The 57,671-nt window shown below is 70.9% G+C and carries 48 protein-coding genes (2 of these 48 only partly in view); 23 read left to right on the top strand and 25 right to left on the bottom strand.

Features of this window, described 5'->3' with window-relative positions; all coding sequences use genetic code 11:
- Positions 1-593 precede the first annotated feature (593 nt).
- The 7 genes from OV090_RS45285 to OV090_RS45315 all read right to left on the bottom strand — a co-directional run bounded on the left by OV090_RS45285 (position 594) and on the right by OV090_RS45315 (position 11,198).
- A complete protein-coding gene (locus OV090_RS45285; RefSeq protein WP_267711206.1) occupies positions 594-2,585 on the bottom strand; it encodes a prolyl oligopeptidase family serine peptidase in 1,992 nt (663 codons plus the stop codon).
- A 194-nt stretch (positions 2,586-2,779) separates the two neighbouring features.
- The gene (locus tag OV090_RS45290; protein WP_267711207.1) at positions 2,780-4,402 is read right to left on the bottom strand and encodes an FG-GAP-like repeat-containing protein; all 1,623 of its coding nucleotides are present in this window, start codon (positions 4,400-4,402) and stop codon (positions 2,780-2,782) included.
- Between the two features lie 83 nt (positions 4,403-4,485).
- Entirely contained in the window at positions 4,486-6,285 is a 1,800-nt protein-coding gene (locus tag OV090_RS45295) for an FG-GAP-like repeat-containing protein (RefSeq protein WP_267711208.1), read from the bottom strand.
- Positions 6,286-6,513: 228 nt separating this feature from the next.
- Positions 6,514-7,053 carry a class I SAM-dependent methyltransferase gene (locus tag OV090_RS45300; RefSeq protein WP_267711209.1) on the bottom strand — a complete coding sequence of 180 codons (540 nt, stop codon included), beginning with the start codon at positions 7,051-7,053 and terminating at the stop codon, positions 6,514-6,516.
- Between the two features lie 297 nt (positions 7,054-7,350).
- Entirely contained in the window at positions 7,351-8,934 is a 1,584-nt protein-coding gene (locus OV090_RS45305; protein WP_267711210.1) for a hypothetical protein, read from the bottom strand.
- Between the two features lie 87 nt (positions 8,935-9,021).
- Entirely contained in the window at positions 9,022-10,329 is a 1,308-nt protein-coding gene (locus tag OV090_RS45310) for a sigma-70 family RNA polymerase sigma factor (protein WP_267711211.1), read from the bottom strand.
- A 26-nt stretch (positions 10,330-10,355) separates the two neighbouring features.
- A complete protein-coding gene (locus tag OV090_RS45315; protein WP_267711213.1) occupies positions 10,356-11,198 on the bottom strand; it encodes a hypothetical protein in 843 nt (280 codons plus the stop codon).
- Between the two features lie 668 nt (positions 11,199-11,866).
- Here OV090_RS45315 and OV090_RS45320 point away from each other — a divergent pair.
- Together OV090_RS45320 and OV090_RS45325 are read left to right on the top strand one after the other, a co-directional pair.
- A complete protein-coding gene (locus OV090_RS45320) occupies positions 11,867-12,250 on the top strand; it encodes a hypothetical protein (RefSeq protein WP_267711215.1) in 384 nt (127 codons plus the stop codon).
- A 165-nt stretch (positions 12,251-12,415) separates the two neighbouring features.
- Positions 12,416-13,372 (top strand): GNAT family N-acetyltransferase, encoded by a 957-nt coding sequence (locus OV090_RS45325; protein ID WP_267711216.1) that lies wholly within the window; start codon positions 12,416-12,418, stop codon positions 13,370-13,372.
- Between the two features lie 22 nt (positions 13,373-13,394).
- Here OV090_RS45325 and OV090_RS45330 read toward each other — a convergent pair whose 3' ends face one another.
- Positions 13,395-13,706, bottom strand: coding sequence for a hypothetical protein (locus OV090_RS45330; protein ID WP_267711217.1), 312 nt, complete (start codon positions 13,704-13,706; stop codon positions 13,395-13,397).
- A gap of 380 nt (positions 13,707-14,086) precedes the next feature.
- Here OV090_RS45330 and OV090_RS45335 point away from each other — a divergent pair, with 380 nt between their 5' ends.
- Complete coding sequence (locus OV090_RS45335) at positions 14,087-14,767, top strand: hypothetical protein (RefSeq protein ID WP_267711218.1); 681 nt, start codon at positions 14,087-14,089, stop codon at positions 14,765-14,767.
- 73 nt (positions 14,768-14,840) lie between these two features.
- Positions 14,841-15,203 carry a hypothetical protein gene (locus tag OV090_RS45340; RefSeq protein ID WP_267711219.1) on the top strand — a complete coding sequence of 121 codons (363 nt, stop codon included), beginning with the start codon at positions 14,841-14,843 and terminating at the stop codon, positions 15,201-15,203.
- Between the two features lie 12 nt (positions 15,204-15,215).
- Here the strand turns inward: OV090_RS45340 and OV090_RS45345 are convergent, their stop codons facing one another.
- On the bottom strand, positions 15,216-15,959 hold the full coding sequence (locus OV090_RS45345) for a hypothetical protein (RefSeq protein ID WP_267711220.1): 744 nt from the start codon (positions 15,957-15,959) through the stop codon (positions 15,216-15,218).
- A gap of 276 nt (positions 15,960-16,235) precedes the next feature.
- Here OV090_RS45345 and OV090_RS51330 point away from each other — a divergent pair, with 276 nt between their 5' ends.
- Positions 16,236-17,189 (top strand): hypothetical protein, encoded by a 954-nt coding sequence (locus OV090_RS51330; protein ID WP_267711221.1) that lies wholly within the window; start codon positions 16,236-16,238, stop codon positions 17,187-17,189.
- A complete protein-coding gene (locus OV090_RS45355; RefSeq protein WP_346660418.1) occupies positions 17,186-18,565 on the top strand; it encodes an EF-hand domain-containing protein in 1,380 nt (459 codons plus the stop codon). The genes OV090_RS51330 and OV090_RS45355 overlap by 4 nt, the downstream gene beginning before the upstream one ends.
- A 229-nt stretch (positions 18,566-18,794) precedes the next feature.
- Here the strand turns inward: OV090_RS45355 and OV090_RS45360 are convergent, their stop codons facing one another.
- Positions 18,795-20,360, bottom strand: a complete 1,566-nt coding sequence (locus OV090_RS45360; RefSeq protein WP_267711224.1) for an FG-GAP and VCBS repeat-containing protein — start codon at positions 20,358-20,360, stop codon at positions 18,795-18,797.
- Between the two features lie 727 nt (positions 20,361-21,087).
- Here OV090_RS45360 and OV090_RS45365 point away from each other — a divergent pair.
- A complete protein-coding gene (locus OV090_RS45365; RefSeq protein ID WP_267711225.1) occupies positions 21,088-21,993 on the top strand; it encodes a hypothetical protein in 906 nt (301 codons plus the stop codon).
- Between the two features lie 683 nt (positions 21,994-22,676).
- Here OV090_RS45365 and OV090_RS45370 read toward each other — a convergent pair.
- Entirely contained in the window at positions 22,677-23,048 is a 372-nt protein-coding gene (locus OV090_RS45370; protein ID WP_267711226.1) for a hypothetical protein, read from the bottom strand.
- A gap of 310 nt (positions 23,049-23,358) precedes the next feature.
- Here OV090_RS45370 and OV090_RS45375 point away from each other — a divergent pair, with 310 nt between their 5' ends.
- Positions 23,359-24,120, top strand: coding sequence for a hypothetical protein (locus tag OV090_RS45375; RefSeq protein ID WP_267711228.1), 762 nt, complete (start codon positions 23,359-23,361; stop codon positions 24,118-24,120).
- Between the two features lie 100 nt (positions 24,121-24,220).
- Here OV090_RS45375 and OV090_RS45380 read toward each other — a convergent pair whose 3' ends face one another.
- Entirely contained in the window at positions 24,221-25,156 is a 936-nt protein-coding gene (locus OV090_RS45380; protein ID WP_267711229.1) for an STAS domain-containing protein, read from the bottom strand.
- Positions 25,157-25,644: 488 nt separating this feature from the next.
- Here OV090_RS45380 and OV090_RS45385 point away from each other — a divergent pair, with 488 nt between their 5' ends.
- Positions 25,645-26,568 carry a PAS domain-containing protein gene (locus tag OV090_RS45385; protein ID WP_267711231.1) on the top strand — a complete coding sequence of 308 codons (924 nt, stop codon included), beginning with the start codon at positions 25,645-25,647 and terminating at the stop codon, positions 26,566-26,568.
- An 81-nt stretch (positions 26,569-26,649) separates the two neighbouring features.
- On the opposite strand, the gene OV090_RS45390 is transcribed toward OV090_RS45385, so the two are convergent.
- The 7 genes from OV090_RS45390 to OV090_RS45420 form a co-directional block, all read right to left on the bottom strand.
- Positions 26,650-27,933, bottom strand: a complete 1,284-nt coding sequence (locus OV090_RS45390) for a TolC family protein (protein ID WP_267711232.1) — start codon at positions 27,931-27,933, stop codon at positions 26,650-26,652.
- Positions 27,930-30,977 (bottom strand): CusA/CzcA family heavy metal efflux RND transporter, encoded by a 3,048-nt coding sequence (locus OV090_RS45395; protein WP_267711234.1) that lies wholly within the window; start codon positions 30,975-30,977, stop codon positions 27,930-27,932. Before OV090_RS45395 ends, OV090_RS45390 begins: the two co-directional genes overlap by 4 nt.
- A gap of 7 nt (positions 30,978-30,984) precedes the next feature.
- The gene (locus tag OV090_RS45400; protein WP_267711235.1) at positions 30,985-32,103 is read right to left on the bottom strand and encodes an efflux RND transporter periplasmic adaptor subunit; all 1,119 of its coding nucleotides are present in this window, start codon (positions 32,101-32,103) and stop codon (positions 30,985-30,987) included.
- 169 nt (positions 32,104-32,272) lie between these two features.
- On the bottom strand, positions 32,273-33,553 hold the full coding sequence (locus tag OV090_RS45405; protein ID WP_267711236.1) for a hypothetical protein: 1,281 nt from the start codon (positions 33,551-33,553) through the stop codon (positions 32,273-32,275).
- A 163-nt stretch (positions 33,554-33,716) separates the two neighbouring features.
- Positions 33,717-34,343 (bottom strand): CAP domain-containing protein, encoded by a 627-nt coding sequence (locus tag OV090_RS45410; RefSeq protein WP_267711237.1) that lies wholly within the window; start codon positions 34,341-34,343, stop codon positions 33,717-33,719.
- 588 nt (positions 34,344-34,931) lie between these two features.
- On the bottom strand, positions 34,932-36,101 hold the full coding sequence (locus tag OV090_RS45415) for a serine hydrolase domain-containing protein (protein WP_267711238.1): 1,170 nt from the start codon (positions 36,099-36,101) through the stop codon (positions 34,932-34,934).
- A 156-nt stretch (positions 36,102-36,257) separates the two neighbouring features.
- Positions 36,258-36,944: a hypothetical protein gene (locus OV090_RS45420; RefSeq protein ID WP_267711239.1), complete on the bottom strand. Its 687-nt coding sequence runs from the start codon at positions 36,942-36,944 to the stop codon at positions 36,258-36,260.
- A gap of 673 nt (positions 36,945-37,617) precedes the next feature.
- On the opposite strand from OV090_RS45420, the gene OV090_RS45425 reads away from it, so the two are divergent.
- Both OV090_RS45425 and OV090_RS45430 read left to right on the top strand, forming a co-directional pair.
- Complete coding sequence (locus tag OV090_RS45425; protein WP_267711241.1) at positions 37,618-38,460, top strand: DUF1554 domain-containing protein; 843 nt, start codon at positions 37,618-37,620, stop codon at positions 38,458-38,460.
- 219 nt (positions 38,461-38,679) lie between these two features.
- Positions 38,680-39,510 carry a PfkB family carbohydrate kinase gene (locus OV090_RS45430; RefSeq protein WP_267711242.1) on the top strand — a complete coding sequence of 277 codons (831 nt, stop codon included), beginning with the start codon at positions 38,680-38,682 and terminating at the stop codon, positions 39,508-39,510.
- 57 nt (positions 39,511-39,567) lie between these two features.
- On the opposite strand, the gene OV090_RS45435 is transcribed toward OV090_RS45430, so the two are convergent.
- On the bottom strand, positions 39,568-39,798 hold the full coding sequence (locus OV090_RS45435) for a hypothetical protein (RefSeq protein WP_267711243.1): 231 nt from the start codon (positions 39,796-39,798) through the stop codon (positions 39,568-39,570).
- Positions 39,799-40,407: 609 nt separating this feature from the next.
- Here OV090_RS45435 and OV090_RS45440 point away from each other — a divergent pair.
- From OV090_RS45440 to OV090_RS45455, 4 genes are read left to right on the top strand one after another with little or no spacing between them, the layout of a single operon-like run.
- Positions 40,408-41,097 (top strand): hypothetical protein, encoded by a 690-nt coding sequence (locus tag OV090_RS45440; RefSeq protein ID WP_267711244.1) that lies wholly within the window; start codon positions 40,408-40,410, stop codon positions 41,095-41,097.
- Between the two features lie 2 nt (positions 41,098-41,099).
- On the top strand, positions 41,100-41,582 hold the full coding sequence (locus OV090_RS45445; RefSeq protein WP_267711245.1) for a sigma-70 family RNA polymerase sigma factor: 483 nt from the start codon (positions 41,100-41,102) through the stop codon (positions 41,580-41,582).
- A gap of 1 nt (position 41,583) precedes the next feature.
- Complete coding sequence (locus OV090_RS45450) at positions 41,584-42,318, top strand: DUF4384 domain-containing protein (RefSeq protein WP_267711246.1); 735 nt, start codon at positions 41,584-41,586, stop codon at positions 42,316-42,318.
- On the top strand, positions 42,315-43,940 hold the full coding sequence (locus OV090_RS45455) for a caspase family protein (RefSeq protein ID WP_267711248.1): 1,626 nt from the start codon (positions 42,315-42,317) through the stop codon (positions 43,938-43,940). The genes OV090_RS45450 and OV090_RS45455 overlap by 4 nt, the downstream gene beginning before the upstream one ends.
- 108 nt (positions 43,941-44,048) lie before the next feature.
- Here OV090_RS45455 and OV090_RS45460 read toward each other — a convergent pair whose 3' ends face one another.
- Positions 44,049-44,993 carry a LysR family transcriptional regulator gene (locus tag OV090_RS45460; protein ID WP_267711249.1) on the bottom strand — a complete coding sequence of 315 codons (945 nt, stop codon included), beginning with the start codon at positions 44,991-44,993 and terminating at the stop codon, positions 44,049-44,051.
- Positions 44,994-45,094: 101 nt separating this feature from the next.
- Between OV090_RS45460 and OV090_RS45465 the strand changes: the two genes are divergently transcribed.
- The 5 genes from OV090_RS45465 to OV090_RS45485 all read left to right on the top strand — a co-directional run bounded on the left by OV090_RS45465 (position 45,095) and on the right by OV090_RS45485 (position 50,423).
- A complete protein-coding gene (locus tag OV090_RS45465) occupies positions 45,095-46,549 on the top strand; it encodes a DUF1585 domain-containing protein (protein WP_267711250.1) in 1,455 nt (484 codons plus the stop codon).
- Between the two features lie 13 nt (positions 46,550-46,562).
- On the top strand, positions 46,563-47,198 hold the full coding sequence (locus tag OV090_RS45470; RefSeq protein WP_267711251.1) for a hypothetical protein: 636 nt from the start codon (positions 46,563-46,565) through the stop codon (positions 47,196-47,198).
- Between the two features lie 19 nt (positions 47,199-47,217).
- Positions 47,218-48,702 (top strand): hypothetical protein, encoded by a 1,485-nt coding sequence (locus OV090_RS45475; protein WP_267711252.1) that lies wholly within the window; start codon positions 47,218-47,220, stop codon positions 48,700-48,702.
- Positions 48,703-48,816: 114 nt separating this feature from the next.
- Complete coding sequence (locus OV090_RS45480) at positions 48,817-49,827, top strand: DUF4003 family protein (protein WP_267711253.1); 1,011 nt, start codon at positions 48,817-48,819, stop codon at positions 49,825-49,827.
- A 179-nt stretch (positions 49,828-50,006) separates the two neighbouring features.
- The gene (locus OV090_RS45485) at positions 50,007-50,423 is read left to right on the top strand and encodes an STAS/SEC14 domain-containing protein (protein WP_267711254.1); all 417 of its coding nucleotides are present in this window, start codon (positions 50,007-50,009) and stop codon (positions 50,421-50,423) included.
- Positions 50,424-50,460: 37 nt separating this feature from the next.
- On the opposite strand, the gene OV090_RS45490 is transcribed toward OV090_RS45485, so the two are convergent.
- Entirely contained in the window at positions 50,461-51,336 is an 876-nt protein-coding gene (locus OV090_RS45490; protein WP_267711256.1) for an NAD(P)H-binding protein, read from the bottom strand.
- 86 nt (positions 51,337-51,422) lie between these two features.
- On the opposite strand from OV090_RS45490, the gene OV090_RS45495 reads away from it, so the two are divergent.
- Positions 51,423-52,364, top strand: a complete 942-nt coding sequence (locus OV090_RS45495) for a LysR family transcriptional regulator (RefSeq protein ID WP_267711257.1) — start codon at positions 51,423-51,425, stop codon at positions 52,362-52,364.
- A gap of 53 nt (positions 52,365-52,417) precedes the next feature.
- Complete coding sequence (locus OV090_RS45500) at positions 52,418-53,005, top strand: hypothetical protein (RefSeq protein WP_267711259.1); 588 nt, start codon at positions 52,418-52,420, stop codon at positions 53,003-53,005.
- Positions 53,006-53,158: 153 nt separating this feature from the next.
- Here OV090_RS45500 and OV090_RS45505 read toward each other — a convergent pair whose 3' ends face one another.
- Positions 53,159-55,522 carry a DUF4215 domain-containing protein gene (locus tag OV090_RS45505; RefSeq protein WP_267711260.1) on the bottom strand — a complete coding sequence of 788 codons (2,364 nt, stop codon included), beginning with the start codon at positions 55,520-55,522 and terminating at the stop codon, positions 53,159-53,161.
- Positions 55,523-55,859: 337 nt separating this feature from the next.
- Between OV090_RS45505 and OV090_RS45510 the strand changes: the two genes are divergently transcribed.
- The gene (locus tag OV090_RS45510; RefSeq protein ID WP_267711261.1) at positions 55,860-57,119 is read left to right on the top strand and encodes a hypothetical protein; all 1,260 of its coding nucleotides are present in this window, start codon (positions 55,860-55,862) and stop codon (positions 57,117-57,119) included.
- A 48-nt stretch (positions 57,120-57,167) separates the two neighbouring features.
- Here OV090_RS45510 and OV090_RS45515 read toward each other — a convergent pair whose 3' ends face one another.
- Positions 57,168-57,671: the 3' portion of a hypothetical protein gene (locus OV090_RS45515; protein WP_267711262.1), read on the bottom strand. Its footprint extends 3 nt past the window's final position; 504 of the gene's 507 nt are visible here — the last part of the coding sequence; the start codon falls outside the window, past its right edge; its stop codon occupies positions 57,168-57,170.
- Positions 57,658-57,671, bottom strand: the final stretch of a protein-coding gene (locus OV090_RS45520; RefSeq protein ID WP_267711263.1) for a hypothetical protein. The gene runs 199 nt beyond the window's last position; only the last 14 of its 213 coding nucleotides appear in the window; its start codon lies off the right edge, out of view; it ends in the stop codon at positions 57,658-57,660. The genes OV090_RS45515 and OV090_RS45520 overlap by 17 nt, the downstream gene beginning before the upstream one ends.

A 57,671-nucleotide genomic window follows, 5' to 3' on the forward strand; every position in this document is an offset into this window, starting at 1 on the left:
TCCATGGCCCGCACCCTGCCGGGCGCAAGCAGACGGCCGTAGCAGACCGGGACTTTGCGCCTGGCACGCGTGGTCCCGACCGCCGGTGCCGGCGAGCGACCGCCTGGGCCACCCCGCTCACCGTCACCGCGCCGGGCGGCCGGGGCGGGAGTCCCGATGGTCGCGCCTGCGAAACGCGAATCCCCAAGCGCCGTCAGTGCCGCGCGACCCGCTTCGGAGGGTCCAGAGCGACAGGCGACCCCTTTCTTCACGCACACGTCGTTGACACAGTAAGGACCGTACGGGCAACACGGGTCGCCGACCTTGCACTGGGGTACGGAACAAGGCGGTGTGCAGTCTTGGGAGCCCCACAGCGGGTCGCCCCTCACGACCATGATGTGATAGTCGAAGTCGGCGAACTTGGTCTGAATTGTCTCGAGGAACTTCGGGACCGCGTCGGCGAGCTGCGCTGAACCGCGTCCATAAAGTCGAAGCGCGAGATCACGAACAGAAAATCGATCTTCCCCTTGCAGCCCTCAGGCTGGAGCGGGCCGAGGTCGTCGCCGCTACCGACGTCGAGGACGAGCGTCGTCCCGCCGGTGCTCGCGCTGCCGTCAGGGCGGCATCGCGTCGGCGAGGAACCGCGCCGTGCGCGTGAGCAGCTCGATCTTGTTCTCGCGGCGGTCGAACGAGTGCCCCTCGTCCAAGGCGACCATGTACTCGACCGGGATTCCGCGCTGGCGCAGCGCCTGGACGATCATGTCGGACTCGCTGCGGGGCACCCGCGGGTCGTTCTGGCCCGCGTAGACGAACAACGGCGCGACGATCTTGTCGACGTCGCGCATCGGGGAGAATTCTTCGAGCAGCGCGGCGTCCCGCTCGAGGTTACCGAACTCGACTTCGAGGCCGTTGCGGACCGCCGGGGCGGTCGTGCGCAGGAAGGTCTTCAGGTCGGCGACGCCGAACACGTCCACGCCCGCGCGCCACGACGTCGGGTGGCGGGTCAGCGCCATCAGCGTCGTATAGCCGCCGTAGCTCGCGCCCCACACGGCCACACGCGCCGGATCGCACCACGGCTGTGCCCGGGTCCACGCATTCACGGTCTCGAGGTCCTTCAGCCAGTCGGCCCGCTTCTCGCGGTTGTCGGCCATCTCGTACGCGCGGCCGAAGCCGGTCGAGCCGCGCACGTTGGGCTCGAGCACCGCGTACCCCAGCGCCGAAAAGAACCGGACGAACTCGTCCCAGCGGATCTCGCTGCTCCACGCGGGGCCGCCGTGGAACATCACCAGCGTCGGCCGCCGCGCCACCGGCTGGTCGGGGCCCGTCGCGGGCAGGTAGACATTGATCGGGATCGTCAGCCCGTCGTGCGCGGGCACCTCGGCGATCGTCGCGGTCACCGCGGGTAAGCCCGCCAGCCCCGGGCGCGGATCGTCGCGCAGCGGGCGGAGGTCGTCCCGCGACGGGTCGACCGCGAAGAGGTCAGGCGGGTGATCGGGCCGCGAGATCAGGACCGAGAACTCCTTCCCGTCTGGGCGGAACGCGCCGCTCCACACCTGGGCGAGCGGCGCCTCGATCGGCCGTACCAGCGCGAGCGTGCGCGCGTCGAGTACGCGCAGCGCGGAGTGATTGCCGGCGTCGATGTTGATGATCACGTGGTCGCCGGTCGGCGACACCAGCACCCCCAGCCGCGCGCTGGGCGGCGACGAATGGGTGTAGCGGGCGAGCTCTTCGCCGCTCCTGGCGTCGAGCGCGAGCAGCGACGACGACTCGGCGCCCTCGTCCGTAGTGACGAGGATCCGCGCCCCGTCGGCCGAGTACGCGGCGGTGTGGACGGCGGCGAGCTTGCCCGCGGGCGGGTAGATCCGCCGCGAGGTCCCGGCCGCGAGCTCGAGCTCGAGCAACACGGTGTCGTGCGGTGCCGGGGCCTCGAAGTACAACGCGCGCGCGCCGTCGGGCGTGACCCCGCCGAGCGACCCGCTGGTCGGGGCGGAGAACACCAGCCGGGGCGGGCCGCCGGTGATGTTCTGCACGAGGACGCGGCTCCCGGTCCCGGACCCGGGCAGCGCCAGCGTCGAGTAGACCAGCATGTCGGGCCGCTCCCGCGGCAGCATCGGCTCGAGGATCATCTGCGACTCATCCGGGGTCAGGTCGATCTGCGACGAGCCATCGGCGTCGATCCGCCAGATGTGGTAGTTCTCGTCGCCCTGGTTGTCGCGCAGGAACAGGATGTGCTTGCCGTCCCTGGTGAAGGAGGCCCAGCTCGCGCGCTCCGGTCCCGAGGTGATCGCACGCGGCGGGTCTGCCGGCCTGCCCGGATCACCAGCGTAGATCTGCGGGGTGCCGTCTCGCAACGAGCCGAACAGAAACTGGGTGCCGTCGGGCGACCAGTTGGCGATCAGGGGCGAGTACCACCCGATCCAGTTGGCATACGCGTCGACGACCGTGCGTGCGAGCGCCTCGTAGGCGGCGTCGCGTCGCTGCTGGTCGTCGGTGAGGGCGGTCGGTTCGACGACGGCCGGCGCGGACACGGGTGCCGCGGCGAGCTCAGCGGCGGCGGCAATCGGCTTCGTCGCCGGCGGCGGGCCGTTGCAGGCGATGAGCAGCACGAGTGCGAGCGATCTCGGAGGGGGGAGCATCGAGCCTGCAATTGTCGGCGCGATCGCTCGCCGGATCAACCGCGTCGTCCGCGGGACATGGCGAACTTCCGCGGCGACGGCCGGCGCGGGGCCGCATCGTGCCCTGTGCGACCCCAGCCGGACGGCCTGCGACCTTCGCCTCGCAGGCCCCCCGCCCCACCCGTTCACACCGGATTGTAATTCCCCGACACGCTCAGCAGCCCCGACTCGAAGCGATTGCCCCCCGTCGCGTACCACACGCTGTCGTTGTCGCCGCTGGGTCCGTACCACACGATGTCCGTGTCGCCGTCGCCGTCGAAGTCGCCGGGCACCGCCTCGAACCCGCCGATCACGTTCCACGCCGTCCCGTCGGGCCGCTTCGGCGTGCTGTGGCTGAAGCTGCGCGACGCCGTCCCGTTCCACAGGCTGTCGGACACTTCGCCCGGCGCGTACCAAAAAATGTCGTCGCGCCCGTCGCCGTTGAAGTCGCCGGCGAACGGCAGGTACAGGCCCGCCACGTTATTCGTGGTCACCCGGTCGAACTGCACGGTGGTGCTCGGTCGCCCGTACCACACCGCCTCTGGCAGCTCGGGCCCGCCGTACCACAGGATGTCGGTGCGGCCGTCGCCGTCGAAGTCGCCGGCCACCGGCAGGTAGTTGCCGTCGACCGTGATCGCGGTGTTATTGAATTTGTTGCCGCCGAGCCCGTACCACACGAAGTCGTCGGCCCCGCCGGGCGCGTACCAGAACACATCATCGAAGCCGTCGCCGTTGAAGTCGCCCGCGATCGGCTGGTAGTCCATCCCGCCGACGTTGAACACCGCGCCGCCGCTGGTCTTCGGCGTCGACTTGGTGAACCCGCCGCTCGCCGTGCCGTTCCAGATCGCCTCCGGCAGCTCGCCCGGCGCGTAGAAGAACACGTCGCCGCGGCCGTCGCCGTTGAAGTCGCCGGCCACCGTGAAGTACAGCGATTGCACGTTCGGCGCGAACGTCTGCGTGAACCCGCCGACCTCCTTGCCCAGCCACAGCGGATCGGCGCCCTCGCCCGCCTGGTACCAGAAGATGTCGTCCGCCCCGTCCCCGTCGTAGTCGCGGTGGCTCGACTGGCTGGCCCGCTGCAGCGGCGGCTTCGGCGGCTCCGGCGGCTCCGGCGGCGCGCCGCACGGGCCCCCGCCCGGGCCGCCGCCCCACCACTCCCAGTGCCACGGTTCGCTCGGCACCGTGCGCTTGAACCCGTAGTTCGCCCCGTTCGCGTTGAGCCACGCGAGCACCCCCGACGACGAGGTGTTGAGGTCGAGCGCGTGCCCGCTCTGGTGATTGCTGAAGCCGGGCTTGGCGGCGATGTTGCAATTGTTGCACGAACAGGTCTGATAGCAGTTCCAGAAGTACTCCTGCTCCGCCATCGTGCGGAAGCCGCTCCCCACCGTGATGTGCACTCCGGCCTGCGCCGCGGCCTGCTGCATGACGTAGAACGCGTTCGCGGTGGCGATCTGGACCGGCTCGCCGTCGACCGTGACCAGGGAGATCTGGAACGGCGCGCCGTCGACGTAGCCGGTCGCGCTCGACTCGGCGCAGCTGATCCCTGCCGCCGGCGCGTCCTCGCTGGTGTACTCGCGGCCGTGCTCGTGGCCGTCGGGCAGGCCCTCGGGCGCGCCGTCCGGGTCCTCGGCTTCGGCCTCGACGTCGACGAGGTCGAGGTCGCCGTCCTGCTCGACATCGTCGACGCAGGCGCACAGGGTCGCCGCCGCCAGAGCGCCGGGCCGCCAGAGCTTCATTCGCAGGGAATTGCCATTGAACAGGGACTGCATGATCGTCATCTCCACGGATTGTCGGGCCGCGAGTACCTCGCCGCGGCGCTGCCATCATTCAAATTCGTTTGTTCGGTCCGCCATCACACCGGGGCGTAGTTGCCCGAGACATTGAGGAGACCGGACTCGAAGCGGTTGCCGCCGGTCGCGTACCACACGCTGTCGTTGTCGCCGCCGGGGCCGTACCACACGATGTCCGTGTCGCCGTCGCCGTCGAAGTCGCCCGGCACCGCCTCGAACCCGCCGATCACGTTCCACGCAGTGCCGTCGGGCTTCTTCGGCGTGCTGTTGCCGAAGCCGCGCGCCGCGGTGCCGTTCCACAGGAAATCGGAGGCCTCGCCCGGCGCGTACCAAAAAATGTCGTCGCGCCCGTCGCCGTTGAAGTCGCCGGCGAACGGCAGGTACAGCCCGGCCACGTTGTTGGTCGTCAGCTTGTCGAACGGGACGTTCGTGCTCGGCCGCCCGTACCACACCGGCTCCGGCGCGTCGCCGCCGCCGTACCACAGGATGTCGGTGCGCCCGTCGCCGTCGAAGTCACCCGCCACCGGCAGGTAGTTGCCGTCGACCGTGATCGCCACATTATTGAACTTGTTGCCGCCGAGCCCGTACCAGACGAAGTCGTCGGCCTCGCTCGGTGCGTACCACAGCACATCATCAAAACCGTCGCCGTTGAAGTCGCCGGCGATCGGCTGGTAGTGCATGCCGCCGACGTTGAACACCGCGCCGCCGCTGGTCTTCGGCGTCGACTTGGTGAACCCGCCATTGGCCGTGCCGTTCCAGATCGCCTCCGGCAGTTCACCCGGCGCATAGAAAAACACGTCGCCGCGGCCGTCGCCGTCGAAGTCGCCCGCCACCGTGAAGTACAGCGATTGCACGTTCGGCGCGAACGTCTGCGTAAAGCCGCCGACCTCCTTGCCGAGCCACAGCGGATCGGCGCCTTCGCCCGCCTGGTACCAGAAGATGTCGTCCGCCCCGTCCCCGTCGTAGTCGCGGTGGCTCGACTGGCTCGCCCGCCGCAGCGGCGGCTTCGGCGGCTCGGGCGGCTCCGGCGGCACCACGCAGGCCCCCTGGGCTTGCAAGATCTGGATGTCTGCACCGTAGTAGAAGCGGAGGATCCCCGAACTGTCGCGGCCCTTGTTCTCGAGGCAGCGCGCGCCCCACTGCGACATGCAGCCGCGGTTCTGCCCGTAGCCCGGCGCCCCGACGTCGAACACGTAGCCGAGCTTGGTCTGCGCGACTGCGTGGCCCGTCTTGCCGTCGTTGAAGGTGACGTACTTCTCGGTCGCGGCGACGGAGCCGTTGGCGGTGTCGATGCAGCTCGTCTGCGGCAGGTTCGGGTCGCCGGCGACGTAGAAGCCGTAGGTCAGCCAGCCATTGTATGCGAGGTACTGGCCGCTGGTCGCGGCGGCGGCCTCGTAGTGGATCGCCTGCGGGGCGATCCCACACGAATAGACCTGGCAGCCCTGGCCGTCGCAGATCGTGCCGTCATTGGCCATGCCGTAGTAGGCGACCGAGCGCGCAGCGATCGCCTGGGCCTTGAGCGCCTCGAAATCGGCGCCGCCGTTCTCGCAGGCGATGACGTGCGGGATGTAATCGGTCTCGGTCGCGCGCGAGGCCCCCTCGACGTCGATGGCACAGTACGCCTGCGGCAGCGGGGCCTGAATGCTGCCGGCCGAGGGCGAGCTGGGATACGTCAGGCCCTCGAGGCCGGGCGACATGCCGCGCGGAGCACCGGGCTCGGCGGCGACGTCGAGGTCGTCCGCGAGGTCGACGCCCTCCGCGGGCGAATCACCGCAGGCGACTGCGCCGAAGCAGGGCAGCGCGAACAGGGCGAAGAGGGCAGAACCGCGGGCGGGCCGCGTGGAACGGTTCGAGGCGTGCATGGTGCGGGCTCCTTGGGGTGACTCGGTCACCTCTCACCCGGTCTTCCCGGCTCACCGCCGATCCGTCACGCCCGTCACCACCCCTGCGAATTTTTTAAAAAAGACCCTCGCGCGCGCGGTCGCCCCGGCTCCGAGGGCCGAGGGCCGAGGCCGTGCTCGCGGCAGCGCGAATCGCCCCATCCGCGCCCGTCTCGGCGGACGCCGCCTTCCCGAGCGCGCTCCCATCGCTCACGGCTCGCGGCGCCCCTCCACGATGTACTGGTCCGGGAGCGCCACGGGCAAGACTCTCGCGCTGAGGCCGGCGCTCGCCAGCTCCGCGACCACGACCTCGGGTGGCACACGCATGTGCGCCGGCGGGCCGCGGTGCCCCGCCATGCTGAAGTCCACGATCATCAATTTCCCGCCGGGCCGGAGCGCCGCGGCGAGCTCGCGCGCGTGACGTTCGCGATCGTCGAGGTGGTGCCATACGTGCACCACCAAGATCCGGTCGACGCTGGCGGCTGCGAGACCGGAACCGGTCCCTGTCGACTGAACCGAGCGCAGGTTGGCCAGCTTCTCCCGACGAGCGCGCTCGTTCAGGTAGCGCACCATGTCCGGTTCGATGTCCGTGGCGATGACCTCGCCCGCAGGCACCGCCCGCGCCAGGCGCACCGCGAAGTAGCCGGTGCCCGCGCCGACATCGGCGACGCGCATCGTCGGTTCCAGCGCCAGCGCCCGCAACACCTCCTCCGGACGCTGCCAGGCCTCGCGGTCGGGAGCGTCGAACACCTCGGCCCAGGTGTCCGCATTCGTGAAGCCGTGATGCGCCCCGGGCCCGTGATGCCTCCCGTGCCCGGGGCCGTCGTGCCCCGGGGGGACCGCGACGCGGGTCGAAGGGGTGCACGCACCCCCGAATGTCACCGCGAGGAATGCCTTTTTTAAAATGGGATGCATCTGCTCTCCACGCCGAAGCCTCCTCATCTTTTAGAGGACCGCGCCGTTCGCCGGGAGGGCGGGGCTTTCGCTCCGGTCGGCGTGATTTTCGATCGCGGACGGTCTCGCGCCGTCCGCCGCCTCCTGCCCTCGCTACTGCGCCGGCACGAAGCCGGCGAGGAAAGCGTCACTGTCCTCGATCGGCGTCCCGTCGAGCTCCACGCCGCCGCCGCACGCGTCCGCCACCGCCATTACCACGTCCGGGCCCGCCGCGAGGTCGTAGCCGAGCGCCCGCGGCTCATCGTCGCTGATGCACGGGATATCGCTGTCCACCTGCTCGCTGATGTAGCTGGTCTTGACCTCCCAGCCCTCGCCGAGGCCGAGCAAGAACATGCGGACGCCCGCTTCCGCCGCTCCGCTCGGGACGACGGGCTCTCCTGCGATTCCCAGGGACCGGCCAAACTGCCCGAGCACGTAAATGTCCTGCCCGCGCGTCGCGACCCCGTGCGCCTCGGTGGCCTGCAACGCATCTGACTCGAGCATCTGGTGGGCGACGCAGGCCCCGTCGCCGGCCGCGAGGCGAGTGACGAAGGCGGTGTAGAGATCGCCCGACGTGCTCTCGCACCCGGGTGGGTTCTGCGGGAAGAATTTTCCATGGCCGAGGCCGACCGCGATCACGTCGCCGTTGTCCGCCAGCGCCATCCCGTTGACGCGATCGCGGCGCTCGGTGTCGCCGAGCGTGGTGATCCATCCACCGTCGAACAGCATCGGCCCCGCGGCGAGCGGCAATTGCAGGCGCGCGACGAAGCCGTCGGCGTCGCCGCTGACCACCGGCACCGTGCCGTCGTCGAGCGGCCCGGTGATCTGGCCGGCCAGGATCACATCTCCGTCCGCCGCGACCGCCACCGCGCGGGCCGAGGTCGCCACTCGGGCCTGGTCCATCGAGGGCGGCAACGCGGGGCTGTAGAGGCACCGCGGCGCCACGGGTCCGAGTTCGAGGTCGAGCTGCGCGTGGAGGATGCCGAACGTCTCCGGCACGTCGGGGTCGGCGCAGGAGCCCGCGGCGTGGATCGAGCCGTCCGCGAGCGCGAGCGCATGCACCGCGGTGGCGCCCTCGCCGAGGACGCGGCCCGCGAGCAGCGCTCCGGTGGCCGCCTCGAAGCGGGCGACGAAGGCTCCTCCGGGACCGCCCTCGATCGTCCCCGACGGGAACCCCAGCGTCCCGGCGATCGAGCCGCCGATGAACACCTCCTCGTCGGCGACCGCCAGAGCCCCCGCGGTCCCGGTCGCATTTGCCTCCGGCTCTCCCACCGAGAGCCACAGCAGCTCGCCGGCGCAGTCGAACTTGGCGACGAACGGCGCGGCCAGATCGCCCATCACCGTCGTCATCGCCCCGCCGACCTTCAGCTCGCGGGTGAAGTTGCCCCCCGCGTACGTGTTGCCCGCCCCGTCGAACTTCACCGCCTGCAGCGTCTGCTTGCCCTGCCCGGTCGCGTGCAGCAGCGACGCCAGCGCGCCCGGCTCACCTACCGGCGGTTCGCACACGAGCTCCCCCGTCGTGCTCGTCGGCGCAGTCGCCCCGTCCCCGGTCGCCACCTCGGATGTCGTCCCCGACGAGCTCGTCGTGGTGGTCGTGGTGAAGCCCGTCGTGCTCGCGGCGCTGTCGCTGTCGACGAGCACGACCTGCGGTCCGCAGGCGAGCGCCGCCGACAGCACCAGCGGCCCGAGCGACATCATCCATGACGTGACCGATCGGACATGCCCACCCATACATGTCCCATCGACCATTTTATGAATATCGAATCCTCGCACGGCGCCCTCCCCTCAATCACAGCGACGCATCAGCGCCGAGAATTGTGGGTCGCCCGGGTACTGCTCGGCCACCGCCTTCGCCGCGGCCGCGTTGCCCTTGCCGCAGTGGATCCGCACGCGCATCAGATCGCGGATGTCGGCGCTGGGGCTGCGCGGGAAGTCGCGGCGGTGCTCGTCGAGCAGCGACAGCGCCAGGCTCGTGTTGCCGGCAGCCAGCGCGGCCTTGGCCTCGTCGAGGATCCGGTGCTCCGCGGCCAGGCTGTTGCGCCGCGACGCGGCCACCTCCTCGACCGGCGGAGCCGGACTCACGGGCGCGGGCGCCGACCGCCGAGCTGCGCGACGCGGCGCCGGAGCGGGCACGACCGCAGGCGCGACCTCCTCGATCACCGCACCGGCCTCGCCCACAGCCTGCGGAACCACTCCCGCATCGCCCGAAGCCGCCCCGGCCTCCGGAACCACTCTCGCATCCCCCGAAGCCGCCCCGACCGCCGCGCCGCTCGGCACCTCGTCAATCGCGCCTCGTATAAACATCTCCTCCGGCGGCGCAGCCTCGACCCCGGCAGCGGGCTCGGCCGCCGCCTCGCGCGAATCGTGCATCTGCCACAACCCGGCCGCCAGCGCCCCCGCGGCCACCACGCTCGCCACCAGCGCCGCCGCCCCCAGCCAGCTCCGCGGCCCCGTCGCTGCGCCCACGGCAGCCGGCACGCTCGCCATCGGGCTCCCCAGCGCCGTGCTCAGCCCCTCCAGCTCGCCGGGCGACGGCCCCTGCTCCACGCAATGGCGCTGGATCAGCAGCGCCCAGCCGGCCGCCCCGAGCGTCGCCGCGAACGCCTGACAGCGGCGACGTGCCAGGCGGAGCCGCGAATAGACAGTGTTCAACGGGGCCCCCAGCGCCTCCGACACCTCCGGCGCCGACAGCCCCTCCCCGTCGCACAGCAGCAGTACCTCGCGCTGGTCCGCCGGCAGCTCGCTCAGCAGCATCTCCAGCGTCCACACCGCCTCGCTGCGCGACATCGGCTCCTCGCCGCCGCCGCGCACCGCCTCCGCGTCGGTCAGCGCCTGCGCCTTGCGCATGTGGCGGGCGTAGCCGCGGCGCAGGTGGCGGACGTGGTTCCACACCACCGCGGTCAGCCACGGCTTCAGCGGGCGCGACAGGTCCAGGCTCTCCAGCTGGCGGAACACCGAGACCCACACCTCCTGGGCCACGTCGTGAAGCTGCTCGGGCGGGACCCCGAAGTGACGCGCGAGCCGCCACACGTGCGCGGCGTGCTCGGAGTAGATGGCGGCGAACTTCGGGTCGCGGGTCATACGTCGGCTCATGGGCTGCCCGGATGCGGGGCGTTCCGTCATGGGCTTGCACGAAATTCGAGACCGAGCCCGCCGGCGAAGAAAAACCGGGCGATCCCGTAGCTCCCGCCGGCCCCACGCGGCTCCAGCGGCGGCAGGAAGGGCCCGCCGCTGGCCCCGAGCCACAGGCCCACCCGGCGATGGAACCACCACACCAGCCCCGGGGCCGCGTGGACGTTGAAGCTCGGGAACGCGCGGATCCACGCTGCCCCGCCCCGGCTCGCCATCACCCCGCCCTCGACCCCGCCGCACAGCAGCACGTCGACGCGGCGGGTCGCCACCACCCCGCAGCCGCGCACCAGCAGCGTCCCGCGGGCCCAGTCGGAGCGGAACGCCGGGTTCGCCGGGCGCAGCTGCAGGCCCTCGACCCCGTCGGCCGCGAGCCCGACCTCGAGGCGGGCCCGCCTCCACACCAGCCCGAGCACCACCTGCCCGCCGCCGAAGCCCCCGCGCGGCAGCAGCCCGAGCCCGACCTGCCCGGCCACGCGCACGTGCACGCCGAGGCGGCGCGCCGGCGGCTCCTCGAGGGCCCACGTGCGCCACACCGTGTCGGCGTAGTGGATGAAGTCGTCGGCCAGCTCGGCGCAGCGACCGGCGTCGACCGCAGGCCGCTCGGTCGTCCCGAACTCGCCGCGCGTCGCGGTCGTCATCCGCCACGTCTGCGCGTCGACCCGGGTGACCCGCGCCCGAAACTCGCTCACCGCCGCCCGCGGCACGTCGGCGACGGTCGCCTGCAGCCGCGCGCGCACCTCCGCGGCCGTCGGACACTCCGGCGGGGCCTCCCACGCCACGGCCGGGGCGGACCCCAGCAGCAGCGGCATCACGAGGCCCGGCGCGAGCACCGACGCGATTGTAACGGCGCGCCATTTACGCCCGCAAGCGGCCGCGGGCGCAGCCTGCCCGGGCCGCGCCACCCCGCGAGCAGACTCGACTGCAGCCCCCGGCGCGGAGCGACGGCCCGAACCCTCGCGCGACGACGCGGCGTCGTGCCAGTGGCCCGGCCGTCGTCCGGCTCGCAAGCTGCCGCCTCTCCTCTGATTCGCAGCGTGAAAAAAGATCGACACCACCGGCGAGACGCTCTGACTGTATCGATCGCGCGCGAACTCGGGTCCTCCGATTCACGAGTGCATCTCGACACCTCCCGGAAGCAACGAAGGTTCGGCGGACGGACTGTATCGATTGCGCGCGAAGCCACCCTCCTCCGATTCAAGACGTGAATCTCGACACCGCCCAGCAGGAGCGACGACCCGGCGCTCGGACTTTATCGACTGTTCTCGCTAGCGGCCCGCCCCTCCGATTCGCAAGCGTGAATCTCGGCACCGCCCCGGCTCGAAGCAGTCGGACGACAGGCCGGCCGGCTCCGCCGTATCGCAGCGTCGTCCGCCCGCTGTGCCCGGTCGCGGCCCCCGCCCGCGCGCGGGCGCTCACCACCTGCAGGGCACGGTACGCCTGTGGCTGCCTTTCGCTCGCGGCGCGGCGAGCGATCGCTCGGACGAGACATGGAGGGGGCATGTCTCGTGACGCAATCCTCACGTCCCTGCTCATCTCACTCACCGCGGCGCCGATGGTCGCGGCGAACTTGTCCGGCGGAGACGGCCGAGGGCCGTACGGGGCAGACCATGACGTGCTCGGCTCCGCGGCGGACCGTTCGGCCGGCGACCTGGCTGCGCACGCGTTCGGGGGCGGCCAGCACCTCAGGCTTGCGAGGCCTTCGCCGCGCCCCTGGATCGACGCCGACTCCAAGGACGCCATGCAAAGATGCAGCACGGCGTTCGTCCTGAGCTTCGGCGCCCTCTGGTACCCGGCTGCCGCCATCGCCGGCGCGGGGTACCTGACCCAGTGCGCCTTGGAACTGGCCTGCCTCTTCACGGACTGTGCGGGCGACGGCGTCTGACAGCGGCGTGCCCATGGCACGACCCGGCAGTTCCGGCGCGGATGTCTGCCTGAGGCTGGCTCGCCTTCGTGCAGTTCATCACGCGCCGGTGTGCACCTCCACGCGCCCGATCCTGCGATCCGAACCTCGTCTCCTCCTCGCTATTCTGGACGAGGACGTCCAGCCGTGAACATCCGCCCCTTCGATGCTAGCGAACGAGATTGCCAGGCGGTGCTCGCCATCAAGTGGCTCGTCTGGCCCGAGTATCGCCGCACGATCGCCGAATTCCGGGCCATGGATGCGGCCTGGGACCGCAACTGTTTCAGGCGACAGTTGGTCGCGGAGGTCGACGGGCAAGTCGTGGGCTTCGGCAGCTGCTATCAGGCCTATTGGGTCGAGCGCCCGGGGACCTATGGCGTCTGGATCGATGTCCACCCGAACTGGCGGCGGCGCGGGATCGGCGGCGCCCTGTATGCGGCGCTGCTCGACCTCCTGGCGCCGCATCGGCCCCGCAAGTTGATCACCGAGACCCGCGAGGATCAGCACGGCGCCCTCCATTTCCTGCGCCGCCACGAATTCCGCCAGACCATGCGCCACCCCGAATCGTGGCTGGCAGTCCAGGCCTTCGATCCCACGCCCTTCGCTCGCGCGCTGGCGAAGGTGCAGGCGGCAGGGATCGATCTCTGCGATCTGCCCGCGCTCCAGGCCAGGGATCCCGACTGGCAGCGCAATTGGTGGGCGCTGAACGTGCTGCTGGCACAAGATGTCCCCGCCCCCGAGCCGACCAATCCCCCGTCGTTCGAGGACTTCTCGCAACACATGTCATCGCCCGGATTCTTGCCGGAGGGCTGCTGGTTCGCCCTCGCGGGCGACGACTACGTCGGCCTGACGTGGATGAACGCCTTTCCCAGCGACCCCCGATTGTTGGAGACCGCCCTGACCGGCGTGGTCCGCAGTTATCGCCGTCTGGGTATCGCCACCGCGCTGAAGGTCCACGCCATCGACTTCGCCCGCCGCCACGGCGCCGAGCGAATCGTGACCCGCAACGAAGAGAACAACCCCATGTACGAACTCAACCTGAAGTTGGGCTTCCGCCCCGGCCCGGCCCAGTTCGAGTACGAGAAGGACCTGAGCGCCCCCTGACGCGCCCCGTCCGCCACGAAGATCAGGGCAGCGGCCAGGGAACGGACTTCACCGCGGCGATGAGCTCGTCCATCGAAGCCGCCTCGAGCACGACCTCGGGCCCCGGCCTGTACTCGAACTCGCCGGGCTCCGGCATGTACATGCCGCACGCGGCGTAGTTGGCGTCGGCCCTGGCGCGCTCGAACACGGCCCGGCGGATTCGCCAGACTCCATCCTCGACCACGACGACGTGAGTGGCGGAGAACCACTGGCCAAAGAACAGCGGTCGCCTCGCGCCCCTGCTCCTATTTCGAAGCAGAGCGATGAAGCCGTCGCAGGTGGTTTCCTGGATCACGAACGGCATCATAGCCCTCCCCGCGAGCGTCAGGTCGGGGGCGCCCGTCCATGGCCAGACGTTCCAGGGAGCGAGCCTGACCGAGCCCGCCGCAGCGGCTCGCTGTCGCGCGCGACGCCTCGGACCGCCGCCGGACGCCGGTCATTCGCGCGCGCATCCATCGATTCGGCCCGTTCGCTGCATTTCGCCGACAGGCCACGAATCGCCGCGCGAGCGCCCCAATCGAGAATTACCGCGAAGGCCTTTCGGACACGCTCTCATCGATTTTCCACGTGCGATCCATCATGGATTTTCCACGGATTCCACACTTAGTCTCCGCGCGCATGGCGACTCCCCTGATTTCACGCATCACTACCCTATCTTTCGGCCTCTTTGCCCTCGTGGCCGCGGCTTCGACCCCCGCCTGCGGCGGCGACGAAGGCGACAGCGCGACCACCGACGCCACCACCACCAATCCGACCAACGGCGGCAGCAACAGCAACAGCAACGGCGGCAGCGACGGCGGCAGCGACGGCACCGTCCCGCAGGCCGACTGCGAGTCGCGCTGCACCACGCGCGCGACCATGTGCATGGTCCCCTCGGGCGACATCCCGATGGTGTGCGCCGGCCTGTGCGGCGGCTCGCTCAGCGAGGCCGCGCTGGTCTGCATCGAGGCCCTGCCCTGCACCGCCGGCGAGGACGAGCTCGACGCCTGCGTCAGCAACAACCCTCCGGGCGGAGATCCGACCGACGGCGGCACGGACACCGGCGGCACGCCCGGTGAGGGTGCGTTCGGCGACGACTGCAGCTGCGACGACGCCGTCGGCAGCTGGGAGTGCTCGGGCACCGACATCTGCTCGGCCGACCTCGTCTGCGTCGGCTCCGGCGACGGCCCCGGCACCTGCGTCGGCCCGGTCTGCTGCGACAGCGAGGCCGACTGCGCCGCCAAGCTCGGCCAGCCGTCGAACTGCGGCAGCGGCCAGAAGTGCGCCTGCCGCAACGGCGACCTCGAGTGCGTCGGTGACGACTGCACCTGCATCGGCGGCGTGGTCCCCACCAGCGGCCTGTGCTGGCCCGAGTGAGCGCTCACCGGGGCTCGCCGCGAGGCCCCCTCGCGGCGGCCCCTCGCGTGATCGTGAATGGTATGTTTCGCGGGTGAAGAAAGCCGTGACCACGGTCGACGAGTTTCGCCGCGCCGTCGAACGCCTCGAGCAGACGTGGCACCTCGCCGAGCACCTGGCGCGTGCGGGTTTCTCCGACGACGACCTCCTCGTGGGGGGCAACCTCGTGGTCTCGGACCCGAAGCCGGCCGCATCGCGCGGCCGGGGCAAGCGCGTGCTCGTCGAGGTGGCGACGATGTGGAATCAGCCGCCGTTCGGCAGCGAGGACGACCCGCTCGGCGCTCTGCGACGAGAGCTCGCCACCTGGCCGGGCGTCGAGGCGGTCGGCGCTCCCGACCTCGACCCCCTGCTCGGCGCGCTCTGGGGCTTCCCCGTCACCCTCCGGCTGAGCCAGTGACGCGCCTCGCCCTCACGCGCACTCGGCCTCGGTCGCGACCCGCGCGTCGAGGGCACGGGCCCACCACGCCACGCGCTCGGCCACGTATGGCTCGCCGAGGTTGCCGTGGATGAGCTCGAGCTCGAACGTGTACTTGCCGACCTTCCCGCGGATCATGTCGCCGAGCCGGTGGCGGGTGTTCGTGATCCAGTAACCCTCGGAGAAGATCCGCAGCTCCGAGCCCGCGAAGCTGCGCGCCCGCCCCAGCGCGCGCCCGAACGGGTAGCGGCGGATCGTCTTCGCGTTCAGGTCGACGACGAACATCGGCCGCCAGTACACCATGAAGAAGCCCGGCAGCCCGATCATCACCGTCGCCACCACCACCTCGGGCAGGCTGATCGACTTGTCGCTCGGCACGCCGCCCCAGATCTCGGTCGAACCGGTGAGGATCACCGCGAACAGACCCATCCACAGCAGGAACGCGCCGAAGCCGGCGATCATCAGCTCGCCCACCGGCCCGACCTCGCGCGTGCGCGTGACGAGGAGCCCCGGGTCGCCGGGGCGCAGCGCCTCGAGGCGGACCATCCGCGCCCCGCTGACGCCCAGCGCCAGCGTCACGATCACGAAATAAACCCACCCGAGCGCGTCCAGCCGGTAATTCTCGCTGAACAGAAACATCTGCCCGAGCCCGGCGATCACGAAGAACGGCATCAGCGCGCGCACCGTGTCGCCGAGGTGAAGGCCGTTGAAACCGCGGGTCCGCTCGTCGTTTGCCATGGCTCCTCGGCGCTCGGCGACGGCGCATCCGCGTCGAGCGCCCGCCCAGGATACACCACGACGAGCGCCGCGAAATCGCGCCCGTGCGACGACCGCAAAAACGTCGCCCCTGAAGCCCTCCGCTCGCGCGCGCGCACCCTTGCCCGCGAGGACTGTGCGAAGCTCCGCCCACCTCATTTTCGGTCCTGCCAGGAGAGCGATGCAATGACTCAACGACCCAATCGAAAGCGGGGACCCCAGGTCTCCGCGGGCGCCGTCGAACAGTTCCTTCAGCACGTGGAGATCCCCTACCTCGACGGCCCGGGCACCTCGTCGCCCGAGGCGTGGTTCCTGGGCTCCAAGGCGGAGAACGCCGAGGAGTTCGAGCGGCTGATCGTCGAGGCGATCCGCGATCAGGCGTTCTGGCGCCGCAACTTCCACCCCGGCGATCCGACCCTCGTCACCGAGGCGGTCAAGCGCCAGCCCGAATACGTGCAGGCGATGGGCACGCTGACCGACAGCTACCGCTCGCTGCTCGGCTTCCTGAAGAAGTCGATGCCGTTCTTCAGCACCCGCTATCAGGGGCACATGAACTGGGACACCGCGATGCCGGCCGTGCTCGGCTACTTCGCGGCGATGCTCTACAACCCCAACAACGTCGCCTTCGAGGGCTCGACCGCGACCACGATCCTCGAGCTGCTGGTCGGCGACGACCTGTGCCGCATGATCGGCTTCCCGCTGCCCGACAAGGCCGCGTGCCAGGCCGGCGCGGTGCGCCCGTGGGGCCACATCACCAGCGGCGGCACCGTCGCCAACATCGAGGCGCTGTGGTCGGCGCGCAACCTCAAGCTCTACCCGGTCGCCATGCAGGCGGCCTTGAAAGAAGACCCGACTCTGGCCGCCGCGAGCGACCTGCGCGTGCCCACCCGGAACGGCGACATGGTCCTGCTGCGCGAGCTCGACGCCTGGTCGCTGTGCAACCTGCAGGGCGACGACATCCTGGCCCTGCCGGCCCGCCTCACCGCGGAGTACGGGATCTCGTCCGCGGTCATCGACGCCGCGCTGGTCAAGGTCGCGCCGCAGAGCCTCGGCATGCACACCTTCTTCAGCCGCTACCTCGGCGAGCTGCGCAGCCCGCCGGTGGTCCTGGTCCCGGCCACCAAGCACTACTCGTTCCCAAGGCGGCCGCGATCCTCGGCCTCGGCGCCGCCAACGTGCTCGACGTCCCGCTCGACGAGAACGCGCGCATGAGCATCCCCGATCTCGAGCGGATCTTGCGGAGCTGCCTGGCCGAGCGCCGGCCGGTCTACACCGTGGTCGGCGTGATCGGCAGCACCGAGGAGAGCGCCGTCGATCCGCTGCGGGACATCCTCGAGCTGCGCGACCGCCTGCGCGACGAGGGCCTCGAGTTCACCGTCCACGCCGACGCCGCGTGGGGCGGGTACCACGTCAGCATCCTCCGCGAGGACGACGAGAGCTTCCCCGGCAAGCGGCCCGAGCCGACCTCGCCGCGCGCCGAGGTCGACTTCAGCCGCTACACCGCGACGCAGTACGCAGTGCTGCACCTGGCCGACTCCGTCACCGTCGACCCGCACAAATCGGGCTACATCCCCTACCCCGCCGGCGCCCTCTGCTACCGCAACGCAGCGATGCGCGACCTCCTCACCTTCAAGGCGCCCTACATCCTGCACGCCCAGGACGAGCCGTCGGTCGGCATCTACGGCGTCGAGGGTTCGAAGCCCGGGGCCGCGGTCGCCGCGGTGTTCCTGGCCCACAAGGTCATCCGCCCGAGCCGCAGCGGCTACGGCAGCATCCACCGCAAGGCCCTGTTCAACTGCCGGCGGGTCTACGCCCGCCTGCTGTGCATGGCCCGTCCCGAGGACAACTTCGTCGTCGTCCCCGTGCCGCGCCTGCCGGCCGAGATCGACGGCGGCGACGGCGCCTCGCAGCTCGAGTTCATCCGCCACCGGATCGACGGCCGCGACCCCGACGCGCTGCTCGCCGACGAGGAGGCGATGGCCCTGTTCGCCGAGCTCGGGCCCGACCTCAACATCCTCACCTACGCCTTCAACTTCAAGCGCCCGGACGGCCGCATGAACACCAGCCTGGCCCAGGCGAACCGCCTCAACAAGGCCGTCTACGAGGTCCTGAGCCTGCGCCCCGGCGAGGACCCGTCCGGCCACCCGCTGCTCGTCACCACCACCGACTTCGAGGACGCCCACTACGGCGCGCAGTTCATGGACAGCTACAAGCGCCGCCTCGGCGTCGAGGGCCCGGGCCACGCGATCACGGTCCTGCGCTCGACCGTGATGAACCCGTGGCTGACCGACTTCGGCGACGACACCTTCCTCGACATGCTCGAGCGCGAGTTCCGGCGCGCCATCTCGCGGGCGATGTTCCGCGACTCGATGGCCCAGGTGTTCGAGGAGATCGACGCCAACAACGACGGCCAGCTCGACCGCGCCGAGGTCGAGGCGAAGTTCCGCGCGATGGGCTACGCCGACGCGGAGATCCACGAGTTCCTGCGCTCGAGCGACACCAGCCGCGACAACAATATTTCCAAGCAGGAGTTCCTCGAGAGTTTCTCGCAGATGCTGGTCCGCACGAGCCTCGGCCCGCGCCGCTGACCGACCCACGCGCGCCGCGGGCACGCTCGCGGCGCGCCCGGGAGCCGACCCGGCCGGTTCACACGAGCCGCGACGAGCCGGGCCCTCCTCGCGTCCGCCTCGCTACAGGACGGCCATCCGGACAGGTCCCCGAGCTCGAACTCGCAAGCCTCGGTCACACGTCCGAGGCCGCGCTTTCACTCCGCAGCAGGATGCTTGCGAAAGCATGCCCAGGAGCCAGGAGCCTCGCCTACATGAGGCACTGCTCGGGCGACTTGCGGCCGATCGGGCGGGGAGGGGCCATCGACCAGCCGAAGTGCTCGTCGGGCTCATTGACCTGGACATCGATGTCGGCCTGCTCCCATTCCTCGCCGGCCAGAATCGTGGGAGGACCCGAACTGCTGCTGAGATACAGCACGTTGACGGTGCTCGCGGTACCGCCGGAGATGGTGAGCTCGTCGGTAACGGTGAGGGCGAGGTCCTCGGCGCCTTCACCATCGAAGTCGCCGCATGCCAGCACCAACCCGAACCTGTCACCGGGTTCGGGGCTGTCGGGGACATTCGCGGTGCTCTGACTCCACAGCTGGTTGTCCGTATCGGTCAACCCGGAGGAGGAGCCGCGGATCACATGCACGACGCCCTCTCCGGTGTTTTCGCCCACAGCGCTGATGACGAGGTCGGGGTAGGCGTCGCGGTCGGCGCGAAGGACGGCCAGTGTCGCACCGAAATGATCGCCGGCCTCGGGGGTCCCCTGAACGGTTCCCCAATCCTGAGTGATGTACTGCATGGCCGGAGAGGCCGTTTGCAACCCACTGGCGGACGTGCCGTAGAGCACGACCACCGCACCCTCGCCGTCATTGGCACCGGGGATCCCGACAGCCAAGTCCTGGCAGGCGTGCCCCCCGGAGCTATCGTTGTTGAAATTACCCGCGGCCAGCGCCGCACCGAACAAGTGGGTCTGCGTGGGGCCAGCGGGGTCGAGGAAGTACTCCGTCCCCGAGGATGACAAGCCTCCGCTGGTCCCATAGAGAATGTCGACGCGGCCGGCGGCAACCGTCAGGACGTCGGGCGTGAAGTCGGGTTCGCCGAGAGCCAGATCCTCGTATCCGTCGCAATCGAAGTCCCCGGTAGCCCAGGAGTCGGAGTTCGCCGCATAAAACGCGGGGAACGTGTGCGCGCCCGGCCCGTTCAAGCCGCTGAGGCCGCCGCTACCCCCGTAGATGATCAAGGCCTGAGTGTTTTGCCAGCTGGAGCTGACGGCGACGTCATCGTAGCCGTCGCCGTTGAAGTCCCCGGCTACGAGAGTTTCGCCGAGCGTGCCGTCTCCGGGATCTCCAGGGATACCGCTGCTGGCATGCGTCAACACGTGATCGTTGTTGGTAGCGAGCCCGGCAAGCGAGCCGTAGAAGACATGGAGCGCGCCCGCCAGCACTTCCGAATTCACGTCCTGTCCGCGCGCGGCGACGATTAGATCATCAAAGCAATCGCCGTTGAAATCGCCCCACGCGAGGGCGTTGCCGAAGATATCTCCGGCCTCAGAGGCGTCCTCGACGCCCGTCTGATCTTGCCAGATGGATGTCATGCGGTTGCTCGGATCGTCGAGCCCCATCGAGCTGCCGTAGAGTACGTTCACGAGGCCGGCTTGCCACAGAGTAGCGCCGATATCTTCGAATGACGCGCCGATCGCGAGATCGTCGAATCCGTCGCGGTCGAAGTCTGGCCCGCGGGCGTGGGCCTGCGCAGAGGCGAGACACATGAGAAGAGCGATACAGGACACCGATGGAAGGCGACGATGCATGGTCTGACACATCTCCATGAATGCAGTCTATCTCAGCGAGCCGACAGACGGCAGACAGGGATGAACGGTGGAACGCGTGAGCTAAGAGAGTACTGATTCCCCTCTGTTCGCCCCTCGGGGGTTCCGCAGGAGGCGCAGATACCTGAGATGTTCCACTGCGAAGAGGCAGCAGCGATGGCGCTCGCTGTTGCGCCACATCGATGATCCTGCGTTCCATGGCGCAGCGACGTCCTCTTCCCGAAGGCCATGGTGCCGTTCGGCGAGGACAAGAACCCGAATGAAAGTGAGCGCACCCGAGCGCGAGACTCTCCCGGCATCAGACGCCGGAGTTGCGGGCCGAGCGGCGGAGGTTGACAGCTCCTCGGGGGCCCGGACCGTCCCCCAGCCGACGCGATCGAACGGTTCAAACTCTGCGGCGCCGGCACGCCTCAAGTCGCATGAAACATGCTCTGAATCGGCACCCCGCCTCGCAATCCATTTTTATACGGACATGTCCCGCAGGCCATCCTCCGAGAATGGGGCACCGTCTGAGCCCGCGCCTCCGTCTCGCCGAAGGATGTCCCCGTGAACATGTCCCCGAGACCATCCCCCGGGGGCCTCTGCTCGTGCCCTGCACGCCGCCTCGCGCGCCCGGCCTCTGCTTCACCCCGGCTCGTCCGCGTCGTCGTCGTCGACCGGGCCCGCCGGCGGCACGATCGCGTAGCTCGCCGCCGAGGCCCACGCGCGCAAGCTCTACCTCGACGGCGTGCCCGGCGGCGACGTCGCGGCCGCCCTCGCGGCTGCCCCGTTGACCCTCGCCCTGGCCGGCCGCGCCCCCGAGCCGCACGCCGCTCTCGGCCTCGCCTACAACAACCTCGGCGCCGTCCACGACGCCCGCGGCGACCGGACCGCCGCCGCCGCCGCGACCGCGCGCGCCCTCGTCGAGATGACCGCCTCGCCGCAGCAGGACCCGCTCGAGCTCGGCAACGCGATGTTCAACGCCGCCATGACCACCGCGGACGACGGCGAGCGCCGCACCCGGCTCCGCGGCGCAGTCGCGCAGTTCACCGACCAGCTCGGCCCGGGCCACCGCATGACCCTCGACCGCCAGCAATTGCGCGCCCAGTACGAGCCCGACCCGCGCGACGCCCTCGCGGTGCTGACCGACACCTGCCCGCGCTACCTCGAGCTCGCCCGCGGCGACGCCGTGTACTGCAGCGAGTGCTGGCACGACCTGGCCCACTTCGCCGCCCTGCTCGGCGAATCACGGCAGTCGACCGCCGCCCTGGCACGCATCGCCGACTGCCGCCGCGGCGCCGAACCCGGCCCCGCCGACGCGCTGCTGCACGCCAAGACGACCGCGCTCGCCGCCTTGCTCGCGGGCGACGGCGCCGCGGCGCTGGCCGCCGCCGACGCGGCCCTGCGGGTGACCGACGGCCTGCGCGAGTACGCGTGGATCGACCGCGAAGTCGCCCAGGCCGAGATGCTGCGGGGCCGGGCCCTCATCCAAGTCGGCCGCCCCGCCGAGGCGATCGCCCCGCTCGAGCGCGCGAGCGAATTTTTAAAAAGGGAGCGCGCCAGCCGACCGGCGCTCCTGCCGATGCTATGGCTGGAGCGCACCCGCGAGGACCTCGCTACCGCCCGCGCCGCCGCGACCGGCTCGCCGCGATGATCCGGCCCTGGGACCTCCCGCAATACGACGAGCCCGCTCGCGCCCATGAGTCACGGAAGCGCCGGGCGCGTGGCAATGCTGCGAGCCGAATCACCGACCGGCCGAGCCGACTGATTGGCGCCGCTCCCTGCGAGCATCGACACACGGGCCACGGCGCTGGCCCGTACAGGTAGATCTCCAAGCCGATCGACCGCGGAGGTGCCCGGACCTCATCAGCCGTAACAAGTCACCCGGCCATTCTGCGAAGTATAACTACCGGCGCAGGAGGCGAAGCACTGATTGTCGCAACAGAAGCTCTCACCGTCCTTCGGACCCGTGCACCCACTGGCCGTCCAGAGCGCAGGTGGAGCGGCGGGCATCTATTCGCGCATGAGATTGATTGAACGTCGGTGTGGCGCGCGGCGCGAGGAACTGCAAGGCCAGGCTTGGCAATCGCCGTGCCGACTCGGTGCGGGCGCGAATCGTCGTGGGGGCAGGGCGGGAGATCGCCGGACACCGTGACAGGCCGCGCTGCCCGCAGGGGCAGGATGCGTTGGCCCCCTGGGGCCAGCGCGCGCTCCTCCCCACCTCGGGGCGGCGCTCGAAGAGCCCCTCAGCTGAGCGCGCCCGGCCTCCGCTTCGGCCGGACACGCCACGCAGGCCCATGCACTGTCATCGTCGCCGGCGCCCCGCCGCCGCCGAGCCTACGGCAACGCCACCCCTGCGATCACCACCAGCACCAGCACGTAGAGCGCCGCGCTGACCAGCGCCCCGAGGTAATGCGCCGCCCGCTGCCGGCGGGGGAACAGCCGCGGGATCGCGAACGGGTGCAGCGCCCAGGCGACCCCCGCGATCGTGAACGCCACGATCCACTTCGGGTGCGTCAGCCCGTACGTCAGCATGTGCGCGACGAGCAGGAGCCCCACGGCCGGCGGCCCCGCGCACAGGCAGTGGATGACCAGCGCAGCCCTGCCACGCCCGCACAGGACCCCCACCAGGCCCACCAGCGCCCCGAGGACCAGCCCCACCGCGGTGAGCACGAGGACGGCGTCGCTGGTGGGGAAAGTTTGGAGCATGGCCGAGCATGCGCGAACCGCCCCCCGCCTTCAACCGCGCGCCGGTCGACCGGGCCTCGCGCTCCCCGCCCCCACCCGTGAGGCCCACGAGCCTCCCTTCACCCGCCACGCCACGCGCCGATGGACTCGCCCCGCGCCGCAATCATGGCACCACGCAATCACGCCACTGCAGGAGCGCCTGACCCGAGCGCGCCCGACCTCCGCAACGGCCGGACGCGCCACGCAGGAATATGCACTGTCATCTTCGCCCCCCACCCGTGAGCCGCCGCGGCCTCTGGCGAATCGCCGGGCCGCGAGTTATCACCGCGCGATGCGACGACGCGTCGAACCTGCCATGTGTACATTCGCGCTCCTGCTCGCCTGCGGCGACCCCACCGGCGCCTCCACCGAGAATGCCAGCGAGACCTCCGCCGCGAGCACCGACGCGACCGCGGCCACGAGCGAGGCGGCGAGCACCGACGAGACCACCAGCGCGGGCCAGTCCTCCACCAGCGACGCCGCGACCGACGCGAACACCGACACCACCACCTCGACGAGCACCACCGCCGAGCCGACCAGCGGCGAAACGCCGCTCACCACCGACGACGCCACCACCACCGGCGGCGACTCCACGATCACCACCACTTCCTCGGATACGACCACCGGCACCACCGGCGCCCCGACGCAACCGCTTACCCAGGCGTGGTGGGTCGACGGCAACAACCTGCAGATTCGCGTCATCCAGCGGGACGACGACGCCGGCCTGTGCCGCGGCTTCATCCTCGAGGCGCTCGCCAACGGCGGCTTCGACGACCCGAAGTACGAGCCCGTCGAGCAGCCGGACGAGTGGGGCGTCCGCGTCGTGTTCGTCCACCAGGACCTCGACGATTGCTTCGACCCCTACCTGTTCTTCCGCAAAGATCCCGCCTACGCCGACAGCGCCGCCGGCACAGTCACCTTCCACGACGTCGACCAGGACGGCAGGCCGGCCAGCGTCGACCTCGAGATCACCGGCCTCTACACGCCGGCCGCGCCGTGGGTCCCGGACGAGGACCTGTTCGCGGCCGCCGGCGTCGCCGTCGAGACCGGCTGAGGCCCGCGTCGACGCGGATTCCTCCTGTCCGAAAGGACAGGGACGACCGAACCTGCCTGTCCGCAAGGACAGGCCTGTCTCGCCCCGCCGAGACTCCTCGTCAGGCCGGCCCGCGCCCGCGCTCGCCCTGCCTGGCGATGCAGTGCTGCAGCGCGTCGCGCAGGCGGGCCAGCACGGTCACGCGCGTCAGGTCGACGCCCAGCGCCACGATCGTCTGCGCGATCAGCGGGTGGATCCCCGTCAGGATGCCCTCCGCGCCGAGCAGGCGGATCGCCTGGATCATCCCGATCAGGTGGCTCGCGGTGCCGGTGTCGACCACCTCCACGCCGGTGAGGTCGAGGATCGCGAAGCGGGCCCGCGTGCGCGCGACCGCCTGCAGCAGGCTGTCCATGATCTCCGCGGTGCGCACGCTGTCGACCAGGCCCACGATCGGCAGCGTGATCACCCCGTCCCACACCTCGATGATCGGCGTCGAGAGCTCGCGGATCACCTCCTGCTGCGATTCGATCAGCCGCAGCTTGCTCTCCAGCTCGGCGGTGCGCACCTGCACCGCCTCCTCGAGCCGGCAGTTCTGCTCGCGCAGATCCTCCTCGGTCTGCTTGAGCTCGCCGACGTGCAGGTGGATATGCACGACCTCCTCGACCGTCCCGTCGGCGCGCACCACCGGCGACATCGCCGAGGCCACCCACGCCGCCTGGCCCGCAGCCACCTTCTCGTTCTTCTGCGGGTCGTAGCGGATCGACGGCATCTGCGCCGAGTGCCCCTCGTGGAACACCCGCTCGACCAGCGGCATCATCCCGTGCGCTCGCACCTGCGGGTCCGCGAGCACGTTGTACGCCGCCACCTCGGCGGCGGTCACCCGCCACAGCTTCTCGTAGGCGCCGTTGACCGCGTCGCTGGTGCCGTCGGCGCGATAGACCTGGACGCTCACAGCGCTCGAGTCGATGAGCGCCCGGTAGCGTCGGGCCGCCACCTCGACCTCCGCCAATCGCCGGCGGAGCTCCTCGATCTCCTCCTGCGCCCGTTGCAACTGCATTGTAGGATCGCCCTGTGCCGCCAAAAGACCTCGCGGCGATGGTGGACGCTTGTCGCCGCTGGCGGAATCTCCTCAAAGGCAGCCGCCGCGAATCCGGCGCCCGGCGCGTCGCGCTCCACGCATTGCGGCGGTGATACCGCCATTGCGCAGGTATGTTCATACATGGCGCGCCGGGAGATCGATCTGCCTCCCGGGACCCGCCGGTCGCCGACGAGTAGTCCCTGCGGTCCGCTTGGGACACATCGCCCCCGCTCGCGCCACAACCCGCCCGGGCCGCCGGAGCCATGCGTCGTCGCGGTGACGCCGGCGTCACCGACCGCGGACGGTGACTCGCCGCGGCGGGCGCCACGCCGCATTTCGCCAGGATTGGCTCCTGGTGCGATGATTCCCGGCCCCTCCGCCCTCCGCCCAAAAAATCCCCGCAGTCGGCGCTCGCGGAGGCCGGCGAGCGCTTGTCCCTCGCCATAACATCGTTTAATGTCCGCAGAATGTCGGATGTCGACTCGCGGATCCACGAGATCGTCCGTCGCGTGCGCGGCATCGCCGACGCCGACGCCGGCGTCCCCGAGCCGATCGCCGCCCCCGGCGACGACGCGCTCGGGGAGCTCGAGCGCGAGATCAACCGGCTGATCCGCGCCTCCGACGCCCGCCTGCAGGAGCGGCTCTTGTTCGCGGTCGGGCCGGTCGTGGTGTTCCGCTGGCAGAACCGCGAGGGCTGGCCGATCGAGTACGTCTCGCCCAACGTCGCCAGCCTCACCGGCTATCCGCTCGACGAGATCGCCAGCGGCCGCCGCTCCTACGCCTCGCTCATCCACGAGGCCGACCTCCCGCGCGTATTCGAGGAGGTGACCACCAACAGCAAGGCCGGCGCCTCGTGGTTCGTCCACCAGCCGTACCGCCTGCTGCGCGCTGACGGCCGCGCGCTGTGGATCGCCGATTACACCGTGATCCTCCGCGACGACCGCGGCGAGATCACCCACTACTTCGGCTACATCATGGACATCACCGACCAGGTCGAGCAGATGTCGCGCCTGCAGGCCCAGGAGCAGGTGATCGAGCGCATCGGCAGCCCCGTCCTGCAGGTCGGCCGCGGGGTGCTCGCAGTGCCGGTGCTCGGCGGCCTGCACGGCGACCGCGCTGCCCGCATGACCGAGGACCTGCTGTCGGCGATCTCGCGCACCGGCGCCCGCACCGCCATCCTCGACCTCACCGGCCTGCTCGAGATCGACACCGCCACAGTCGAGTCGCTGCTGCGGACCAGCCGCGCCATCGGCCTGCTCGGCTGCCGCTGCGTGCTCTCGGGCATCTCCCCGCTGGTGGCGACGCTGATCGTCAAGCTCGGCCTCGAACCGCAGTCTTTGACGACCGTGGCGACCCTGCAGGACGCGCTCGAGCTGGCGCTCCGGTCCTGACGCGAATCACAGCACCTCTGATCACCGCGTCCCCGCTCGTGAATGTGGCCACCCCACATTCTCGACCGAAGCTCGTATCAGTCACCGATAATCGAACTCGCCGACCTCGACCACGCGCCGGACCTCGAGCTCCGCCAGGCGGGCGGCCACTGCCAGCTGCAGGTCGCGGAGGCGCATGTCGCGGACGCTGAGGCTCGCGTCCACCAGTTCGAACGCGCTCAGGCGGCCGTTCTGATAGCCGGCCTGGGCCTGCAGCTGCAGCGCGTCCGCGGCCCCGCGGCTCATCTCCACGTGGCGCAGCGACACCTCGTGGCGCTCGCGCGCCACCGCGTGCGTCGCCTGCAGCCGCTGCTCCGCCGCCAGCACCATCGTGCGCGCCGCGCTGTCGGCCGCGCGCACCTCCGCCCGCGCGCGGTCGATGAAGCCTTGCCCGCGCGACAGGATCGGCAGCGGGATCGACACGCCTCCGCCGACGTCGATCTGCCCCGGTCCCTGGCCGAAGCCCGCCGCCACGCGCAGGCCGATGCCCGGGAACACCTCGCGGCGCGCCACCTTCACCCCCGCCCGCGCCCCCGCCACGCGGGCCTGCGCCGCTGCCAGATCGGGCCGCTCCGCCAGCATGCGCGCGCGCAGCTCGTCGTAGCCGTCCAGCCCGGGCCGCGCGAACAGATCGATCTGCGGCGCCCCGTGCAGCTGCGGCGCCAGCGGCCCGACCGCCACGTCGAGCTCGCCGCGCGCCTCCGTCACGCCCGCCTCGGCGCTGCGCATGTCCGCCTCGACCGCCATCACCTCGAGCGCGATCCGGGTCGCGTCGTACTTCGGCGTCACCCCGCCCGCCACCCGCGTGGCGACGATGCGCTCGCTCTCCCGCAGGTCTTCGAGCGCGTCGCCGTGGATCTCCACCGCCTGGCGCGCGCCGGCCAGGGCGATCATCGCCCGCTCGACCTCGAGCTCGAGCCCTCGCAGCAGCCGCTGGCTGTCGGCCTCGACCGCTCGCTGCTCGTGCCGCGCCGCCTCGCCGCGCGCGTGCGGGACCCCGCTGAGCGGCAGCCATTGACCCACCCCGACCACGAACGCGCCGACGCGATCGTAGGACGTCGAGCGCACGCCGAGGAAGTAGTCGGCGTTGACCACCGGGTTCTCCCACAGGCGCGCCGCCACTCGCGTCGCCGCCGCCGCGTCGACCCGCGCCGACGCGTAGTCGCGCAGCGGATGACCCTCGCGCATCGCCGCCTGCGCCTGCGCCAGGCTGAAGCCCGGCTCCCTCACGTCCGCCCGCGCGCGGGCCTCGACCGTCTCGCTCCGCGGCCCCTCGAGGGCCGCGACCGGCGTCGCCAGCCACGCCCCCAGCACCCACGCGATCACGGCTCGCCTCCTCCGCGCCGCGAATCACCGCCGTACAGCAGCGGCAGCAGCACCAGCATCACCGGCGTCGCCACCAGCAGCCCCGACACGATCGCGATCGCAAACGGCCGCTGCGTCTCGCTGCCCATCGCGTGGCTGAGCGCCGCCGGCACCAGCCCGAGCAGCGCCAGCGCCGTCGTCAGCAGCACTGGGCGCAGGGCAGCGCGCGGCCCCTCGATCGCCGCCGGGCCGCCGCCCTCCGCCGCCGCGCGATCGATCGCCCCGCACAGCACCACCCCCGACAGCACGACCTGCCCGAGCAGCGCGATGCAGCCGACCGCGCTGCTGACCGAGAACAGCTCGCCCGCCAGCCGCAGCCCCGCGACCGCGCCGAAGCACGCCAGCGGCAGGAACGCCGCGATGATCAGGGTCGGGCGCAGGCGGCCGAAGTTGAGGAACAGGATCCCGAGGATCGCCGCCAGCGCGGCCGGGAACGACAGCGCCAGCCGGCGCATCGCCCGGTCCTGATTCTTGAACTCGCCGCTCCACACCAGCTGCAGGCCCTCGGCCAGGGGCACCTCGCCGACCGCCGCCTGCGCCTCCTTCACGGTGCTGCCGAGGTCGCGGCCGCGGACGTTGAACTTGACCGCCACGAAGCGCGTGAAGTCCTCGCGCCAGATCGCCGCGCGCCCCGGCCCGAGCGAGATCGTCGCCACCTCGCCGAGAGTCACCCCGCGGTCCGGCTCCGACACCACCAGCCGGCGCAGCGCCGCCGGGTCGGCGCGCACGTCGTCCGGCAGGCGCAGGGCCACCCCGTGGCGCCGCTCGCCGTCCCACACCTCCGTCGCCACCGCGCTGCCGAGCGCCACGCGGATCGTCGTCTGCACGTCCTCGACCGCCAGCCCGCGGCGCGCCAGCGCCTCGCGGTCGAGCTCGATGCGCAGCTGCGGCACGCTGCCGGCCTGGTACAGCGCCAGGTCGGCCACCCCCGGCACCGCCGCCAGGCGCTCGCGCAGCGCGTCCGCGGCCGTCGTCATCGCCGCCAGATCCTGGCCGCGGACCTTGAGCACGACCTGGCCGATGATCCCCGAGATCGTCTCGAACACGCGGTCGGTGATCGGCTGCGAGAAGTTGAGCTCGACCCCCGGCAGGTCGGCCAGGTGGGCGCGCAGCTCGGCCTCGAGGCTGCGGCGCGACGTCCCGCGGCGCCACGCCGACTCGGGCGCCAGGTTGACGAAGAACTCGGCGTTGTTGGGCCCCTCGGCCTGGGTCGCGTCCTCGGGCCGGCCGATGTGCGTCAGCACGTCGGTGACCTCCGGCAGCCCCAGCATCGCCGCGCGCATGTCGGTGACGTGGCGGCGCGTCTCGTCGAGCGCGATCGTCGAGGGGAACACCGCGGTCACGTAGAACCCGCCCTCGTTGAGCTCCGGCAGGAACTCGCTGCCGATCCCGCGGGCGTACAGGCCGAGGCCGACGGTCAGCGCCAGCAGCAGCCCCAGCGCGGCCCGGCGCAGCGCCAGCAGCCGGCCGAGCGCCGCCCCGTAGCCGCGCCCGAGCGCCGAGATCCACCGCGGCGGCGCCCCGTCGACCCGCCCGCGCAGCAGCGCCCGCTCGAGCGCCGGCACCACCAGCGCCGCCGACAGCAGCGCCCCGAGCAGCGCGAACCCGTAGGTGTAGGCCATCGGCGCGAAGATCCGGCCCTCGACCCGCTCGAGCGTGAAGATCGGGATCAGCGCGGCGATGATGATGAGCAGCGCCAGCGCGACCGCGCGGGCCACCCCGCCGGCCGCGGCCTCGATCACCGCCCCGCGCTCGCGCTGCGGCTGGTGGTGGATCGCGTGCAGGGTCGCCTCGAGCACCACGATCGCCCCGTCGACCAGGATCCCGAAGTCGATCGCGCCGAGCGAGATCAGGTTGGCCGGCAGCCCCATCCAGCGCAGGCCGATGAACGCGGTCAGCATCGACAGCGGCACCACCACCGCGATGATCAGCACCCCGCGCCATGTCCGAAGGAACAGGTAGACGACCGCCAGGACCAGCAGCGCGCCCTCGAGCAGGTTCTTGCCGACGGTCCCGAGGGTCGCCTCGACCAGGGTCGTGCGGTCGTAGAACGTGTCGATGCGGACGTCCTGCGGCAGCACCTCGCGGCCTAGCTCGTCGACCCGCGCGTGCAGGGCCTCCAGCACCACGCTCGGGTTCTCGCCGCGGCGCAGCAGCACGATCCCCTCGACCACCTCGTCGACCGCCCCGCGCCCCACGCTGCCGCGCCGCGGCGTCGAGCCCTCGACCAGCGTCGCCACGTCGCGCACGCGCACCGGCACCCCGCCCTGCTCGCGCACCACCGCCAGGCCGAGCTCGGTCGGCGAGTCGATCGCCCCCAGGCCGCGGACCACGAACTCCTGCGCGCCGATGCCGACGTAGCCGCCTCCGGCGTTGGCGTTGCTGCGGGCCAGCGCGTCGTGGACCTCGGCCACCGACACGTCCGCGGTGGCCAGGCGCGCCGGGTCGATGCGGACCTGGAACTGGCGCTCGAAGCCGCCGAACGTCACCACGTCGGCGACCCCCGGCACCGCCCGCAGGCGCCGCTCGACCACGAAGTCCTGCAGCGCCCGCAGCTCGCGGAGGCTGCGATCGCCGCGCAGCGTGTAGCGGTAGATCTGGCCGACCGGCGTCGCCTGCGGCCCCATCTCCGCCTCCGCGCCGGCCGGCAGCTCCGCCCCGCGCAGGCGATCGGCCACCAGAGTGCGCAGCTCGAAGTCCGACGTGCCCTCGGCGAACGTCAGGGTCACCAGCGACAGCCCGAACACCGACACCGAGCGCAGGTCGATCAGGTGCGGCGTGCCGGCGAACGCTCGCTCGAGCTCGAGGGTCACCCGGCGCTCCACCTCCTCCGCCGCCTGGCCGGGGTAGATCCCCACCACCTCGACCATCGGGTCGGTGACGTCCGGGAACGCCTCGATCGGCAGCTCGCGCAGCGCGGTCCACCCGTACAGCGCCAGCATCATCGCGCCGGCCAGCACCAGCGGCCAGCGGCGGACTGCGAAACAGCTCAGCGCAGCGAACATGCGGGCCTCACAGCAGGCGGTCCAGCTCGCCGTCGAGCAGCACCGCCTGCTGCACCACGACCTCGTCGCCCGGCGCCAGGCCGTCGACGATCTGCACCTTCTCGCCGAAGCGGGCCCCGAGCGCGACGGTCCGGCGCTCGAGCAGCCGCTCGCCGCGGACCACGAACACCACCAGCGCGTCGCGGCGCAGCAGCACCGCGCTGCGCGGCACCACCAGCGTCTCGTCGCCGCGCACCGTCGCCCGCACGCGCACCGCCATCTGCCCGCGCAGCCGCGGGTCGGGGGCCTTCGGCATGCACACCGCCACCGCGGTGCGGGTCGCCCGGTCGAGCGTCTGCACCACCTGCACCAGCCTGCCGGCGAACCGCTCCGCCCCGAGGGCCGGCACCGAGAACGTGCAGTCGGCCCCCTCGCGCACCGACGCCGCCTCGTGCTCGGGGAAGGCCGCGGTGGCGATCAGCCGCACCGCGTCGCCGATCAGGAACGCCGGGTCGTCGTCTTCGGGAGTGACGCGCTCGCCCGGGTCGAGGGTGCGCAGCAGCACCTGGCCGTCGGCGCTCGCGCGCAGGATGAAGCGGTCCGCGCCCTGGTGGTCGGCCTGGACCGCCCGCAGGCTCTCGCGCACCCCGCGGAGCTCCGCCTCGCCGGCCGCCAGCCCCGCCTCCGCCTCGACGAGCTCGCGCGGCGACGCAGCCCCCTGCGTGACCAGCTTTTTGAAGCGCGTCACCGCGTCGCGTTGCGCCGACAGCGTCGCGGTCAGCCGCCTTACCTCGCTGCGCAGTCGCGCCACCTCGCCGCTGCGCAGCGTCGCCAGCGGCTCGTTCGTCCGCACCTGCGCCCCCGCGGCCACGTGCACCGCCTCGACGTAGGCCGGGAACGGCACCCGCACCGCGTACGCCGCGTCGGGCGCGAACTCGAGATGCCCGACCCCTTCGATCTCCGCGGTGACGTCGCTGCGCTCCGCCCGGGCGGTCGCCAGCCGCGGCCACAGATCGGCGCGCACGCGCATGTGCCCCTCGTCCACCAGCGAGTACGCCGGCTCCTGCGGCGCCGCCGGCTGCGTCGCAGGAGCGACGCAACCGACCGCGAGCACCGCGATGAATCCGGAGACCTGAAGGAGCCGCACGGCCCGCGACCATGACACCCCCCGCGCCGGTACACCGTTACGCCCGGGTTAAATCGCTGAAAGACGGCCTCGTCCGCGCCCCGAGCCCTCCCTCCAGCGACTCCCTCCAAAAATCACTCGAGCCTCCATTCACCCGAGCCTGCGCCCTCGCTCGCGCCCGCACCCACACTCAATGAGGGATGTCGTCGTCGGGTCGGTGGTAGCAGATGCACTCGGGGTCATCACGCCAGCACGGCTCGCTGCCGACCTGGGCGGCGAACGCATCGATGGCCGAGGAATGGAGGGCAGGATTGTCGTCCACGCTCCAGCTGCCGCTCACGCTGGTCAGCTTGTCGGCGCCGGCCAGGGTCATGAGGTTCTCGTTGTCGACGACCATGAGCGAATCGAGCGTGGTGAGCGACGACAGGCCCGCGAGGCTGGTCAGGCCGTCCAGGCCGAACCAGGAGTCGTATTGCACGCAGCTCCCCAGCCCCAGCAGCCCGGCCGATTCGAGCTGCGAGAGCGGCTGCAGATCCTGGATCAGCGGCATCATGCCCAGGGTGAGGGCCGCGACTGACTTGAGCTGCGTCAGCGGTGCGAGATCGGGGACGAGCGGCAGCCAGACCAGGTCGACGTGACCCAGGGCGGTCAAGCCCTCCAGGCCCGCGAGCGACTCGAGCGCCGGTAAGTTCTCGAGCCAGACGTGCGGCGGCGTGGGACTGCTGGCCAGCAACGGCTGCAGTCCGGCGACGCTCTTCAGCGACTCGTTGTCCCGGACGATGGTCCAGACGCCCTCGTCGGAGGTCTTCCAGGTCGCCGCGCCGTCGAGGTCGACGAGCTCGGGATTGCCGGTGATGTCCGCCTGACCTAACCCCGCGAAGTCGGGCGCGAAGGTCGGCAGGGCGGTCGCGGCGGTGTAGAGGAGGGCGAAGATCTGCGTGAAGCGCAGGGAGTCGAGCCCGGACAGGTCGGTGAGGTTGACGGCCGGCCCGAGCTGGATCTGCCAGGTGACCTCCTCCAGGCACGAGAGCGGCGAGAGATCGGTGAGGGTATCGCTGAGGATGCTGAGGCTGCCCTCGATGCTGACGAGATTCCGCAAGCCGCTCAGCTGGGCCTGATCGAGGTCGGAGATGTCGAGGTTGCCGACCACGCGCGTCATGCACTTGAACTCGTCGGTCGACGAATACATGAGGTCGCCGATATAGAGATCGCCGACGTGCGTCCAGGTCTCGTCGCACGGCGGTCCACACATCGAGGGCGGGCCCCCGGGGATCGTCATGGTCGACGACCCGGCCTCGGTGGTCGATGCGCTGCCGGTGGCGACGCCGTCAATCGGGTCCATCGAGGTCGATGCGGCGCTCGAGCTCGTGTCGGTCGTGGTGTCGCCGGCGCTGTCGCCGGCCGAGGGGCGAGCGGTGCAGGCGCTCAGCGAGAGGAGGAGCGCGGCCAAGCAATAAGGGCTATGGAACATCTGCGTACGGTACACCTGCTCCGTCGCAGCGGCCACACGCGCCACTCACGCGCGATCTTGCGCTGGAGCCCTCGGCCGCCGCGACGGACCCCATTCAGCACACCATCCTGAGCCGCGCGCCGGCGTCCGGCGGGCCGGGCGGGCGTCGCTGTCCGCGAGGGCGTCAGTTCCTGCCGAAGTCCTGCGTCCAGTAATATTTGAACGGGGCGCTCTTGGCGTAATAGTAGCCGACGCCGAGATGGGTAAAGATGCCGTTCATGATGTTGTTGCAATGGCCGGTGCTGGCCATCCAGGCGTCGACGACCTGGGCGGCCGTCGAGTAGCCGCCGGCGATGTTCTCGCCGGCGGCCGTCCACGCGTAGCCGGCGGCGGAGATCCGCTGGGTGAAGGTCGAGCCGTCCGAGCCGGTGTGGCCGATGACGTCGTTGACGCCCATGTCCTTCGAGTGATTGCGGGCGGCGCAGCGGAGCTGCGCCTGGCCGACGACAGGCGGCACGGGCGGCTTGCTGACGCCGCCGCACACCGCACCTGCTGCGCGCCTCTGATTGACGAGAGTGAGCACCTGCTCCTCCAACGCGGCCCAGGCCGGCTTCCAGTTGTTGTCGCTGCACGCGAACGAAGGGTCGGCCGCGTCGGTGAGCGCGTCGAGGCCGAGCTCGGCGAACTCGCTGGAATCGAGGCCGATGCCGATGACGCCCTCGCCGACCTGGATCGAGGTCTCGTCGTCGACGTCGCACGCGATGACTGCGAGAAGGGCGAGGAGGGCGAGAATGCGCGGAGCGTTGTGCATATTTGCATCATCACCCAGGTCACCATCGACGTCGACGGTGTGCGTCGGCCGCCGCGGGCGGCAGCGCGCCCCGGCGATCGCGCCGGCGCCCAAGCGTCAGCCTACGCCGAGCTGGATGCCAAATGTGTCTTTTAAGACATATATTGATAGATCGACAGCCCACCTTCAATTGCGCATCGCAGATGCAGGTGCCGGGCGCGGGCAATCTTACATCGAGACCAAACAAGGCGATATGCATGTACGCGTCGGAACCGTGATTCAGCACCCGGGACGGCGACGCCCGCGCGTATCTCTTCAGCCCTCGCGTTGCCAAGGGTCGGCGATCCAGGGCGCATCATCGAAGCGATGCGAGCCCCGACGACACCCGTCCGGCTCCCGCTCCAGCTTCAGGGACCCCATGCTCGCGGCGAAGGGGCTCGACCGGCTCGGCTGGAGTCCTTGACGAGAGCATGGAAGTCAGCGGCGTGTTGCTCGCCCATCGCCACTCGTCCACAGCTCACCAACACCATCGCGCGCACCGCCACCCCTGCCCGCTCCCGACCTCGACCCTCGACGCCCGCTCATCGAGCTCGACTCACGCGCGCCCCTTCAGCCGCGCCCTGCCTGCACGAGCGCCCACAGCCCCGCCTCCGCCGGTCGCTCATCATTAAACATCACCGCCACGAACGCAGGCTCGGCAGGCAGGTACGCCACGATCGCCCGCGCCCCCAGGGCTCCGCCGCTGTGACCGACCATCCGCCCCGGCCCGCCCGGCATTTTTTCATAAAACATCATCCCTCGCCCGTAGCGCAGCGACGGATCGTCGAACATCGGCGCCATGTCTTCGAGCATCCCCGTCACGGTCTGCGCCGTCACCAGCCGCCCCGCCAGCACCGCGTGCAGCAGTCGCACCAGATCGTCCGCCCCCGCGGCGATCGAGCCCGCCCCGTGCGGCGCCTCGTAGTGCGTGTCCGCCGGCAGCGGCGTCCGGTTCTTGTGCCCGCGCACCAGCCCCGCGGCCGCCACCCCGGCCCGCTGCCCCACCAGCCCGCGCAACCCGAGCGGCCCGGCGATCTCCGCCGCGATCACCTCCGCCAGCGTCGCATCGTGACAGCGCTCGACGATGAGGCCGAGCATCACGTACCCCGTATTCGAATAGGCCCAAGTCGCCCCGGGGCAGAACAGGTTCGCGTGCTCCGCCGCAGTCGCCACCAGCGACTCCGGCGTATGCGCCTCCGCCAGCTCGTGGTCGAAGGTCGGCCCATTATTAAAACTGTAGACCCCGCCGGTGTGCGTCAGCAGGTGATCGATCGTGATCCGCGAGCTCCCCGGAGAGCGCGGGAACCACCGCGCGATCGGCTCGTCCAAGCGCAGCCGCCCGCGCTCGACCAATCGCAGCACCAGCACCGCCGTCACCAGCTTGCCGATGCTGCACGCCTGGAACTTCGCCTCCGCAGTCACCGGCGTCGCCGGCTCCGTGCACGCCAGCCCGCGCGTCGCCGTCCACAGGCCCGCCCCCGGCACCGCGTAAGCCGCCGAGATCGCCGGCGCCTGCGACTTCGCCAGCACCTCGGCGAGCGCGGCCTCCAGCCGCTCCGTCAACGCCGGCGCCAGAGCCCCGTCGATCGCCCCGCCCTGGCGCCCGTCGAGGAAGTCGGCGGCCACGTCGAGCCGCGGCGCCCCGGCGTAGTCCGCCGCGCGGCGACACTCCGGATCGCGCAGGTCAGGTCGACACGCCGCCAGCCCGACCAGCCCCAACCACTGACGCCGCGACCACATCACGCCCTCGACCTCTCGCCCGTCAGGCTCACTGCCCCGCGAGGATCCCGACACCGCCGCCCCTTTGTCAATTCACCACTCGCAAGCCCACCGATCGCGTCCCCCCGGGAGGCCTCGCCCGGGTCGTCGGCGACGACGGCGAACACCTCGCAGGGGTCACGGCAGGAGGCTCTGGGAATCGACGACCCAGAGTCGGTCCTGGACGGCGAAGTTGAGGAGGAGGTATCTCCCGTCGGGAGAGGCGTCGAGCCGAGGGCTCGTGCCGGAGAAGCTGTAGTCGAAGCTGGCGACCAGCTCGAGGGTGGCCAGGTCGATGATTGAGATGGCCTGCGTGCGGACCACCAGATGTGAACCGCCCTGGATGACGGCGACGCTGCAGTCCTTGCCGCCGATCGGCGTCTTCAGCGACGCACTCCGCACGGGCTGCTTCTGCTCCGGGTTCCACAGCGCGATCTCTGCCCGCGTCGTCTGCGTCTGTGTCCACGTGACGATCTGGTTGCCACGCACCGCGACGGCGTTGCCCGTGCCGCGCCACGACGGACGGGCCTTTCCTGGCTCGCACGCGAGGACGGCGAAGACATACGGCGTCTTCTTCTCCGCGGCGCTGACGAGCCAGCGCCCGTCCCCGGACCATCGCAGCTTCGCCTCGTCGCCGACCTTCGGCATCGCGGACTCCCCGGAGAGCTCGGGCAGATCGAAGATGCGCGGCTGGGCGTCGGAGTCGGGCGAGACCTCGCCGCCGACCGCGGCGAGGCGCCGGCCATCCGCGGTCAACGCCAGGCCGGCGATCGCCGCGAACGGCATCGTCCGCTGCTGGCCTGGTCTGCCGTCCGGCTCGAACACGACCAGCTCGCTGGGCGCTCTGGCCGACCCGCCGCGGCTGCCGACAAAGACCGTCCCGTCCTCGCCGAGCGCGCACGCGTATGGCCATACGACCGGCCGTTCCCATCGCGGGGACTCCCCCTCGAGCTCCCAAAAGCAAGCGGCGCTTCGATTCGACGAGCTCGCGGGCGCAGAGCGGCCGGGCCGAGCGCCAGCGCAGTCCCGGAGCCTGTACTACGGCGCAGCCGCGTCAAACTGCGAGCTGACGGCCTCGTCGTGGCTGCCCCTGATTGCGACTACGATGATTCGATGATCGCTTACGACGAGCAGGGTACGCTGAAGGCGCGCGGCAGACCATCGAGGAATGAGAGCGACGGCGAGGGCCTCGACCCGGGGTATCATCACCACACCACGCCCTCGATTCCAGCGAAATCACCACATCGCGCGAACCTCATCCCATCCGGCATTTCCTGTCTCTCGGGGCATGTCACCATCGACCCCCGAAGCCCGGAGCCAGGCCACCACCTGCGGGCTCTGCAGCGAGCGCGCCCGCCGCGGATCGGCCTCGCAGCGGCCGTGTCCGCTGGACTCTCCGCGTCCTCCGCGGCATGGTGCCCGGGTTCACATGAAAACCGCTCACACTTACAGCATTCACCGCCACGTTACCGTCCTCGGCCTAACCCTCTCGCTCGTGATGTCTGCCTGCGGCGGCGACAGCGGCGACAGCACCGGCTCGACCTCCGACACCAGCGCTGCCACCACCGACGGCACCGCCACCACCGCGCCTGCGACCGACGGCACCACCGCGCCTGCGACCGACGGCACCACCACGACCTCGACCGACGCCACCACCACCTCCACGCCCACCACCGGCACCTCGACCGACGCCACCACCGCCACCCCCACCACCGACGCCACCACCGACGCCACGACGACGACCACCACCGGGGGACCTGTCGAGCCCTCGATGAGCTTCTTCGTCTCGAGCACGGGGAGCCCGACCGGCAACCTCGGCGGTCTCGAGGGCGCCGACCAGCGCTGCCAGGATCTGGCCGACGCCGTCGGCGCGGGCGCCAAGACCTGGCACGCCTACCTCAGCGTCGAGAAGGGCCCGGACGACCAGCCCATCCACGCCAAGGATCGCATCGGTCAGGGCCCCTGGTACAACGCCGACCTCGTCCTGATCGCCGGCGACCTCACCGAGCTGCACGCCAAGGACGGCGACGCCTCGCTGTTCCTCGACGAGAACGGCGAGATGGTCCCCGGTCAGTGGGTCGGCTCGCCCACTCCCAACGAGCACGACATCCTCACCGGCACCAACAAGGACGGCACCGTCACTGCGGGCAAGACCTGCGCCGACTGGACCTCGGAAGATCCGGCAGTGTTCGCCCAGGTCGGCCACTCCGACGGCCTCGGCCCCATGGGCAACGACGCCGAACAATACCGCTCGTGGAACTCGGTCCACGAGAACGGCGGATGCCACGACACCGCCCCGAAGGGCGGAGCCGGCCGCGTGTACTGCTTCGCCGTCGATTGAGACCCCGCGACCGCGCCGCACGCGGCCCGACTCGCCTCCTCGCGCCCACCGCGGAGGCGAGTCGCCCGGGGTCACCATTGCGATCCGGCTGACGAATACGCGACCCCCGAGCCTGCCGCACTCACCGCTCCGGTCGCACCGCGCTTCGCACCCGCGCCCCTCGAAGCCGAGTCGCACATGCCGCTCGACGCTGACTCGAGTCTGGTCCACGATCGCCCCATGCGCGTCGCCGTCATCGGGCACATCGAGTGGATCGAGTTCGTGCGAGTCGCCCGTGTGCCGGCCGCGGGAGACATCGTCCACGCCCTCGATGCCTGGGAGGGCCCGGGAGGCGGCGGCGCAGTGGCGGCGGTGCAGCTCGCCCGGCTCGCCGGTGAATGCACTTTTTTCACCGCGCTGGGCGACGACCCTCTCGGCGCCCGCGCCCGCGCCGAGCTGACCGCGCTGGGCCTGCAGCTCGAGGCCGCAGTCCGCCCGGTCCGCCAGCGCCGCGGATTCACGTACGTCGACGACGCGGGCGAGCGCACGATTACGGTGATCGGCGGACGACTCGCGCCCGTGGCCGCCGATCCGCTGGCGTGGGACCTGCTGGCCGCCGTCGACGCGGTCTACGTGACGGCCGGCGACCCCGACGCCCTGCGCCTCGCCCGGCGTGCGCGCAAGGTCGTGACGACCGCGCGGATCTTGCCGACCCTGCAAGCCGCCGGGATCGTGGTCGACGCGCTCGTCTGCAGCTCGCGCGACCCCGCGGAGCGCTACGCCGCCGGCGACCTCGACCCGGCGCCACGGCTCGTCGTGCGCACAGCCGGCAGCGCCGGCGGCAGCTACGAGGTCGACGGCGACTATCGACAATACGCAGCCGCCCCGCTGCCGGGACCGGTCGTCGACGCCTACGGCTGCGGCGACTCCTTCGCCGCCGGTCTGACCTACGCCCTCGCCGCCGGCGCGAGCGCGGACGAAGCCGTGCGCCTCGCCGCCCGCTGCGGCGCCGCGGCCCTGACCGGCCGCGGCCCCCACGACGGCCAGCTGCGCCGCGCGGACCTGCAGTGATTTCGTCGCCCGCCGGACCGCGGGCGACGAATCATCATTGCCCGGCACGCGCGCCGCTCATTGCGGATTCAGCACGATCGTGAACGCGAACGTATCACCCGAGATGCCGCACTCGACCCCCTGGTCCGCGTGCCGCACCTCGACCACGTACTCGCCCTCCGCGACCGGGATGGCGAGCGACTCCCCGGTCTCGAGCAGCACCTGCGGCGCGCCCTCGAAGCTCACCCCGAGCTCCGCGAACGCCCGCTTCGCGCACCACACCCCGTGGCCCTCGTCCTCCGGTTGCATGTCGCGCAGCGGACACAGCCCGACCACCTTCTCCAGCGATCCAGAACACCTCCGGTGTCCCCTCGCAGTCGAGGTCGATGCGGAAGTCGGGCGCCATCTCCACCGCGGCCGCAGTCAGGATGCAGCTCGCGTGCAGCGAGCCCGTCCAGATGTTCGCCGGGAGGTCCAGCCACGGCGTGTAGAGCTCCTCGATCGCGCAGGCGCTCGCCCGCGCCCTGACTCATGCCCCCCGCGAGCAGCGGCGCCTGGAACCCACACCATGACTCTTCGCCCACCGACCTCCTCGATCGACGCGAGCAGAACGCCCTCGCCGCGCAGCGATCCGCGACCGGTCACCGAGCATTGACAGCGCGCCATTCAGCGATCGCCACCAGCAGCACGTCACGGGGCTCTGCTGTTCGCGTAGTCGCCTCGTGATGCCCGGCGACCTCCGCTGACCGTGCAAATGGACCGTCTCGTGGCGCGCGCGATCGCTACCCCGCCAGTTTCACGTCTTCGACCTCGACAAGGCGGCAGGTGCGGAGCAATGTCACACGCCGAGTGATGCCCAGGCACGAGGGGTCACGGTCCTCAAGCAATGCCGACCCGGTCGGCACGACAAGGAACCCCATGCGCACTCACACCTTCATCACTGCCCTCACCCTCCTCGCTGCCGCGCCCGCCTGCGACGCCAACGTCGACGCCGACTATCAGGGTGAGCCGCTGCTCACGCTCCGGGGCGAGGTCGCCAAGCCGGACAAGGCGCCGACACAGGACCTCGAGGTCGTCGTCGCCTGGTTCCCCTTCAAGATCAGCGAGAACTACATGGTCGCGCAGAAGGCCGCGATCGAGGGCAGCTTCCCGGCCTCGTTCGCCCTCGACCTCTATACCGCCCCCGACGCGAGCATGCTCAGCGAGTTCGACGAGAACGACCCGGGCTTTGCGATCGCCTACATCTTGGCCGTCCCGGCCGGGACGGACCTCGCCGAATTCGGCGGCGAGGAGGAGCCGCCGGTGGTCGGCGTCGTCGAGACCCACCTGCTCGTCTACGCCGCGGGCGACCTACCGGAGGACCACGACACGGTCACGTTCGGCATCTTTCCCGAGCCGCTGAAGGCCGGCTTCCACCTGATCGAGGCCACCCCCAAGACCGATGCCGAGCTGGAGGCGATCTACGAGTGCGAGGCGGATGCCACGACCATCGAGGAGGATGTGGCCTGCGGGCACCCGCACGACACCCTGGTGCCGGTGCCGTTCGACGCCCCGCTCGTCCTCGAGCTCGGCGACATCGACGAGCTCCACTTCCCGGAATTCATCTGAACATGCCCGCGCTCACCCCCACGGTCGCGGAGCTGTACCGCACCTACGGCGCGAGCGCCCTGCGCCGCGCTCGCTCGATCCTCGGCGACGAAGCGCGCGCGCAGGACGTCGTGCAGGACACCTTCGTCTCGCTGCTCGCGCGCCCCGAGCAGTTCGCGGGGCGCAGCGCCTTCAGCACCTGGCTGTACAGCGCAGTGACGCACCGCTGCCTCAACACTCTCCGCGACCAGGGGAACCGGGCGCGCCTGCTCGATCGCCACGCCGACGCCGCCGCTCCGAGCGGCGGCCACGGCGGGGCGCCCGAGGAGCTCGCCGCAGTGCGTGCGCTGCTCGTGCGCCTCCCCGCCGAGCTCGCCCAGATCGCCGTCCATTACTACATCGACGGCATGACCCACCACGAGATCGCCGAGGTCCTCGGCTGTTCGCGCCGCCGGATCGGCACGCTCCTCGAGAGCCTCCCCGGCCACGCCCAGGAGATCCGCTGACATGCAACGCGCCTTTCAACGCCCCTCCGGCTGCCTCTCCGACCTCGTGATCGATCGCCTGATCGTCGGCGAGCTCGACGACGCCGCGCGCGTCGAGGTCCTCGGTCACGCCGCCGCTTGCACGTGGTGCACCGCGCGGATCGCCGAGCTCCGCGGCGAGCAGCAAGCCTTCGCGGCCGGCCCCGTCCCGCTCGCCTTGCACCGCCCGAAGCGCCGCATCCTCGGCCTCTCCGCAGCGCTCGCGGCCGCCGCCGCGCTCGCCCTCGTCTTCCTCCCCGATCGCTCCGGCCCCGAGCCCGAGCCCGCGCCCGAGCTCGAGGACGTCGTGCGGACCAAGGGCGCCGCGCACGTCGGGCTCTACGTCGAGCGCGACGGCAAGCTGTCGCCGCTGCTCTCGGGCGAGCACATCGTCCCCGGCGCGCGCGTCCAGCCGACCTACACCACCACCGAGCCCGGCCACCTGGCGATCTTCGGCATCGACGGCGCCGGCCGGGTGCAGCGGCACTACCCCGCCGACGCTCCCGCGAGCGCGCCGGTCCGGCCCGCGCGCGACGAGCCGCTGCCGTTCAGCCTCGCCTTCGACGCCACGCCCGGGCGCGAGCGCCTCGTCGCGGTGTTCTGCGAGCAGGCCTTCGACACCGCGGCGCTCGAGCGCCGGCTCGCCGACGACGTCGCGGTCGAGCCCGGGCCGGGCTGCACCGTCGACCGCATCGACCTGCACAAGGACGAGCGATGATCGGCGCGGCCCTGCGCCCATGGTTCGCCGGCGCGATCGACAGTCACGCAGTGCTCGGCGCGCGCGTCCTCCCTGCGCTCGCGCTCGCCGGCACCCTCGTCGCGCCCGCGCTGGCTGCGGCCGCGCCGACGCGCTACGCCCTGATCATCGGCAACAACCTCGGCGACGCTCAGGACGCTCCGCTGCGCTACGCCGAGGACGACGCGCGCAAGGTCCACGACGTCATGCGGGCCCTCGGCGACGTCGCGCCCGATCGCAGCGAGCTCTTGCTCGGCGAGGACGCCGACACCGTGCTGCGCGCGGTGGCGCGGATCAACGACGAGATCCGCGCCAGCCCGGAGCGCGACGAGGCGATGCTGTTCGTCTATTACTCCGGCCACGCCGACGCCCGCGGCCTGCACCTCGGAGCGACCACGCTCGACCTCGGCCTGCTCGAGCGGATGATCCGCGGCTCCTCGGCGGGCATGCGCCTGCTCGTCCTCGACGCCTGTCGCTCCGGCACGATCACGCGGGTCAAGGGCGCGACCGCCGGGCCGCCGCTGCAGGCGCGCGTCCGCGTGCGCCCGGCCGGGCAGGGCGTCGTGTTCCTGACTGCGAGCGCTGCCGGCGAGGACGCGCAGGAGTCCGATCGCCTGCACGGCGCCTTCTTCACCCACTACTTCGTCTCCGGCCTGCTCGGCGCCGCCGACAGCGACGGCGACGGTGCGATCGCCCTCGACGAGGTCTACAAGTACGCGTACGACGGCACGCTGCGCGCGACGAGCAAGACCTTCGCGGGCATCCAGCACCCGACCTACGCCTACGAGTTCCGCGGCCAGGGCGAGGTGGTCCTGACCACGCTGCAGGCCACGCCGGTCAACCACGGCGCGCTGGTGCTCCCGGCCGGGCGCTCCTTCCTCGTCATGCAGGGCGACGCCGACGGCCCGGTGATCGCCGAGGTCGACGCCCAGGCGCGCGCGCGCAAGTTGGTGCTGCGCGCCGGTCGCTACTACCTGCGCGGCCGCGGCGAGGACGACCTGATCGAGGGCAACGTCAGCGTCGCGCCCGGCCGCACCCACGCGCTCGCGGCGTCGGAGCTGCAGTCGTTCCATTACGCCCGGATGGTGCGCAAGGGCGGCAGCGACCGCCGCCTCGCCCACGGGCCGCAGGTCGGCTACCTGCTGGCCACGCCGCTCGACCAAGGCCGTCTGTGCCACGGGGTGCAGGTCGGCTATCCGCTCGAGGCGCGCCACTTCAGCGTCGTCCCGCAGGTCAGCTGGTGCCGCGGCGGCTTCACCCATTCGCCGCTCAGGGCCACCACCGACCACGTCGAGCTCGGCGCGCGCCTGGTCCACGCCTGGGACCTGCGCGGCGTCAGCATCGACCTCGGCATGCACGTCGGACTCGGCTGGCTGCTGCAGCGCTTCGAGACCCCCGGCGTCGCCGGGCCGCGCACGGGCTTCGCCGGCCGCTTCGGCGCGACGACTGCCCTCACGGTCGACCTCGCCGCCGGCGTGTACCTCGGCCTGACCCTGACCGGCGGCTTCGCAGTGCTGCGCCGCGACCCCGGCCCGCGCCTCGCCGACGCCTGGACGGTCGTGCCGAGCGCACAGCTCGTCGCCGGCCTCGGCAAGCGCTTCTGACCGCGCGCGGCGCGAATCACATCACATGTCCATTCAGACATATGGATATTTTCGCGAGCACCGGAGCTCGCCACCCGTTCGCGGCCGCGAGCGTCCGTTCGGGTCGGGCTACGGCGCGACGCGGCGCGGCGAACCACGCCGCGGTGGCGGAGCGGCGGAGCGGGTCGCGTCGCGTTCCGCCGTGTACCGCGCGACATCCGCGAAGAAGGCGCGCAGCACCGGACTCTTGGCGCGCTCGGGCAGGAACAGCGCGATGATCTCGATCGAGGCGCCGATGTCCTCCGCCAGCACCCGCACCAGAGCGTTCGACGCCAGGTCCTCGAACACCAGGTGCATCGGCAACAGCGCGACGCCGAGCCCCTCCAGCGCAGTGACCCGCAGCAAGGGGAGGTCGTTGGTGACCAGCCACGGGCGCACCGGCAGCGAGGTGCCGCGGAGCTGCGGCCACGTCATGAGCCCCTCCACGCCGCGTGGACCGGACAGCACCACGTGCTCCGCCAGGTCTTGCGGCTTCGCCAGGGGCGGACGGCCGGCGAGATAGGCCGGGCTGGCGACCGCGATGAAGCGCGCCTCCCCGACCTTGCGCCGCATCCACGGCAGCTCCGGCGGCGCCTCGGTGGTGATGATCGCGTCGAAGCGCTCCTCGACGAGGTGAGGGCGCCGCTCGGTCACCACGATCTCGATCTCGACGGCCGGGTACTGCCGCTGAAAGTGCCCGAGCAAGTGCCCGAGGAACGCCCCGCCGAGGCCGGCCGGCATGGCGAAGCGCAACCGTCCGCGCATCTGCCCCGCGTCCGCCCGGACCGAATCCGAGATCGTCCGCAGGTTGGCGAGCAGTCCCCCCGCCTCCGTCGCCAGCCGGCGCCCGGCCGCGGTGAGCGTGAAAGTGCGCGTGTTCCTCTCGGCAAGCACGACATCCAGGTCCTGTTCGAGCCGGGTCAGGCGGCGGCTCACCGTGCTCCGGGGCACGCCGAGTTCGGTCGCAGCGGCGGTCAGGGAGCCGGTGCGAGCGAGGACCAGGAGGGTCGGCAGGTTGGCGAGCAGGGCGTCCATGGCCGTGATTGTACTGGAGCATCGGCGCACCACAGAAGCGCTTCCATGTCGCGTAGTCGCTACTCGCCTCGTGGCGTACTCTGTGCTCGGACGACTTCCCCATGCAGGCACCGACCGTCTTCATCGTTCGCGCGCTGTCGAGGCACCTCGGGTGTCTCCTGGCGTTCGCCGGCGTCAGCCTCGCGACCACCGAGGCCTGGGCCAGACCCACCGGCCCGCGCGCCTTCTGTGAGACCTACGCCGACGCGCCCGAGTGCATGGGCCGCAGCATCACGTGCAACAAGTGCCACCTGTCGACCCAGCCGGTCGCCTGGAACGCCTACGGCGGGGCGCTGTTCGCCGCGCTGAAGGGCGCCGAGTTCGACGCCAACGTCGCCTCGGCGCTTCGGTCGATCGAGGACGAGGACAGCGACGGTGACGGCCTGAGCAACCGCGAGGAGATCGCGCTCGGCACCGACCCCGGCGATCCGCTGTCGCAGTGGATGCCGCGGCCGACGCCCGAGGGGGCCGAGAACCCGAGCTTCGCGATCGGCGAGTACGATCCGGCCTTCGCCTACAAGCGCGTGCGCCTGCTGTTCTGCGGCGCCTCGCCCTCGTACGAACAGACGAAGAAGTTCGCCGAGCAGGGCGGCGGGGCCCAGCTCGAGGCGATCCACGACGCGCTCGCCGAGTGCCTCGAGTCCGACTTCTGGATCGACGAAGCGCTCGCCTCGCTCGCGCACCCGAAGATCCGCCCGGTCAAGGCCCTCGGCCCCGACACCGACGTGCTCATCAGCGGCTACAAGATCACCCTCGCCGACTACCAGTGGGACTACCGCCTGTGGCAGTACCTGCTCTCCGGCGACCGCGACGCCCGCGAGCTGCTCACCGCGCAATACCACATCAACCGCGACGACGCCGGCAACTGGAAGAAGGTCGACGGCATCATCTCCAACCCGCCGATGGGGTTCGGCGGCGGCCAGCTGCTCGCGCCGGAGCACCGCGCCGGCATGCTGACGACCCAGTGGAACCTGCTGCTCAACATCATGTTCGCGGCGGTCCCCCGCGTCGCGGCCGGGCACGCCTACCGCGAATACCTCGGGCTCGACCTGTCGCTGAACCAGGGCATCAAGCCGGTCGCGGGCGAGCCGCTCGACATCGACGCCAAGGGCGTCGACGCTGCCGCGTGCGCCCAGTGTCACTCGACGCTCGACCCGCTCTCGTACGCGTTCGCTTACTACGAGGGCATCGACCTCAAGCACCTGAACCGCACCGGGACGTACCGCCTCGAGCGCCCGGCCGAGCGCATCCCCGGGTGGGACGAGGCGCAGCCGGAGTTCGTCGTGCTCGACACGAAGGTCGACAGCCTCGTCGACCTCGCCCGCGAGATGTCGCAGTCGCGCGAGTTCCAGCGCAACCTCGCCAACGTGTTCTTCGTCTACGCCATCGGCCACGAGCCCGTGCCGGACGAGCTCGAAGAATTCGACGCGGTCTGGACCGCGATGCCCGCCGACGGCTACTCGGCCAACCGCCTGCTGCACCGCCTCGTCGACACCGACGCCTTCGGGATCCCCTGAAAGGAGCACGACGATGATCACGCGCATTCTCCTTCATTCCCTCCTGCCGGCGCTGGTGCTCGCGAGCGGCTGTCGCGACGGCGGCAGCGGCGACGGCGGCACCACCGAGGACACCGGCTCCGACGAGGTCCGACAGGCCCAGCGCGGCGAGCTGCAATGGAAGCGCAACGCGGCGCTCCAGCGCGACCTCATGCGCGCGCTCGAGCTGCCCGAGGACGGCGTGTGCAACGAGCTCGGTCGGGGCTCCTGCACCCGCGAGATCCACCACATCGCCCTCGGCGCCGCGGACCCGCTGCGCATCGGCCTCTACGAGCCCTTGCCCGACACCCTGGTGTCGACGCCGATCGTGCTCGATCGCGTGGTCATGAGCGCCTGCGTCAACCGGGCCAACCTCGACCAAGGCGGCGCGCCGGTGGTCTTCACCGATCTCGACTTCGGCGCCCAGGCGCCGGCCGAAGGCGACGACGCCTTCACGGCCACGGTCACGACGCTGTATCGCCGCCTGCTGTCGCGCGACCCGGAGCCCCACGAGCTGACGACCCTCGGCGGGCTCGCCGTCGACGACGCCGGCAAGCCGGTCTCGGCCCACGACTTCGCCGTGCTGACCTGCTTCGCCATCGGCACCTCGAGCGAATTCTTGTTCTTCTGAGCGACGGGAGCAAAAAGCCATGACCACCAAAATCGGGCGACGACAGATGCTCCTGGCGATGGCCGGAGCGATGGGTACGACCGCGCTCGGCTCGGCGCTCAGCCGGGCCACCGAGCGCGAGGGCAGCACCGCGGACAAGGACCGCAAGCTGCTGTTCATCCTGTGCGCCACGGGCGGGGCGAGCATCGTCGACAGCTTCCTGCCAGTGACCCGCACCGAGGTCGACGACGACGCGCTGGCCGACACCCTCAACGTCTACGACGACGCCAAGATCATCACCCCGACCGGGAGCAACATCCGCTGCCCCGGCTACGTCGAGCCCGTCGGCCTGCTCGGTAACCTCTACGAGCTCGGCTACGGCCTCGATCCCTTCCTCGCCAAACACCACCGGTGGATGACGGTGCTGACGCAGGAATGTACCAGCGTCAACCATAACGTCGGCCAGTACCGCTCGGTGACCGGCGCCGGGATCAACCGCGGCCGCACGCTCATGGAGGCGATGGCGCTGCGCCACGGCGAGGACCTGATCATCCCGAACTGCAACATGGCCAACGACGGGTACATCCAGCCGGGCATCGACGCCTCGCTCCCCGCGTTCGCGCAGGCGGAGATCATCGCCTCCCCGCTCGGCTTCGCGGCGGCGATGGACGGCGTCAAGGGCGTGCTCGGGGCCCCCGACCGCGCGCTGGTGGAGCGCGCGCGCGGCGTCCGCGAGGAGCTCGACGACGCGTCGATGTTCGGCAAGACGTTCGCGGGCAGCCCGAGGCGGCAGCGCTTCCTCGGCAACCGCCGCGAGGTGCAGCCGCGCCTCGAGGCCGCGAAGATGATGGACCGGCTGACCCTCCTGCCGGCCGAGCTGCTCGACCCCAAGTACGGCGTGATGTCGAGCCCGCTGCTGCCGACGCTCGCCAGCAAGTTCTCCAACTTGCTGGTCGACCCGTGGGAGTCCCAGGCGGCGCTGTCCGTGCTCCTCGCCTACTACGGCCTTTCGTGCGTCAGCACGATCGGCCTGCGCCAGGAGCCGACCTTCGGCAACGAGAAGCTGATCACCACCCCGATCGCCTTCGACTTCTCGCACAACGACCACCGCATGGCCCAGTACTTGATGTGGGGCCACGTCCTCAAGGCAGTCGACGCGCTGGTCGACCTCCTCCAGCAGCTCGACTACCTCGGCGACCCCGCGCTCGGGAAGATGTGGGACCGGTCGCTGATCTACGTCGCCACCGACTTCGGCCGCGACAAGACGCGGCCCGCCAAGGCGGAGTCGTGGGGCACCGGCCACTCGCTCAACAACGGCACGCTGATCGTCTCGCCGCTGCTCAAGGGCAACCGCGTGTTCGGCGGCATCGAGCCGACGACCTGCGAGACCTACGGCTTCGACGGCAGCACGGGTGATTCCACTCCGGGCCTCAATTGCTCCGAGGGCCACATCTACTCCGCGATCGCCCAGGCGCTCGACATCGAGTTCCCCGAGCGCATCGACATGTCCGCGCTGCTCGCCTGAGCCCGCGCCCTGGCGGATCCGCGACACCCCCGATCACGCAGGTGTGCCCGGTCGCACGACGCGCGCAGCTCGCCGGCCGGCCGCCGCGCGCCGGACGGGGGTACCCTTGCGCGCATGCCGTTTCGCAACCTCGATGGTGACCCCGGCTTCGTGGTGCCCCCCGACCCGCTGGCGCGCTTCGACGAGCTGTTGACCGCGCTCGACGCCGGCCGCGGGTGGATGCAGGACAAGGTGGCGATTCGCCTGGCCGCGATCACCCTGCTCGTGACCCCGGGCGACGCCAAACGGCTCGCCGCGTCCACCCGCACTGGCAGCGCGGTGCTCGGCGAGCGGCTCGGGTGGTTCTCCGGCGTCGACGAGTCGGTGCGACTGGTCATCGCGGCCCAGCTGGTCAAGGCCGACGCGCACCCCGAAGAGTTCCTCGACGATCTCGAGCGCGTGCGCCAGATGTTCCGCGCCGACGGCCTGCGCCGCGGCGGCGTCTACGAGGTCCTCGCGGTGCTGGTCCTGCGCCGCCTGTTCGGACGGATCGAGCACGAGCACGTCGAGCGCCTCCACGGCATCTACGAGGCGATGAAGGCCCATCACTGGTGGCTGACCGGACCCGAGGACTTCCCGGCCTGCGCCATGCTGGTCGGTCGCCCGGAGGAGCCCGCGGCGATCGGCACCGGCACCGACGCGATCTACAAGGCCCTGCACGAGCAGGCCGGCCTGTCGCGCGGCGATCCCCTGCAGACTGCCGCCCACATCCTGTACCTCGGCGGCGTCGAGGCGCCGGTGATCGTCGAGCGCTTCAGCGGCCTGCTCGCGGCCTTCCGGGCCGCCGGCGCGAAGATCGGGACCCGCGAGTACGACGAGGTGGCGATCCTCAGCTTCGTCGCCCAGCCGGCCGCGAACATCGTCACCACCGTCCGCGAGCTCGAGGCCGGCCTGCGCACCCGCCTCAAGTGGCTGAGCGAACGCGACGCCCTCAGCCTCGGCGCCAGCCTGGCGTTCGTCCGCCTCGTCGGCGCCTCCGGCGAGCTCGGCACGCTGGCCGACGCCAAGCTGCTCCTCGACATGCAGACGATCGTCACGGCCCGCCAGACCGCCTCGATCGCGGCGATGAGCGCAGCGACCACCTGAGCACTTTGATCCTCGGTGGATCTACCCGGTCCATTGCCGCCCCTACCGGGTCCGCAGACGAGCCGAGCCCGGACGACTCGGCGTATACGGCGATCCACCCGGCGCCGGTGATCGACGACGTCGGTCGCCGGGGTCTTGCGCCATACGCCGGTCGTCGCCTTGTAGTATAGTGCCCCACAGTGACTGCGTCGACCTCGAGCGGGACCGTGCGACTGACGCGAGAGGGTGACGTCGTGCATCTGCAGATCTGCGGCTCGCTCGACCTCGAGCAGACGCGGCAGATGCTCGATCGCGTGGGGCAGGTCTCGCGCGAGATGGGCCGCGCCTACTTGCTCGCCGACCTGACGCAATTGGTCAGCATCCCGCACGATTCGCGGCGCGCCATCGGCGTGTGGAGCAAGACGCATCACGCCACCGCGGCCGCGCTGTACGGGGCCAACTTCGCCATGCGCACCGTGACGAGCCTGCTCTTTCAGGCCGTGCGCCTCATCGGCAACAAGCACTTCGAATTGGAGTTCGCCCGCGACGAGGCCACGGCGCGCCGCTGGATCGACGCCCATCGCGCCAGGCAGAGCGGTTTGCCTGTCGACGCATGACGTCGAAGCCGCGCGCGCCTGTGCGAGGCCGACCGGCCTACGACTGCGCTTGCGGCGGAGACAGCAGCCCGCGCAGCACCGCCTCGATCGACGTCTGCGACGCGACGTGGCGCCGCCCGGGCTCCCAGGCGATGCGCCCGTCGATGAAGCCCGTCGTCATCTCCTGGAACAGCGCCGCGACCGGCGGCGGCACCCCGAGGCCGCGCAGCGTCGCCGCCTGCTCCGTCGCCGGCAGGGCGACGAGCGCCGGCCGGTGCCCGGTGATCCGGCCGATCGCGTCGGCGGTCTCGTTCGGCGTCACGGGCGAGCCGAGCTCGACCACCGCGCCGTCCTCGGTCGGACCCTCGAGGAGCAGCGTCGCCGCCAGGGCCCCGATGTCGCGCGTCGCCGCCGACTGCAGCGGGAATTCGGGCGGGAAGAACGTCACGAGCTTGCCCTCCGCGAGGGTGCCCAGCGACGCCGCGACGTTCTCGTGGAAGTAGCCCGGGCGCAAGAACGTCGCCCGCGTGCGAGGCAGCCCGCGCAGCACCTGCTCGCCGCGGTGGACCCCGACGATCGGCCCGGTCCCGGACGGCTGGCTCGCGCCGATCGACGACAGGAACACCAGGTGCGGCAGCGCCACTGCCTCCGCCGCCGAGCGGAACGCCGCGAGCAGCCCCGCCTGCCAGGCGAACACATCCGGCGCCGCCAGGTTCGGCGGTAGCAGCACGTAGGCGCCCTTCGCCCCGGCGAACGCCCGGGCCAGCGCGTCTGCGTCGCCGAGATCGGCCACCGCCACCTCGGCCCCGCGGGCCGCGAACGCCTCGCCCCTCGCCGCGTCGCGCACGACGACCCGGACCCGCTCCCCCCGCGAGAGCAACGTCTCCGCCGCGACCTTGCCCGTGTGCCCCGTGACTCCGCTGATGACGTACATGATCGAGTTCTTTGCCTCCGCGGCTCAAGCTAACGCCGCCGGCGACATGCTCCCAGTGCAGCATGTACACTCGCGGCATGCATGGCATGCACGACGAACCGAACCTCGCCGCGCTCGACCTCAACCTGCTCGTCGTGCTCGAGGCGCTGCTCGCCGAGCGCCACGTCGCGCGCGCGGCAGGGCGGGTCGGCCTGTCGCCCTCGGCCACCAGCCACGCGCTCGCCCGCTTGCGGCGGCTGCTCGGCGACCCCCTGCTCGTGCGCGACAGGCAGACCCTCGTGCCCACGGCGCGCGCCGAGGCCCTCGCGCCGCGCCTCGCCGACGCCTTGACCTCGGTGCGGTCCGTGCTCGCCCCGCCGCCCGCGTTCGACCCCGCCACCGCGCGGCGGAGGTTCGTGCTCGGGCTCGCCGACTACGCCCAATTCATCCTGCTGCCGCCGCTCCTGACCCGCCTCGCCGAGACCGCCCCGCACGTCGACCTCGTCGCCCGCGACTTCCCCCTCGAGCGCCCGCTCGAGCGCCTCGACGAGCTCGACTTCCTCGTCGCCCCCGACCGCAGCCTCGCCCGCGCCGACCCCCTCGGCCCGCACGTGGGCGCCGGCCTGCGCGAGCGCCGGCTGTTCCGCGAGCGGTTCGTCTGCGTCGCCCGCCGCGACCATCCGCAGATCGGCAAGAAGCTCGACCTCGCGACCTTCGTCGCCTTGCCGCACGCATTCATCGCACCGCGCGGCACCCCCGGCGGCGTCGTCGACGACCTGCTCGCCGAGCGCGGCCTGTCGCGCCGCGTCGCGCTGATGGTCCAGCACTTCCTCGTCGCACCGCACGCCGTCGCCGGCTCCGACCTCGTGATCACCCTCGCCGAACGAGTCGCCCGCGCCTTCGCCACCCACCTGCCGCTGACGATCCACGAGCCGCCCCTGCCGATCCCCCGCTTCTCCATGCAACTCTACTGGCACGAGCGCCGCCACCTCGACCCCGCGCATCAGTGGCTGCGCCAACAACTGCTTGCGGTCAGCAAGGAGCTCTGACCCGCAATGGCGCGCATGGACCCCCCTGACTCCGTTTTGCCGGTTCCAGCTATATGCTCCGCTCGTTCTTCAGCCTGATTCGCAACCTCGGCGCAATGCTCAGCGGCCGGCCATCGCCGCAACGATGGAAGGAAGATCGCATGCGCGACGACCTGGACGACTTCCGCATCCCCTGGCGACTCGAAGGGGAACCCTGCGAGGTGTATCTTTTCCAGCGCTGGGGTGGATACAGTCATCCTGTGCTGCCGGGGGGCCCGCTCACCCTCGAGGCGTCCCTACACAGCAGTTCCTTGTGTCGCGCCTACGTCCGTGAGTTCGGTGGAGAGCCGCTCATGGTCTGTTTCGCCTGCTATGCGGCGCACAACCGAGAACTGGATACGGGGACCGAATTGGCCCCCGGCTGCTACGCGGTCGAGGAAGCCGGCGACGGCTCGCCACATCTCGGCGTCCCGCTCGATCGTATCGCCGCAGCCATGTCGGGCCGCTTGTTCGTCGTCGAACAAAGACAGCCAGGCGGACCCCCGACGGCGGTCTTGCGCGAGCTGAAATGGGCCTACTCTTTCGAGTATGAGTATGATGCAAACGGCGTTTTGCAGGCGACGTTCGGCGTGAGCGAGGATGGACGTCGTGAGATTCCGTGAGCAGATCGCGGGATCTGCCCCAACCTGCCAATGTCCTTTGGGGAAACTAGGATCAATCGAGCAGGCAGGGCGAAACCGTGTCGAATCGTCGACCGTCGCCGCACGTGCTTCCGAGCACTCTAAAGTGCTCGGAAGCTCAGTCCTCAGCTCGACTCACTGCTCGAAGCAGTACAGCCGCTGCGTCGTCGAGCAGTTCGACGCGTTGACCAGGCCCGTGTTGCTCCAATTGCCGTTGATGATGTTGTTGCGGCCTTCGTAGCCGATCACGAGGAAGCCGCCGCTGGCGGTCCAGCCGCTGCAGTCTTCCTCGAGCGAGGTGCCGTTGGCGGCCGTGCCGGTCCAGATGTCGGCTTGCGGGGACATGTCGCCGAACTCGTTGATGTTGATCGGCGTGTCGATGGTGCCGTCGACGAGGTCGGCCCAGGTCTGGGCGACCTCCTGGCCGTTGAGGAGGGCGTAGCGGGTGGTCGACTTGATGAAGCGGCTGGCCGGGTTGCTGGTGTTGTTGCTGACCCATGCGTCCCAGGTGCCGCCGAGGCCGGCTGCGTTGGCGCGGGCCTGGCACTTGGCCTTGGCGCCGCCGATGCCGCCGAGGTTGCCGTTCCAGCTGGTGCTGGTGTTGAACACGCGCTTCGGCTTGGTGCAGTTGGCGTTGCAGAGGTCGCCGTTCTGGGTGTTGCCGTCGTCGCACTGCTCGGCGGGCGCGGGGCTGGCCTTGACGAAGCCGTCGCCGCAGGCCGCGGTCTTGCAGGTGTTGAGGCAGGCGTCGGTGTTCGAGCCGTTGCCGTCGTCGCACTGCTCGGTGCCCTGCTTGAAGCCGTCGCCGCACTTCGGCAGGAGGCAGGCCAGGGTGCAGGCGCCGGTGTTGCTGTTGTTCGCGCCGAGGTCGCACTGCTCGGTGCCCTGCTTGATGCCGTCGCCGCAGGTGGCCAGCTTGCAGGCGTTGGTGCAGGTGTCGTTGTTGATCGCGTTGCCGTCGTCGCACGCCTCGCCGGGGCCGACGAAGCTGTCGCCGCACACCTGCTTGGTGCAGTTGGCCTTGCACGCCTTGGTGTTGCCGTTGTTGGCGCCGTCGTCGCACTGCTCGACGCCGTTGCGGATGAAGCCGTCGCCGCACACCGCGTTCTTGCAGACGAGGGTGCAGGCGCCGGTGTTGCTGTTGTTGTTACCGAGGTCGCACTGCTCGTTCTTGCTGACCTGCTTGAAGCCGTCGCCGCACACCGGGAGGAGGCACAGGTCGGTGCAGCCGTCGTCCTGGTTGCCGTTCTTGCCGTCGTCGCACTGCTCGGCGCCGTCCTCGATGCTGTTGCCGCAGATCTCCAGGACGCAGGTGGCGCTGCAGCCGTCGTCGTCGACGTTGTTGCCGTCGTCGCACTGCTCGCCGGGGCCGGTGTCGCCGTCGCCGCACACGTTGGTCTCGCAATTGGCGTTGCACGCCTTGCCGGGGCCGTTACCCTCGCCGAGGTCGCACTGCTCGGGGGTCATGCCGAGGGTGTTGACGAGGCCGTCGCCGCACACGTTCTCCTTGCACGACGAGGTGCAGTCGCTCTGGTCGGAGTTCTGGTCGCCCTCGTCGCAGAACTCGTTGTTGACCATCTGCGTGAAGCCGTCGCCGCAGGCGGCCGCGGTGCACGAGGCGGTGCAGGCGTCGGTGTCGACCATGTTGCCGTCGTCGCACTGCTCGGTGGCGGCGACGATGCTGTCGCCGCAGGTGGCGAGGGCGCAGGCGTTGGTACATTCGTCCATGTCGTCGTCGTTGCCGTCGTCGCAGGCCTCGCCGGGGCCGACCTTGCCGTCGCCGCACACGTTCGGCTCGCACTCGCTGGTGCACGGCTTGTCGTCGCCGTTGTTGGCGCCGTCGTCGCAGGTCTCGCCGGGCCCGAGGATGCCGTCGCCGCACACGTTGGCCTCGCACGCCGCGGTGCAACTGCTGTCCGGGCTGCCGTTGTCGGGGCCGTCGTCGCACGCCTCGGTCGGACCCTTGTCGCCGTCGCCGCACACGTTGGGGGTGCAGTCGGCCTTGCACGCCTTGCCCGGGCCGTTGTCCGCCCCGTTGTCGCAGCCCTCGCCGCCCTCGACGACGCCGTCGCCGCACACCGCGTTGACGCCGGTGGTGTTGCCGTCGGTCTCGGTCGCGGTGCCGTCGGTCTCGGTGCCGGTGCTCGTCGTCGAGTCCGTGCCGGTGTTCGTCGTCGAGTCCGTGCCGGGGTTCGTCGTCGAGTCCGTGGTCGTGTTCGTCGTCGAGTCCGTGCCGGGGTTCGTGGTGCTCGTATTGGTGTCCGTCCCCGGGCCGGCCGTCGTGTCGGTGTCGGTGCCGGGACCGATGCTGGTCGTCGGCACGTTGGTCGTGGTGCCGGTGTCCGAGTCGGTGACCGGCGTGGTCGTCGTCGGCGAGGTGTCGGTCGCCGGCGTCCCGGTCGAGCTCAGGGTCCCGCTGCCCTCGGAGTCGCTGTCAGAGTCGCTCGACGCGGTGGCCGAGTCGTCGGTGTTGCACGCCGCGAACGTGAACAGATTCACGCACAACAGGGCCGTGGAGGGGGACAGACTATGTTTTTTGAGACGCATGCTCGCGATGGTTACGCACCGGGCCCCGAACCATCAACCGCAAAGCTGATTCATGCATCAGTTCGATTGTGCGCATGTGCCTGCTGCGCGGCCCATCGGCGCGCTCGTACGCGCTGCGACGCGTTCATCCCGCGATCACGCGGTCCGCTTGCGGAGACCCGCGCGGCAATTCTCGGGCGATCGAAGCGTGAATCGTACCTGTCCGCGGAGACATGTTGTCGCCTGGATGCCACGTTGACAGCGGAGGTGCTCCTGTGGTGCCGTGACGCGCGGTTCCAGGAGTCCCCCGATGCGTCGCCTTCTCGCGCTGACCCTCTTCACGGCCGCGTGCAACGGCTCGGGCGCCGCCGCCACCGAGACCGACCCGACCACCACCACCACCGGCGAGACCACCGCGACCACAGACACGGACGCGACGTCGACCGGCGCTCCCACCACCACCGCGCCGACGACCACCACCGCCGACACGTCGACCGGCGACGACACGACCGGCGCGGGCGCCGACGTGCCCGGCTGCGCCGGCGGCTCGTTCTTGCCTGTCCCGAAAGACACGTCGCTTCCGGGGCCGTGGCCGGTCGGCGCGCGCACTGTGACGATCGGCGGCCTCACGGTCGAGGTGTGGTATCCGGCCGAGCTCGGCAGCGAGGCCGGGCAGGAGAAGATCCGCTACGACATCCGCACCGGCCTGCCCGACGCCGAGCAGGGCAAGGTGCCCGACGCCGACAACCCGTGGCAGGACTGCGAGTGCTGGCAGGGCCTCCCGCTCGACGCCGACCACGGCCCCTACCCCGCGGTGATCTTCATCCACGGCACGGCCGGGTTCCGCTCGCAGTCGCTCGAGCACATGGTCCACTGGGCCAGCCGCGGCTTCGTCGTCCTCGCCGCCGACCACCCGGGCCTGTGGCTCAAGGACCTGCTCGGCTCGCTGTGCGGGGTGCCGATGGTGCCGCAGAACCTGGCCGACGACCTCGGCCAGCTCGTCGCGGCGCTGGCCGCCCCGGCCGGCGACCTGGCGTTCGTGGCCGGACACGTCGACGCCGAGCGGCTCGCCATGGCCGGCCACAGCGCCGGCGGCGGCGCGATCGCGGACGCGGGCGGCTCGGCGCGCGTGCTGATCCCGATGGCCGCCGGCGGCGTCGAGGCCGGCGCGGCGCTCGAGTCGACGCTGATCCTCGGCGCGCTGTCCGACGAGGTGGTGGCCTACTCGAGCCAGCAGGAGGGCTTCGAGAGCTCTCCCGCGCCCAAGCGACTGGTCGGCATCGCCGACGCCGGCCACCTCGCCTTCTCGAGCCTGTGCTCGCTGAAGAACACTCAGGGCCAGGACTTCTTACAGATCGCCCAGGCCAACGACGTCTGCGGGGCGCAGTTCGCCAGCCTCCTGTTCGACTGCAGCCCCGACTACACGCCCGACACGACCAGCTGGGAGATCACCCAATACGCGTCGTCGGCGGTGCTCGAGTCGGTGCTCCGCTGCACCGACGCTGCCGACAATTTTAATGAGTTGCAGGCGAAGTTCCCCGAGGTCGCGGAATTTCAGGAGGCGCTGTGAGGCCGCACGAGCGACGTCACTCGTCGATATGTCCCTGCGGACATATCATCAGTGCTCGCCGCGCGGCGGTCGCGGCTCGTTGCGCAGGCGGTCGCGGATCGCCTTGAGCTCGGCGACGACCAGCAGGTCCTTCGGGCGGCCGACCGACTCCTTGATCGTGATCAGGTGGTCGAGCGAGATGACCTTGCAGGTCGCGCCGAGGAACTCGAGTGGTTCGGCGGCGCCGACGAGCTCGGCGACGCTGGCGAGCGGCGGGACCTCGCCGAGGACGTCGAGTCGGCCGCTGTCGGTGACGAGGTAGAGGTTGCGATAGCGGGCGAGCTGCTCCGGCGTCGCGTCGAGCTCGCCGAGGTCGGGTCGAGTCGCGTTGCGCGGGTGCAACGGCCGCAGCGCGGTGAGGAGCCGGGCCATGTTGTCGGCGGTGAACAGCGCGGCGACGTCGAGGTCGTCGGTGTTTCGCGCCGAGCCGTGGACCGCGGCCGCCACCCCGCCGACGATCACGAACTCGAAGCCGGCGGCGAGCAGGCGCTGCAGCAGGTCAGGCGTGTCTTG

Source organism: Nannocystis sp. RBIL2, from assembly GCF_026626745.1.
GTDB lineage: Bacteria > Myxococcota_A > Polyangia > Nannocystales > Nannocystaceae > Nannocystis.

Coding starts and splice junctions, on each gene's coding strand:
- OV090_RS45290 (WP_267711207.1), bottom strand. CDS start 4,402: ATGCAGTCCCTGTTCAATGGCAATTCCCTGCGAATGAAGCTCTGGCGG.
- OV090_RS45295 (WP_267711208.1), bottom strand. CDS start 6,285: ATGCACGCCTCGAACCGTTCCACGCGGCCCGCCCGCGGTTCTGCCCTC.
- OV090_RS45305 (WP_267711210.1), bottom strand. CDS start 8,934: ATGATGTCGCTCGGGCCGCTGGTGCTGTCGGCGGCGCTCGCCTGCGGA.
- OV090_RS45310 (WP_267711211.1), bottom strand. CDS start 10,329: ATGAGCCGACGTATGACCCGCGACCCGAAGTTCGCCGCCATCTACTCC.
- OV090_RS45320 (WP_267711215.1), top strand. CDS start 11,867: ATGTCTCGTGACGCAATCCTCACGTCCCTGCTCATCTCACTCACCGCG.
- OV090_RS45345 (WP_267711220.1), bottom strand. CDS start 15,959: ATGGCAAACGACGAGCGGACCCGCGGTTTCAACGGCCTTCACCTCGGC.
- OV090_RS45355 (WP_346660418.1), top strand. CDS start 17,186: ATGAGCATCCCCGATCTCGAGCGGATCTTGCGGAGCTGCCTGGCCGAG.
- OV090_RS45360 (WP_267711224.1), bottom strand. CDS start 20,360: ATGGAGATGTGTCAGACCATGCATCGTCGCCTTCCATCGGTGTCCTGT.
- OV090_RS45370 (WP_267711226.1), bottom strand. CDS start 23,048: ATGCTCCAAACTTTCCCCACCAGCGACGCCGTCCTCGTGCTCACCGCG.
- OV090_RS45375 (WP_267711228.1), top strand. CDS start 23,359: ATGCGACGACGCGTCGAACCTGCCATGTGTACATTCGCGCTCCTGCTC.
- OV090_RS45380 (WP_267711229.1), bottom strand. CDS start 25,156: ATGCAGTTGCAACGGGCGCAGGAGGAGATCGAGGAGCTCCGCCGGCGA.
- OV090_RS45385 (WP_267711231.1), top strand. CDS start 25,645: ATGTCGGATGTCGACTCGCGGATCCACGAGATCGTCCGTCGCGTGCGC.
- OV090_RS45395 (WP_267711234.1), bottom strand. CDS start 30,977: ATGTTCGCTGCGCTGAGCTGTTTCGCAGTCCGCCGCTGGCCGCTGGTG.
- OV090_RS45405 (WP_267711236.1), bottom strand. CDS start 33,553: ATGTTCCATAGCCCTTATTGCTTGGCCGCGCTCCTCCTCTCGCTGAGC.
- OV090_RS45410 (WP_267711237.1), bottom strand. CDS start 34,343: ATGCACAACGCTCCGCGCATTCTCGCCCTCCTCGCCCTTCTCGCAGTC.
- OV090_RS45415 (WP_267711238.1), bottom strand. CDS start 36,101: ATGTGGTCGCGGCGTCAGTGGTTGGGGCTGGTCGGGCTGGCGGCGTGT.
- OV090_RS45425 (WP_267711241.1), top strand. CDS start 37,618: ATGTCTGCCTGCGGCGGCGACAGCGGCGACAGCACCGGCTCGACCTCC.
- OV090_RS45430 (WP_267711242.1), top strand. CDS start 38,680: ATGCGCGTCGCCGTCATCGGGCACATCGAGTGGATCGAGTTCGTGCGA.
- OV090_RS45435 (WP_267711243.1), bottom strand. CDS start 39,798: ATGCAACCGGAGGACGAGGGCCACGGGGTGTGGTGCGCGAAGCGGGCG.
- OV090_RS45440 (WP_267711244.1), top strand. CDS start 40,408: ATGCGCACTCACACCTTCATCACTGCCCTCACCCTCCTCGCTGCCGCG.
- OV090_RS45445 (WP_267711245.1), top strand. CDS start 41,100: ATGCCCGCGCTCACCCCCACGGTCGCGGAGCTGTACCGCACCTACGGC.
- OV090_RS45450 (WP_267711246.1), top strand. CDS start 41,584: ATGCAACGCGCCTTTCAACGCCCCTCCGGCTGCCTCTCCGACCTCGTG.
- OV090_RS45455 (WP_267711248.1), top strand. CDS start 42,315: ATGATCGGCGCGGCCCTGCGCCCATGGTTCGCCGGCGCGATCGACAGT.
- OV090_RS45460 (WP_267711249.1), bottom strand. CDS start 44,993: ATGGACGCCCTGCTCGCCAACCTGCCGACCCTCCTGGTCCTCGCTCGC.
- OV090_RS45465 (WP_267711250.1), top strand. CDS start 45,095: ATGCAGGCACCGACCGTCTTCATCGTTCGCGCGCTGTCGAGGCACCTC.
- OV090_RS45470 (WP_267711251.1), top strand. CDS start 46,563: ATGATCACGCGCATTCTCCTTCATTCCCTCCTGCCGGCGCTGGTGCTC.
- OV090_RS45475 (WP_267711252.1), top strand. CDS start 47,218: ATGACCACCAAAATCGGGCGACGACAGATGCTCCTGGCGATGGCCGGA.
- OV090_RS45480 (WP_267711253.1), top strand. CDS start 48,817: ATGCCGTTTCGCAACCTCGATGGTGACCCCGGCTTCGTGGTGCCCCCC.
- OV090_RS45490 (WP_267711256.1), bottom strand. CDS start 51,336: ATGTACGTCATCAGCGGAGTCACGGGGCACACGGGCAAGGTCGCGGCG.
- OV090_RS45495 (WP_267711257.1), top strand. CDS start 51,423: ATGCACGACGAACCGAACCTCGCCGCGCTCGACCTCAACCTGCTCGTC.
- OV090_RS45500 (WP_267711259.1), top strand. CDS start 52,418: ATGCTCCGCTCGTTCTTCAGCCTGATTCGCAACCTCGGCGCAATGCTC.
- OV090_RS45510 (WP_267711261.1), top strand. CDS start 55,860: ATGCGTCGCCTTCTCGCGCTGACCCTCTTCACGGCCGCGTGCAACGGC.